General features: G+C 70.0%; 37 protein-coding genes. 28 read left to right on the top strand and 9 right to left on the bottom strand.

Annotated features, from left to right (window positions below):
* The first annotated feature begins 192 nt into the window (after window positions 1–192).
* Window positions 193–798, top strand: coding sequence for a hypothetical protein (locus E1218_RS13195; protein ID WP_132319777.1), 606 nt, complete (start codon window positions 193–195; stop codon window positions 796–798).
* Between the two features lie 125 nt (window positions 799–923).
* Here the strand turns inward: E1218_RS13195 and E1218_RS13200 are convergent, their stop codons facing one another.
* Complete coding sequence (locus E1218_RS13200) at window positions 924–4112, bottom strand: M36 family metallopeptidase (RefSeq protein ID WP_132319779.1); 3189 nt, start codon at window positions 4110–4112, stop codon at window positions 924–926.
* 328 nt (window positions 4113–4440) lie between these two features.
* Between E1218_RS13200 and E1218_RS13205 the strand changes: the two genes are divergently transcribed.
* The 4 genes from E1218_RS13205 (at window position 4441) to E1218_RS13220 (ending at window position 8116) form a co-directional block, all read left to right on the top strand.
* A complete protein-coding gene (locus tag E1218_RS13205) occupies window positions 4441–4839 on the top strand; it encodes a hypothetical protein (RefSeq protein WP_132319781.1) in 399 nt (132 codons plus the stop codon).
* 1 nt (window position 4840) lies between these two features.
* Entirely contained in the window at window positions 4841–6046 is a 1206-nt protein-coding gene (locus E1218_RS13210; protein ID WP_132319783.1) for a hypothetical protein, read from the top strand.
* 204 nt (window positions 6047–6250) lie between these two features.
* Window positions 6251–6709, top strand: a complete 459-nt coding sequence (locus E1218_RS13215; protein ID WP_132319785.1) for a MarR family winged helix-turn-helix transcriptional regulator — start codon at window positions 6251–6253, stop codon at window positions 6707–6709.
* A gap of 33 nt (window positions 6710–6742) precedes the next feature.
* Window positions 6743–8116, top strand: coding sequence for a Dyp-type peroxidase (locus tag E1218_RS13220; protein WP_132319787.1), 1374 nt, complete (start codon window positions 6743–6745; stop codon window positions 8114–8116).
* 27 nt (window positions 8117–8143) lie between these two features.
* Here the strand turns inward: E1218_RS13220 and E1218_RS36035 are convergent, their stop codons facing one another.
* Together E1218_RS36035 and E1218_RS13225 are read right to left on the bottom strand one after the other, a co-directional pair.
* Entirely contained in the window at window positions 8144–8317 is a 174-nt protein-coding gene (locus E1218_RS36035) for a hypothetical protein (RefSeq protein ID WP_165949252.1), read from the bottom strand.
* A 59-nt stretch (window positions 8318–8376) separates the two neighbouring features.
* Window positions 8377–9234, bottom strand: coding sequence for a phosphotransferase family protein (locus tag E1218_RS13225; RefSeq protein WP_202865977.1), 858 nt, complete (start codon window positions 9232–9234; stop codon window positions 8377–8379).
* Between the two features lie 216 nt (window positions 9235–9450).
* Between E1218_RS13225 and E1218_RS13230 the strand changes: the two genes are divergently transcribed.
* Window positions 9451–10506, top strand: coding sequence for a class I SAM-dependent methyltransferase (locus E1218_RS13230; protein WP_202865979.1), 1056 nt, complete (start codon window positions 9451–9453; stop codon window positions 10504–10506).
* Between the two features lie 34 nt (window positions 10507–10540).
* Here E1218_RS13230 and E1218_RS13235 read toward each other — a convergent pair whose 3' ends face one another.
* On the bottom strand, window positions 10541–11509 hold the full coding sequence (locus E1218_RS13235; RefSeq protein WP_132319789.1) for an NmrA/HSCARG family protein: 969 nt from the start codon (window positions 11507–11509) through the stop codon (window positions 10541–10543).
* 79 nt (window positions 11510–11588) lie between these two features.
* On the opposite strand from E1218_RS13235, the gene E1218_RS13240 reads away from it, so the two are divergent.
* From E1218_RS13240 to E1218_RS36040, 3 genes are all read left to right on the top strand, one after another.
* Window positions 11589–12089 carry a MarR family winged helix-turn-helix transcriptional regulator gene (locus E1218_RS13240; RefSeq protein WP_132319791.1) on the top strand — a complete coding sequence of 167 codons (501 nt, stop codon included), beginning with the start codon at window positions 11589–11591 and terminating at the stop codon, window positions 12087–12089.
* Window positions 12090–12358: 269 nt separating this feature from the next.
* Window positions 12359–17221, top strand: coding sequence for an NAD-glutamate dehydrogenase (locus tag E1218_RS13245; RefSeq protein ID WP_132319793.1), 4863 nt, complete (start codon window positions 12359–12361; stop codon window positions 17219–17221).
* A 152-nt stretch (window positions 17222–17373) separates the two neighbouring features.
* Window positions 17374–17520, top strand: coding sequence for a hypothetical protein (locus E1218_RS36040; protein WP_165949253.1), 147 nt, complete (start codon window positions 17374–17376; stop codon window positions 17518–17520).
* On the opposite strand, the gene E1218_RS13250 is transcribed toward E1218_RS36040, so the two are convergent.
* A complete protein-coding gene (locus E1218_RS13250; protein WP_132319795.1) occupies window positions 17521–18261 on the bottom strand; it encodes a GntR family transcriptional regulator in 741 nt (246 codons plus the stop codon).
* A 240-nt stretch (window positions 18262–18501) separates the two neighbouring features.
* Here E1218_RS13250 and E1218_RS13255 point away from each other — a divergent pair, with 240 nt between their 5' ends.
* The 12 genes from E1218_RS13255 to E1218_RS13310 all read left to right on the top strand — a co-directional run bounded on the left by E1218_RS13255 (window position 18502) and on the right by E1218_RS13310 (window position 31797).
* Window positions 18502–19488: a Gfo/Idh/MocA family protein gene (locus E1218_RS13255; protein WP_132319797.1), complete on the top strand. Its 987-nt coding sequence runs from the start codon at window positions 18502–18504 to the stop codon at window positions 19486–19488.
* Between the two features lie 29 nt (window positions 19489–19517).
* A complete protein-coding gene (locus E1218_RS13260) occupies window positions 19518–20402 on the top strand; it encodes a sugar phosphate isomerase/epimerase family protein (protein ID WP_132319799.1) in 885 nt (294 codons plus the stop codon).
* The gene (gene iolC, locus E1218_RS13265) at window positions 20399–21409 is read left to right on the top strand and encodes a 5-dehydro-2-deoxygluconokinase (RefSeq protein ID WP_132319801.1); all 1011 of its coding nucleotides are present in this window, start codon (window positions 20399–20401) and stop codon (window positions 21407–21409) included. Before E1218_RS13260 ends, iolC begins: the two co-directional genes overlap by 4 nt.
* Window positions 21406–22338 carry a Cgl0159 family (beta/alpha)8-fold protein gene (locus E1218_RS13270; protein ID WP_233712202.1) on the top strand — a complete coding sequence of 311 codons (933 nt, stop codon included), beginning with the start codon at window positions 21406–21408 and terminating at the stop codon, window positions 22336–22338. The genes iolC and E1218_RS13270 overlap by 4 nt, the downstream gene beginning before the upstream one ends.
* Window positions 22335–23228, top strand: a complete 894-nt coding sequence (gene iolB / locus E1218_RS13275; protein ID WP_132319803.1) for a 5-deoxy-glucuronate isomerase — start codon at window positions 22335–22337, stop codon at window positions 23226–23228. The genes E1218_RS13270 and iolB overlap by 4 nt, the downstream gene beginning before the upstream one ends.
* 132 nt (window positions 23229–23360) lie before the next feature.
* On the top strand, window positions 23361–25274 hold the full coding sequence (gene iolD, locus E1218_RS13280) for a 3D-(3,5/4)-trihydroxycyclohexane-1,2-dione acylhydrolase (decyclizing) (protein ID WP_132319805.1): 1914 nt from the start codon (window positions 23361–23363) through the stop codon (window positions 25272–25274).
* Between the two features lies 1 nt (window position 25275).
* The gene (locus E1218_RS13285) at window positions 25276–26172 is read left to right on the top strand and encodes a TIM barrel protein (RefSeq protein ID WP_132319807.1); all 897 of its coding nucleotides are present in this window, start codon (window positions 25276–25278) and stop codon (window positions 26170–26172) included.
* A gap of 83 nt (window positions 26173–26255) precedes the next feature.
* Window positions 26256–27251 (top strand): sugar ABC transporter substrate-binding protein, encoded by a 996-nt coding sequence (locus E1218_RS13290; protein ID WP_132319809.1) that lies wholly within the window; start codon window positions 26256–26258, stop codon window positions 27249–27251.
* A 9-nt stretch (window positions 27252–27260) separates the two neighbouring features.
* Window positions 27261–28304, top strand: coding sequence for an ABC transporter permease (locus E1218_RS13295; RefSeq protein ID WP_132319811.1), 1044 nt, complete (start codon window positions 27261–27263; stop codon window positions 28302–28304).
* Window positions 28301–29158, top strand: coding sequence for an ATP-binding cassette domain-containing protein (locus tag E1218_RS13300; protein WP_132319813.1), 858 nt, complete (start codon window positions 28301–28303; stop codon window positions 29156–29158). Before E1218_RS13295 ends, E1218_RS13300 begins: the two co-directional genes overlap by 4 nt.
* Window positions 29159–29242: 84 nt before the next feature.
* Window positions 29243–30253 (top strand): Gfo/Idh/MocA family protein, encoded by a 1011-nt coding sequence (locus E1218_RS13305; protein WP_132319815.1) that lies wholly within the window; start codon window positions 29243–29245, stop codon window positions 30251–30253.
* Between the two features lie 47 nt (window positions 30254–30300).
* Window positions 30301–31797: a CoA-acylating methylmalonate-semialdehyde dehydrogenase gene (locus E1218_RS13310; RefSeq protein ID WP_132319817.1), complete on the top strand. Its 1497-nt coding sequence runs from the start codon at window positions 30301–30303 to the stop codon at window positions 31795–31797.
* Window positions 31798–32058: 261 nt separating this feature from the next.
* Here E1218_RS13310 and E1218_RS13315 read toward each other — a convergent pair whose 3' ends face one another.
* Window positions 32059–32940 carry a LysR family transcriptional regulator gene (locus tag E1218_RS13315; protein WP_132319819.1) on the bottom strand — a complete coding sequence of 294 codons (882 nt, stop codon included), beginning with the start codon at window positions 32938–32940 and terminating at the stop codon, window positions 32059–32061.
* 75 nt (window positions 32941–33015) lie between these two features.
* Between E1218_RS13315 and E1218_RS13320 the strand changes: the two genes are divergently transcribed.
* Window positions 33016–33789: a CTP synthase C-terminal region-related (seleno)protein gene (locus E1218_RS13320; protein ID WP_132319821.1), complete on the top strand. Its 774-nt coding sequence runs from the start codon at window positions 33016–33018 to the stop codon at window positions 33787–33789.
* Here E1218_RS13320 and E1218_RS13325 read toward each other — a convergent pair.
* Window positions 33744–34745 (bottom strand): Gfo/Idh/MocA family protein, encoded by a 1002-nt coding sequence (locus tag E1218_RS13325; protein WP_132319823.1) that lies wholly within the window; start codon window positions 34743–34745, stop codon window positions 33744–33746. The genes E1218_RS13320 and E1218_RS13325 overlap by 46 nt on opposite strands.
* Window positions 34746–34919: 174 nt before the next feature.
* Window positions 34920–36053, bottom strand: coding sequence for a phytanoyl-CoA dioxygenase family protein (locus E1218_RS13330; RefSeq protein ID WP_132319825.1), 1134 nt, complete (start codon window positions 36051–36053; stop codon window positions 34920–34922).
* A gap of 104 nt (window positions 36054–36157) precedes the next feature.
* Between E1218_RS13330 and E1218_RS13335 the strand changes: the two genes are divergently transcribed.
* Window positions 36158–37171: a LacI family DNA-binding transcriptional regulator gene (locus E1218_RS13335; RefSeq protein ID WP_132319827.1), complete on the top strand. Its 1014-nt coding sequence runs from the start codon at window positions 36158–36160 to the stop codon at window positions 37169–37171.
* Here E1218_RS13335 and E1218_RS13340 read toward each other — a convergent pair.
* A complete protein-coding gene (locus E1218_RS13340; RefSeq protein WP_132319829.1) occupies window positions 37168–38124 on the bottom strand; it encodes a LacI family DNA-binding transcriptional regulator in 957 nt (318 codons plus the stop codon). The genes E1218_RS13335 and E1218_RS13340 overlap by 4 nt on opposite strands.
* 100 nt (window positions 38125–38224) lie before the next feature.
* Here E1218_RS13340 and E1218_RS13345 point away from each other — a divergent pair, with 100 nt between their 5' ends.
* The 5 genes from E1218_RS13345 (at window position 38225) to E1218_RS13365 (ending at window position 43147) form a co-directional block, all read left to right on the top strand.
* A complete protein-coding gene (locus tag E1218_RS13345) occupies window positions 38225–39253 on the top strand; it encodes a Gfo/Idh/MocA family oxidoreductase (protein WP_132319831.1) in 1029 nt (342 codons plus the stop codon).
* Window positions 39250–40023, top strand: coding sequence for a TIM barrel protein (locus E1218_RS13350; RefSeq protein WP_132319833.1), 774 nt, complete (start codon window positions 39250–39252; stop codon window positions 40021–40023). Before E1218_RS13345 ends, E1218_RS13350 begins: the two co-directional genes overlap by 4 nt.
* Before the next feature lie 53 nt (window positions 40024–40076).
* Window positions 40077–40820 (top strand): GntR family transcriptional regulator, encoded by a 744-nt coding sequence (locus E1218_RS13355; RefSeq protein WP_132319835.1) that lies wholly within the window; start codon window positions 40077–40079, stop codon window positions 40818–40820.
* A 186-nt stretch (window positions 40821–41006) separates the two neighbouring features.
* Complete coding sequence (locus E1218_RS13360; protein ID WP_132319837.1) at window positions 41007–42287, top strand: CpaF family protein; 1281 nt, start codon at window positions 41007–41009, stop codon at window positions 42285–42287.
* Window positions 42287–43147, top strand: coding sequence for a type II secretion system F family protein (locus E1218_RS13365; RefSeq protein ID WP_132319839.1), 861 nt, complete (start codon window positions 42287–42289; stop codon window positions 43145–43147). The genes E1218_RS13360 and E1218_RS13365 overlap by 1 nt, the downstream gene beginning before the upstream one ends.
* The last annotated feature ends 102 nt before the right edge of the window (window positions 43148–43249 follow it).

Genomic DNA, 43249 nt, shown 5'->3' on the forward strand with positions numbered 1-43249 from the left:
CTGGTGGTGGGTTGGTGAACGGCCGCCGCCACAGGCCAGCGTCCCGGTCTTACCAGAGGCCTCTCAGAACCCGAAACGTGTCAGGGATCCACTCCCCGCGCCAGCGACCGTTCGGATGTCATTAGGGAAACGTACCGATGGGAACTGGTCGAGAATCCCGTCATCAGCCGAGCCGCAGAGGAGATCTGTTTCGTGAAGCTCTATTCGGACGTGGGCGGCCAGCGGTTCGGGCAGTTGGTCGGCGATCTGATGCTGGCCGGCTGGATCTGGCTGTGCGTGGAGCTCGGGCGGTTGGTGTTCCGGATCACCAACGCGCTGGGTGCGCCGGGACGCAAGACGGCCGAGGCGGGCGACGGGCTGGCGAACGACCTGCGGAAGTTGTCCGAGCCGATCGGTAAGGTGCCCGCGCTCGGGGACGAGTTGCGGTCGCCGGTCGACGGCGCCGCGGCGGCGGCCGGACGGATGGCACAGGCCGGCCGGGACCAGGCGCACGCGGTCGAGCAGTTGGCGTACGTGCTGGCGGGGGTGACGATCGGGCTGCCGGTGTTGTTCGCGATGCTGATCTGGCTGCCGCGGCGGATCCGGTTCTCCCGGCGGGCGACGGCGGCGCAGAAGTTCATCGACAGCGCCGCGGATCTGGACCTGTTCGCGCTCCGGGCGATGGCGAGCCAGCCGATGCACCGGCTGGCGACGATCTCCGACGACCCGGTCGGCGCCTGGCGCGACGGCGACACCGAGGTCATCACCAGACTCGCGGACCTGGAGCTCCGCAGCACCGGCTTGCGTGCACCGTCGTGAGTACGCTCGTCGGGTGGCGCGGGTGCTGCTGGTCGAGGAGGACGCGCTCGGACGTCGCCGCCGGTTCGGACGAGCGATCCGGTCGGCGGCGCGGGTTGTTCGCCCGCGCCGCCGTCCGGTCCGACCTACTGGGTGTCGGTGATGGTCAGGGTTACTGGCAAGGCGGCGCCGAGGTACAGGTGGGTGACGACGTACTTGGCGTTGGAGGGTATGACACCGGTCTCGTCGGGCGCCGCGGTGGCGACCTGGCCGAGGAGCTGGCAGGACGAGCTGTAGAAGTAGACGTCCAGGTCCCAGGTGCCGATACCTGAGCCCTTGACCGAGATGGCATGGGCGCCGTCACCGGACTCGCCGGAGAGGGTGGTCACATGGCCGTCGACGTCCTGGCTGGCCGGCGGAGCCATGCAGGTATTGACGAACTCCGTTCCCGTCACGCCGGGATCGACGACGTTGGCGGGCTCGCCGGCCTTGATGGTGAAGGTCTCGGTGACCGGCGCGTCCGGCGGCGTGGGCGGCAGCGGCTCGACCTGCTTCACCGTGCCGGAGAAGACCTGCAGGTCACCGGTCTGGACGTTCGTCTTGGTGTCTCCCATCGCCTCGTCGGTCCAGAACCGCAGGTACGACGCGGTGACCGGCTTGGCGAGGGTGAACGTCTTGTAGTGCACGTCCGGCAGCACCGGCCGGGGAGCCTGGTACGAGAACGCGTTCTTGCCGAACGCCGGGACGGTCGTCCAGTTCACCCCGTCGTTGCTGGTCTGCAGCGTGAACGACTTGAGCGCCTCGAACCGGGACGACGTGTAGGCCGACACCTGTACGGCCGAGATCGCGGCCGGTTGGGCCAGCTTGACCACCGCGTTCCCGGTGCCGGCGGCGGCTGAGAAGGTCGTGCCCTCGGTGTCGTCGATCAGCGGCTTGGCGCCGTCCGGGTTCGTGGTGGAGACGATGCTCGCGCCGTTCGCCGCCGACGCGAGGTTCGGCGCCAGCACGAACTTCTTCGCCGTGGTCCCTCCCGCCTTCACCTGCAGGCCGGTGAAGGTCTGGGCTCCGAAGCCCGGCGCCTGGATCGTGACCGGATAGGTCCCCGCGACGGCAGGTACGGCGAACGCGCCGGCCGGTCCGGTCTTCGCCGCCGGGCTGACCTTCGCCTCGAACATGCCGAGGATGACCTTGGCACCGGCCACGGGCTTGCCTGTCGACGCGTTCAGCACGACACCGTTGAGGCTGCCGTTGAGTGCCGGGTTGCGGTGCTCGAAACCCGGCACCGGGTCGATGTCGTTCGCCCCGGTGGGGTCGTCGTCGGTCGTGTGGTTGCTCGCCGACGTACCCATCCCCCGCTGCGCGAAAGCGGTGTAGACGAGGTCGATCAGCTCACCGGCGTCCGGCCGCGAGTGGTATCTGTTGTCCAAGGCAACGATCATCGCGTCGCGGACGTCCAGCATCGACGGGTCGTTGGGGGACAGCGGCATCGCGTCGGTGACCGCGCGGGCGGCGATCTCCGAGCCGAGTGCCTGCCCGTACTTCGCCACCAGGGCCTTGCGCAGCTGCCACAGGGTCGCCGTCCAGATCTCCCCGTCGGCGTGCACCTCCGGTCCGGTCAGGTCGTACCCGATGTCGCCGAAAGTCGTCGGGTTCTGGTCGTACGGCCAGTTCCGGATCGCCCGGAACGTGTTGCCGGTCGCGTACGCGCCGAGCTCGGAAGTGGTCTGCAGGCCTTCACGGTGCAGGTAGTCCAGGCCGTACCAGTCACCCCAGCCTTCACCCATCGAGCCGGACTGGTGACCGCCGAGCGCGCCGTCCTCGGTGCCGACGTAGCGGTTCGACAGACCGTGGGAGTACTCGTGCTGGATGACGCCGGCGTCGAAGTCGCCGTCACGGCACTTGCCCTCGAACGCGTCGTTGATCGGTTCCCAGAGGAACATTCCGCTCCACGGTGCGATGCCGTCCGGCAGCGTAAGCATGTAGGCGTTGTCGCGCCCGGTGTACGTCGGGGCGCCGCCGGACACCGCGCCCGCCTGGGCCAGGCCCTGGATCGCGTCACCGCCCAGACCGCCCTTGCCGAAGTTGTCGATCTGGAAGTTCCCGGCCGACTCCGTGAATCCGAGGTCGTAGTACTCGTCGTGGATGCGGTTGTGGTGGTAGAAGAGGTTGGTCGCCGACGGATCGATGTCGTGGCTGTACGACGGGACGGCGCACTGCTGCTCGCCCCACTGGTCGGTGAACACGTAGTTGAACTTGCCCTGCGGATCGGCCGGGCGTGGACCGGGGTCGATCGGGCCGATGAAGTTCGACCAGTTCGCATGCGCGTTGGCGTTGTTGCCGAAGGTGGTGACGCCGGTTCCGGTCAGGCCGAGCGGGTCCACCCAGCCGTTCGGTGACTCCGGCGTCCGCCCGAACGACACTCGTTCCGGCGTACCACCGGCGGGCGCGCCCGGGTAGTTGCGGTAGACGGTTCCCTCGGGGTCGAGCGGCCCTTCGTGCTGGACGAGGCTGCGCCGGTACAGCACCTCGCCGGACCTGGCGTCCACGAGCACGTCGTACGCCTCGTCCTGAGCTTTGACGAAGAGCACCTGGTACGCCGCGCGGCCGCCTTCAGCGGTGCCGAAGGTGGTCTTTCGCAGGTACGAGTTCGCGGCGAAGGGGCCCCTGGCAACGACCTGGTAGCCGGCCTGGCTCGCACCGGTGAGGGACGGTTCGTACTTCACCTGCGGGGCCAGTGCGGCGGCCACCTTCGTCAGTGCGACCTGTGGGGAGAGGTCGAACGAGCCGACCAGGGCGTTGCTGCGGCTGGTGGAGCCGGTGTAGCTCAGCACCCGGCCGTCAGCCGCGACGAGAACGCCGACCGAACCACCGCGTGCGGCGGGGATACCGCCGAACGTCTGGGTCAGGTTGACCACCCTGGACCCGGTGCCGGGCAGCGAATGGTCGCGGCGGACGGCCATTGCGGCGATGTCGGCAGCGCTGAGGCCGAGCACCGCCCGGTTCTCGGTCAGCCAAGCCCTGGCGACGTCGACGGCCGAGCCGGGCCGTGGTCCGGACAGTGCCTCGCCGACATCCGGTCTGATGGTGCGGGGCGTGCCGTAGCGCGGATCCCAGGTGACGCGGGCGCCGGCACCGGCACCGGCAAGGATCGCCGCGACGGCGTCGACCTGGCTGGTGGTAGGACGGACCAGCGAGGCGACGCGGCTGTCGGCTACCACGCCGGCCGGGGACGGATCGACCAGCGCCTGTGCGCCGGTAGTTGCGCCGAAGGCGCCTATCAGGGCTGATCCCGCGGCCAGCAGTGCCAGGGATCTCACAACGAGCGGATTGCGCATGGCGGAACACCTCACAGTTCCTCGCTCCGCAGAGCGTGTTCGATTCGGGCGGTGAATCTGAGTGCTCAACGATTCACCAGGGTCGGGGTTACGCCGTTCTTTCGAGGGTCGTGGTCGGGAACCTTGGACGTGAATTCCCCTCATTTCCTGGGGTTCCGAGGCCCGCTGGGTCGCCGAGACAGCCGGGCCGGATGACCATCGGACGCAACGAGATCGCGCTCGCCCTTGCCGCGCCGTGACCCGGTCGGCCGGGTTCGGCGAGATACGCGTCACCGTCCATGGACGCGGCTCGTCCGCTGTGCGAATCTGCTCGAGGGAGGGGCGGCCAATGGACAACGAACTTCGGGTGCAGGTGCTGGTTCCCCGCGAAGCGGTCCAGGAGTTGCGGCAGGCCGGCGACGTGCAGGTGAGCGAGCCGACGGCGGTCCGGCCCGACCGGGCGCTGGCCGACGGCGGTTTCGTCGAGTTCGTCGTCATCGGGCTGGTCGGTCTGGCCGGTGCGGTGATCTCGCGGCTGGTCCGGTTGCACGAACGCAACACCGAGTCGGGCGTCATCCTGGATCTCGGGACGGATCCGCCGTCGATCAGCTACGTCGCGCGGGTTCCGCACGGCACGCTGATCGTGCGCGAGCCGAACCGGCCGGCGCAGGTCCACAGCCTGCAGGGCAAGGATCCGGTGGAGGTCCAGCAGTTGTTCGACGTGCTGGTGGCGGCTGCCGGCGGCTGACGTGAACAGCCGGTTCGACTTCCTCACCGGGATCGTGCACGTCGATGCCGACGCCCCGGCCGACTGGGTCGAGGAGCCGGTCCTGCCCGTCTGGGCCAGGCTGAACGACCCGGCCTGGGGCGACCGCCTGCCCCGGCTGCTGATTCACGAGACCGTGCACTTCTGGCAGTTGCTCGGCTCTGGTTACCTGACGCGGTTGGTGGCCGACGAATGGCAGCGGCTGCTCGCGCTCGAGGCCGACGGCACGCTGCTGGCCGAGTCCGCGCGGGTCGCCGCGCATCGCGATCCGACCGCCGTACCGTTCGCGGCCGACGAGCTCGTCGAAGCCTGGTGCCGCTACTGGGACGTCCACATCCGGGGGCCGTTGCGGGTGATGGCCGAGGAGCACCTCGAGCGTCCGGAAGGACCGACCAGGCCTGAGGCGTACTCCCACACCGACTACGACTTCGTGATGACGCATGGTCCGTTGGAGCAGTTGTACGCCCGGCCGTACCGCTGGCTGCTCGACCGGACCGGCGGCGATTCCTTGATCTGCAACGCGCTCTTCCCGTTCGTGGTCTTCACGGCGTTCGCCTCCGACGAGCCGGTGACGTTCGTCCGCGAGGCGATGGGCAGGCTGCTGACCGACGACGTGATCGCCTTCGTGCGGCGCGCCGCGGCGGAGCAGCGGTACCTGATCAACCAGGTCTGGCTCGCGATCGCCGAAACGGTGCTTCAACAGCACCTCGGACCGCTCCTGGTCGAGCTCAGCGGACCGTCGCTGATGGTCGGTTCCGAACTCGTCTGCGAGCCGCCGCTGTCCGTTCATCCGCTGCTCGGTCCCTACGCCGTCAAGGCCGCCAAGTCGAACTTCGGGCTGTGGGCGGCGTACTTCTACCCGGCCGGCGCCGGCGACAGCCCGGCGTACGCGTCGGAGCTGAGCCGGCTCGCCCGGGAAGGGCCGGTCATCGCCCAGCTCTGCATGCCCGGCCAGCCGTGGTACCGGCTGACGCTCGGCGCGCTCGTCCCGCCGCCGGTCATCCGGTTCCGCAACCTGACGTGGTCGGCGCCGGTCGAGCTGGAGGTCGGCATCCCGCACGGCTACCGCGCGAAGGACGGCGAAACCTTCGCCCCGGCGGTCGAGGCGCTCGAACGCCGCGCGCGGTACTTCCGCTACGCCCAGGAGGAGGTCGCCCTCGGCCTCCCCATCGGCACCTTCCCCCGCTGAGCTCAGCTCTCGCCGCGGCCGGACAAGATCTGCGGGAGGAACAGGACGACGTTCAGGACGTCGAGGAAGATCGACGCGGCCGGCAGCGGTGCCGAGTCCGTCGCCGGCCGATCCGGAGGTCTTCACATTTGTTGCCAATGGCAACTTCAAGGGATCGGCCGGTCGCTGGGCCGGGTCGCGGGCCGGGCGTGCGACGATGCGGTCATGGCTGATGTACCGGGGCGCCCGCAGCCGCCCGCGATGCTGGGGAACCTGACGTTCGTGCTGGCGATGGCGGGCGGTTCGGCGCGGGTGCGCGTCGAAGAGGTGCTGTCCGCGTTCGGGATCGGCCTGCGGGGACTCGGCATCCTGGCCCATCTCGCGGTCGAGCCCGACCTGTCGTACTCCGCGCTGGCCCGCCGGTCGAACGTCACCGTCCAGACCATGACGGCGTCGATCAAAGCACTGCAGACCAGCGGGTTCATCGCCCCCCGGGACCCCACTCGCGCCGGACGGGCGGCGCGATTGCTGCTGACCGAGTACGGGCGGCAGACCCTGGCCGCCGTCGACGAGGCGGTCGCCGCGATGTCCGACGACTGGCTTCCGCTCGACGCCGCCGAGCGGAAGATCCTGGCCGCGCTGCTCGCGAAGGTCGTGCGCGCGACCGTCGAGCGCAGTACCTGACCGTAACCTACAGGGACCCTGTAGGTTAGGTCCATGTCATCCGATCCGGACTTCTCCGCGCCTACCGTCCGTCCCTCCCGTCGCGCCGTTCTCACGCACGGCGCCGCTGCGGCCACCGCGGCGGCCGTCGGTGTCGCCGCGGGTACGCAGCTCGATTCCGCGGACGCCGCCCCGCCCAGCCCGGTGGTGCCGTTCTACGGCGAACACCAGGCAGGCATCGTCACCGAGCAGCAGTCGAACGTCGTCCTCGCGGCCTTCGACGTCACCGCCGGCAGGGCCGGTCTGCGTCGGCTGCTGGACGACTGGACAGCCCTCGGTGCCGCGTTGAGCGAGGGCCGGCCCGCTCCGGCGCGCAAGCAGCAACCCGCCGGACTGGCGGCCGACTCGGCGATCGCGTCCGGGCTCGATCCGGCCCGGTTCACGATGACCGTCGGGCTCGGGCCCGGGCTCTTCGACCGCCGGTTCGGCCTGGCCGCGCGGCGACCGGCGAAGCTCGACCCGTTGCCGTCGTTCCCGGGAGACGATGCGCTCGACGAGGTGCGCAGCGGCGGCGACCTGATTGTGCAGTTGTGCGCGGACGACCCGCAGGTGCTGAGTCACGCCTTCCTGCAGGTCCGCGCGACGGCTCCCGGCCTGGCACGTCTGCGCTGGTCGGACACGGGGTTCATCAGCCGGCCCTCGAACGGGCACGCGCCACGCAACCTGCTGGGCCAGCAGGACGGTACGGCGAATCCGGCGCCGGGCCCTGATCGTGATCGACTGGTGTGGGTCGACAAGTCCGCCGAACCGGCGTGGATGCACGGTGGGACCTACCTGGTGTTCCGGCGCATCAGATTGCGCCTGCCGGACTGGTCGCTGACCCCCGTGGCCAAGCAGGACCAGGCGATCGGGCGGCGGGTCGACGGGTCACCGCTCTCGGCGCCGGCCGGTGCGGACCCGTCCACGCCGCTCGACCTCGACGCGAAGGACGCCACGGGTGGCCCGGCCATCCCGGCCAGGGCGCACGTCCGGCAGATGCACCGCTTCGAGATGTACCGCCGCTCGTACAACTACGACCGCGGCTTCGATCCCCACGCGGCGCCGGGCCACGGCGCGGACGGGCACGCCTCGGCGGGACACGGGCACGGCCATGGTCATGGGCATGGTGATGGGCATGGTGATGGGCATGGTGATGGGCATCGTCATGGGCATGGTGATGGTGATGGTCATGTGGGACACGACTCGTACGACGCCGGCCTGTTGTTCCTGACGTACACCCAGGATCCGGCCCGCCAGTTCGTCCCGGCGCAGCATGTCCTCGCCACCGTCGACGACCTGAACCGCTTCCTCCAGACGACCGGCAGCGGCATCTTCGCCGTCCCGCCGGGTCTCCGCCCCGGCCGTTCGTTAGCGGCAGGGCTCGTATAGATGCTCTGGTGGGCGGCGTCTCGCCGTTCAGTGACGGGCGGTCCGGCCGCGAAGGAAATGGATGACAGCGGCGACCGGTCCGCACACCAGTCCGGTGCCCGCGCCGGTGAAGAGACTGCCGATGCTCATCGCGCCACGCAGGAAGGCCTCCTCGGCGCCCGCGGACAGCGTGCCCTGCAGATCGCCGAGACTTGGGGTCACGGTGGTGAAGACCCGGTTCCAGAACAGGTCGTGCCCGATCGCCAGGATGGCGCCGTCGCTCAGTTGGGGGTGAACAACCAGTCGACGGCGGCGAGCGACTTGTCGAGGTACGGCGTGCGGCCGGTCTCGAGGCCGAACCGGAGGTCTTCGAGCAGGGAGCAGCGGGCGTAGAACCACGCGCGCTCCCGGAGCTCGTCCCCGGCCGGGTACCGGTCGAGCGCCGCGTCGAAGGCGGCCGGTCCCAGGTCACGCAGGATCAGGCCGAAGTCGCGGGCCGGGTCGCAGCGGGCGGCGTCCGACCAGTCGATGACGCCGGTGATCTTCTCGGTGCCCGGGGCAACGAGGACGTGTTCGATGCCAAGGTCGTTGTGGGAGAAGACGAGCTCGGGCGCCGGGTCGGGGAGCGGCCGGAGCAGGAACTCTTCGACCGCGCGGTGGTTGGCCGGTGGCAACGCCTGCCCGACGTCCGCGTACTGCTCGGCCGCCTCGTCGCGCCAGTCGGCCAATGGTTCCTCGTCGCGGTCGACCAGGCCGGTCCATCGGCCAGGGTCCGACCTGTGCAGTACGGCGAGGAACGCACCCAGTTCGGCGCCGATCGTCACGGCGTGCGTCGTCCGGTCGGCGATCGGGATGTCGATCAGCGGCGTACCCGTGAGCTTCCGGTAGGCCAGGCAGTCGTGCTCGGCGAGCGCGAAAACCGGTGCCGGAACCGGCAACGGGCTGACCTCACCGACCCTGCCGAGCAGCGCCTCCTCCCGGCTGACCGAGCCCGGCTCGCGGGCGATCCGGACCACGAGTTCGTCGTTCACCGCGAACGCCACGTTGTCCAGCCCCGCGCCCAGCCGCACCACCCGCCGGACGTCGTACCCCGGCAACCCGATTCCCACCAGCCGTCGAACCTCCCCTTCGGTCACCACATCCGGGAGCCTAGTAGACGAGTCGTCGCCTGGACGGACGGCAGACCGTCCGATGGTCGCACCTCGGCATGGTCGGCTCACCACCCGTCACCGGGCGCTTGCCTGATCCTTACGGTGTTTCGGCCTCCCTTGACCGCGACTGGCGTCGCGACGGCAATGGAAGAACGCGGTCCGGCGCAGATTCGCTGGACGATCGACCAGGGGAGGACAGCAAGGATGGCTATCGACGAGGGAAAACTGAATGAACTGCTGGGACAGTTCGTGACCGACTTAGGTGGGGCATTCCACGCGGTCAGTGCGGTGATCGGAGACCGGCTCGGTCTCTACCGTGCGCTGCAGGCCACCATGCCCGCGACGCCTGCCGAGGTCGCGTCTGCCGCCGGGGCGGGGGAGCGCTATGTACGCGAGTGGTTGTCCGGGCAGGCGGCCGGAGGCTACGTCAGCTACGACCCGCGGGCCGATCGCTTCCATCTCACCGAGGAACAGGAGTTCGCGCTGGCGTGGCCGGACGGGATGCAGACCGCGGCCGCGTTCCACATCCCGGTAGCCGTGGCGAGGAACGTCGACGCGGTCACCGAGGCCATCCGCACCGGACGTGGGTTCGGCTGGCACGAGCACGACACCAGCCTGTACGAGGGCACCGAACGGTTCTTCCGCCCGGGCTACGTGGCCAACTTGTTGTCGTCGTGGATCCCGGCCCTGGACGGCGTCGAGGAGCGGCTCCGGGCCGGCGCCAAGGTCGCGGATGTCGGCTGCGGGCACGGGGCGTCGACCCTCCTGATCGCGGAGTCCTATCCAGAGTCCGACGTGATCGGGTTCGACTACCACGGGCCTTCGATCGAACAGGCGCGCAAGCGCGCCTCGGAGGCGGGCCTGGGAACGCGGGTGTCGTTCGAGGTTGCGAGTGCGGCCGGATTCCCGGGCACCGGCTACGACCTGGTCGCCATCTTCGACGCGCTGCACGACATGCCGGACCCGCTGGGTGCTGCGAAGCACATCCGCGCCGCGCTGAGGCCGGATGGGACCTTCCTGCTCGTGGAGCCGTTCGCGAACGACCGTCTGGAGGACAACCTGAATCCGGTCGGGCGGCTGTACTACGGCGCATCGACCACGGTGTGCGTAGCGCACTCGATGACCGCGGAGCCGCGTACGGCGCTCGGCGCACAGGCCGGCGAGGCCCGGCTGACCGAACTCCTGCGCGAAGCCGGCTTCACCCGCGTCCGTCGAGCCACCGAGACCCCGTTCAACATCATCCTCGAGGCCCGGCCGTGACGGGCGGATCGGTTGCGCCGATCCGCCCCACGACCTACGTCGTACGGATGGCGTCCTTGTGCGCGGCCAGCCAGTCTGCGAAGGACTGCAGTTCGGGGTTGAGGTCGCGGACGTTGTCGAGGTCGCGGTCGCCGGTGAAGACCTCGTGGTTCTCGGCGTAGTACTGGAACATGTTGCTGAACTCGACGGCGTACGGGAAGTCGAGAGCGCGGTACCGCTCCCACGGCAGTGGGCGGTAGGCGACCTTCTCGCCGAGGGCCTCGGTCAGGGCGGCCGCGTACTGGTCGCCGGTCAGGTGGTCGCCCGCGATGCTGATCGTCGCGCCGATCAGGCCGGGGCGCTTGAAGACCGCCCGGGCGGCCTTGCCGATGTCCTCGGAGGCGATGCCGGACAGCGGCTTGTCGGCCATCGGCATCGAGATGGTCAGCGTGCCGTCCTCGGCGCGGACCGGCTCCATCCCGCTGACGAACGCGTCGAAGTAGAACGTGGTCCGCAGGTTCGTCGTCGGTACGCCGTACTTCGTGAACAGCTCGTCCGCCTCGGCCTTGGCGTCGAAGTGCGGGACGGTGTAGCGGCCGTCGTCCAGTCGCGGAACGTCGTCGCGGCCGTCGAAGAACGGGCGGGTGTCGTCGAGCGTCGACCAGATCAGGTGCGCCACCCCGGCGTCGCGAGCGGCCCGGGCGGCGGTCTCGGCGTGGGCCAGTTCCATCTCGGCGGCGGTGCGCCCGGCCTCCTCCTCGGGGCTGCGCTGAGCCCAGTAGTTGGTCACCACGAACGCGCCGTACGCACCGTCGAAGGCAGACCGCACGCTCGGTTCGTCGTCGAGGTCGGCAGCGACCACCTCGGCGCCCGCGGCGGCGAGGGCCTTCGCCTTGGCGGACTCCGGGTCGCGGGTCAGCGCCCGGACGGCGAACTCGCCGGACGAGTCCGCGAGGATCGCGCGGACCAGGCCGCCGCCCTGGGCCCCGGTAGCGCCGACGACCGCGATCAGCTTCGTGCTCATATGGGTGGACTCCTTAGGTTGATGCGTCAACCAAGCCAGCATAGCGCGCTAGGTTGATGCGTCAACCCGGTCCGGTAGGATGGGGGACGTGGGCAAGGGACCGTGGCTCGACGACGACGAGCAGGCCGCGTGGCGCAGCTATCTGCTGATGAACAAGACGCTGGCGACACACCTGGAGCGACACCTCCAGCGGGAGTTCGGCATGTCCAACTCGGACTTCGAGATCCTGGTGAACCTGTCCGAGTCGGAGCACGGCCGGATGCGCGCCTTCGAGCTCGGCCGGGCGACGCAGTGGGAGAAGAGCCGGATGTCGCACCACCTGAGCCGGATGGAGAAGCGCGGCCTGATCCGCAAGGAGGCCTGCGAGTCCCGCTACCCCGAGATCGTCATCACCGAGAAGGGGCTGGCCGCGATCAGGGCCTGCGCGCCGGCGCACGCCGCCCGGGTCCGCGAGTTCTTCGTCGACGTCCTCGGCACCGACCGGATGATCGCCCTCGGCCAGGCGTCGGACGAGATCGTCGACACCATCGGCAAGCACTGCGAGAGCGACTGCCCGCCGGAGGTCAGCGGTCTGGGCTGAGCTGGGGACGCGGTCCCGGACAGCTCTCAGCAGAACTTCGCAGCCGTCAGATCACCGCCGGTGAGCTGGTGCATGCGCGCCGCGCAGTACTGGCCTGCCGGCTCCGGCACACCGTCTCGACCCGGTTGTGAAAGGTGATGAATCAGGCGTCGGACAGGCCCGTCCCGACAGCACACCAGTGACAAAGGTGGACTAGTCTCTGAGTGACGGCACAATGTCGTGCCGTCCGGTGCGGAGCGCGCCGGTGGCACGCGTGGAGACGGTGGGGAATGCAGAGCAAGCTGGACGTCCAGAAGGCGGATGTGCTCGCCAAGGCGGTGGCTGCGGGAACACAGGGGCACGACAAGTCGATCGATCCGGCCAAGCTGAAGACCTTCCTCGAGCGGTACTACCGCCACGTTGCCGCCGAGGACGTCGCCGAACGGGAGCCGACCGACTGCCTGGGCGCCGCGAAGCACCACTACAAGTCCGCGACGTCACGGCCGCAGGGGACCGCCAAGGTCCACGTGTTCACCCCGACCCCCGAGGACCACGGCTGGTCCGCGAACGGCCGGACCGTGGTGGAGATCGTCGTCGACGACATGCCGTTCCTGGTGGACAGCGCGTCGATGGTGATCAACGAGCACAACCTCGAGCTGCAACTGCTCGTGCACCCGCAGTTCGTCGTCCGGCGGGACATGGCCGGCACGCTGCAGGAGGTGCTGGACGACAACGTCACCTCGGACGAGCACGACCTCGTCCGGGAGAGCTGGATGCACCTGGAGATCGAGCGGATCCCCGACGTCGCCGAGCAGCGGGCGCTGGAGCAGACGCTGCAGCGGGTGCTCCAGGACGTCCGGGTGGCGGTCGAGGACTGGCCGAAGATGCACGAGAAGGCCGTCACCATCGCCGAGGGCCTGGACGCGTCCCGGCTGCCGGTCGGCGAGAACGAGGTGGAGGAGGCCCGGGAGCTGCTCGAGTGGCTCGCCGACGAACACTTCACCTTCCTCGGCTACCGCGAGTACGACTTCACCATGGAGGGCGAGCAGGGCATCCTGCGCGGCCGGCCGGGCTCCGGCCTGGGCATCCTCCGGGCCGACCCGAAGCCGAACTCGGGCAAGCTCCCGCCCGAGGTGAGCGCGAAGGCGCAGGAGCGCAAGCTGCTCATCCTGACCAAGGCGAACTCCCGGTCGACCGTGCACCGGTCGGCGTACCTGGACTACGTCGGGATCAAGCAGTTCGACGACAGCGGCGAGCCGGTCGCGGAGTGCCGGTTCATCGGTCTGCTGTCGTCGACGGCGTACACCGAGAGCGTCATGCAGGTGCCGGTGCTGCGGCGCAAGGCGCTGGAGCTGTTCCGGCTGACCGGATTCGACCCGAACAGCCACAGCGGCAAAGGTCTGCTCGACGTGCTGGAGACCTACCCGCGCGACGAGCTGCTGCAGGCGCCGGTGGAGGACCTGCTGCCGATCGTGCAGTCGGTGCTGCACATGCAGGAGCGCCGCGCCGTCAAGCTGTTCGTCCGGCGGGACGTCTACAACCGCTACCTCTCCTGCCTGGTCTACCTTCCGCGTGACCGCTACACCACCGCTGTCCGGCTGAAGATGCAGCAGATCCTCAAGGACGCGATCGGCGCCGAGACGGTCACGTACGCCGCCTACGTCACCGAGTCCGTGCTGGCCCGCGTGCACTTCGTCGTCCGGATGAAGCAGGGCGAGACGGTCGGCGAGTACGACGCCGAGTTGCTCGAGCAGAAGGTGATCGAGGCGACCCGCGCCTGGGTGGACGACTTCACCGCCGCGCTGCACGCCAAGGGCGGCGACGTCGCGGTCACCCAGCTGTCCCGCAAGTACGCCGACGCGTTCCCGGAGGCGTACAAGGAGGACTTCGACGCCCGGGTCGCGGTGAACGACGTCAACGTGCTCGAGGGCCTGCCGGCCGAGAACGGGCTGGCCATGTCGCTGTACACCCCGATCGACGAGGAGTGGGCGGGTGAGCGGCGGTTCAAGGTCTACCGGACCGGCTCGCCACTGTCGCTGTCCCAGGTGCTGCCGCACCTGACCCACATGGGCGTCGAGGTGATCGACGAGCGGCCCTACGAGATCCGGCCCGTCGGCACCACGGCGTACATCTACGACTTCGGGCTCAAGGTGCCGACCGACCTCGAGGAGCGGCCGGAGCTGCGCAAGCTGTTCTCCGACACCTTCCACGCCGTCTGGGAGGGCCGGGCCGAGTCCGACAAGCTGAACGCGCTGGTCCTCAGGGGCAACCTCACCTGGCGCCAGGTGTCCGTCCTGCGGGCCTACCAGAAGTACATCCGCCAGGGCGGTACGCCGTTCAGCCAGAACTACATCGAGAACACCTTCCTGAACCACGTGGACGTCGCGAGCCTGCTGGTGCAGCTGTTCGAGACCAGCTTCGACCCGGCCCGCGGTGCGGCCGACGACCCGGACCGGCGGTCGCTGGCCGGGCAGCTGGAGAAGGAGATCCTGGCCGCGCTGGACACGGTGAAGAGCCTGGACGAGGACCGGATCCTGCGGTCCTACCTGACCGTGATCAAAGCGACATTGCGGACGAACTACTACCAGCCGAACGTCGCCGACGGGTCGCCGCGGCCGTACATCTCGCTGAAGCTGGAGCCGAAGGCGATCCCCGAGCTCCCGCAGCCGCGGCCGGCGTACGAGATCTTCGTGTACTCGCCGCAGGTCGAGGGTGTGCACCTGCGCTTCGGCGCGGTCGCCCGCGGCGGTCTGCGCTGGTCGGACCGGCGCGAAGACTTCCGGACCGAGGTGCTCGGCCTGGTGAAGGCCCAGATGGTGAAGAACTCGGTGATCGTGCCGGTCGGCGCGAAGGGCGGGTTCTACGCCAAGCAGCTGCCGGACCCGGCGGCCGATCGCGACGCCTGGCTGGCCGAGGGGATCGCGTCGTACAAGACGTTCGTCTCCGGCCTGCTCGACATCACCGACAACATCGTCGCCGGCAGCATCGTCTCGCCGCGGGACGTGGTCCGGTACGACGGCGACGACGCGTACCTCGTGGTCGCCGCGGACAAGGGCACGGCGACGTTCTCCGACATCGCGAACGGGGTCGCCAAGGAGTACGGCTTCTGGCTGGGCGACGCGTTCGCCTCCGGTGGCTCGGTCGGGTACGACCACAAGGCGATGGGCATCACCGCGCGCGGTGCGTGGGAGTCGGTCAAGCGGCACTTCCGCGAGCTCGGCCACGACTGCCAGAGCCAGGACTTCACCGTCGTCGGGGTCGGCGACATGTCCGGAGACGTGTTCGGCAACGGCATGCTGCTGTCGGAGCACATCCGGCTGGTGGCCGCGTTCGACCACCGGCACATCTTCCTCGACCCGTCGCCGGACGCGGCCAAGAGCTTCGCGGAACGGCGCCGGCTGTTCGAGCTGCCGCGGTCGTCGTGGGCGGACTACGACGCCGCGCTGATCTCGGCCGGCGGCGGGGTGTTCCCGCGCACGGACAAGGCGATCCCGATCTCGGCCGAGGTGCGCGCGGTGCTCGGGATCGAGGGCGCCCCGGCGACGCTGACCCCGGCCGAGCTGATGAATGCGATCCTGAAGGCGCCGGTCGACCTGTTCTGGAACGGCGGGATCGGCACCTACGTGAAGTCGTCGGCCGAGACCCACGGGGACGTCGGCGACAAGGCGAACGACGCGATCCGGGTCAACGGCGCGGAGCTGCGCGCCCGCGCGGTCGGCGAGGGCGGCAACCTCGGCTTCACCCAGCTGGGCCGGATCGAGTACGCGATGCACGGCGGCCGGATCAACACCGACTTCATCGACAACGTGGCGGGCGTGGACACCTCCGACCACGAGGTGAACATCAAGATCCTGCTCGACAAGGTGGTCGCCGACGGGGATCTGACCGAGAAGCAGCGCAACGACATCATCGCGTCGATGACCGACGAGGTGGCCGGGCTGGTGCTGAAGAGCAACTACCGGCAGAACATCTCGCTGGCGAACGCGACCGCGCAGGCGCCCGCCCTGATGCACGTCCACCAGGACTGGGTCCGGCGGCTGGAGAAGCAGGGTCTGCTGGACCGGGAGCTGGAGTTCCTGCCGAGCGTGGCCGAGTTCAAGCGGCGCAAGGCGGAGGGCCGTGGGCTGTCGTCGCCCGAGCTGTCGGTGCTGATCGCCTACACGAAGATCGTGCTCGAGGCGGAGCTGCTGAAGACGTCGCTGCCGGACGACCCGTTCCTGGCGGCCAAGCTGCTCAGCTACTTCCCGAAGGCGATCCAGCAACGCTTCGCCGACCAGATCCAGAGTCACCAGCTGCGCCGCGAGATCATCACCACCCAGGTGGTGAACGAGTTCGTGAACACCTCCGGCATCACCGCCTACCACCGGCTCTCGCTGGAGACCGGCGGGACGGTGGAGGACGTCGTCCGGGCGAACCTGGCCGCCTCCCGGATCTTCGCCCAGCCCGAGCTGCTGGCCCGCAACGCCGAGCTGGACAACGTGGTCGACGCGGCGACCCAGACCCACATGCGGCTGGAGACCCGCACCCTGGTCGAGCGGGCGACGCGATGGCTGGTCAGCAACCGGCGCCCACCGGTCGACATCGAGGACCTGATCGACTTCTTCGTCCCGGGGATCTCGAAGCTCACCGCCGCGCTGCCCGACGTACTGCGTGGTCGCGAGCTGGCGCTGTTCGAGCAACGGCGGGAAGCCTTGGTGAGCACGGGGGTGCCGGCCGACTTCGCGACCAGGATCGCCGTCCTGCCACCGGCGTACGCGGGACTGGGCATCGTCGAGACCGCGTCCCTCGGCGACCTCGACATCATGGAGGTCGCCAAGGTGCACTTCGCCCTCGGAGAGCGGCTGCAGCTCGGCCGTTTCCTCGAACGGATCATCGGCCTGCCCCGGACCGACCGCTGGCAGACGATGGCCCGGGCGGCGCTGCGCGACGACCTGCACGCCGTTCACGCCCGGCTGACCGCCCAGGTCCTGGACACGACCGACGCCTCGCTCGAGCCCGAGCAGCGTGTCATCACCTGGCAGGACCAGAACGAGGCGGCCCTGTCCCGCGCGGCCATCATGCTCGAGGAGATCGTCGAAACCGAGGGCCCGGAGCTGGCTCACCTGTCGGTGGGCCTGCGGCTGGTCCGCACCCTGCTGGCCAACCAGGCGTGAGCCCCGCGATCACTCGAGGAGGCCGCCGGCTCGGCCGGGTGCCCGGGCCGCGGGCTGACGGCCGGGACGCCGCGGATCTTCGCGACGCGACGACCGCCAGGCCGACGTGATCATCAGCTCGGCGCGGGTGGCCCCGGGCTGCGGAGGCGCTGGTGCAGCATCCGTCGTCGTTCCTCGCGGAGTTGGCGCCGGCAACGGCTCTCACGGTGAGGACGTCCGCCGGGACGGCGGGGCTGCGGGTCGGGATGTTCGTCGTGCCGCTGGACGCGCCGAGCGCCGCCGGTGCGCTCGTGCGCTGATCAGCGCTCGGAGACGACGACGTCGACCGAGTACTGGTCGGCGCGGTAGCAGTGGTCGCCGAACTCGACCGGCGAGCCGTCGGCGGCGTACGCCGAGCGGGTCATGGTGACCAGCGGCTCGGCCTTCGACATGTGCAGGGTACGGCGTTCGTCCGCGGTCGCGTTGCGGGCGCCGATCCGTTGCCGGGCGACCGTCGGCCGGATCCCGCGGGCCCGCAGGACGGCGTACAGGCCGGTGCTGGTGAGCTCCTCCAGGCTGAGGTCGTCGAGGGTCGGCGGCAACCAGTTGCGCATGATCGCCAGCGGCATGTCGTCGGCGTAGCGGAGCCGGACGATCGACACCAGCGGGGTGCCGGCGGGCAGCTCGAGGACGGCGGCGGCGCGGTCGTCCTGGGCGTCGCAGTCGAGTGAGAGCACCTCGGTCCGCGGCGTCCGGCCCTCGCGTTCGAGGTCGTCGTACAGGCTGGTGAGCTCGGCCTTGCGGTGCACCATCTGGTTCGCGACCGTCGTGCCGATCCCGCGCCGGCGGACCAGCAGGCCCTGGTTGACCAGCTCCGAGATGGCCCGGCGGACGGTCGGCCGGGACAGATTGAGCCGGTCGGACATGCCGATCTCGTTCTCGAACGGGTCGCCGGGCCGCAGCCGGCCCTCGGTGATCGCAGCGGTCAGCTGCTCGGCGAGCTGGTGGTACAGCGGCACCGGGCTCGACCGATCGAGCTGAATCGGCAGGGCGCCGGTCATGGGGCCTCCCGGCCTGGACTGAGGAGCGGGGGGAGCCCGGTCATGGGGCCCCATGACCCGCCGCGCCGGAGTACGGTCATGAGCGGATGTTACAACAGCGACGTATGTATGTCTCTACGTGAAAATGTGTTAACAAACTATTGACACGTTCCCGGCGGCCCGGAAAGCTGGCGATCAACCAGCGCGCCGCCTCCGGGAATCGGCGCGCCCTGCCGGATGACATGGGAGAGGGCTGCGCGAATGCGGATCGGGTTGGTCGGGGTCGGGCGGATCGGGGCGTTCCACGCCGCGACCCTGAAGGGGTTGCCGGCGGTGGACCAGGTGGTGGTCGCGGACGCCGACGCGACCCGCGCCGAGCTGGTCGCCAAGGACCTCGGGCTGGAGTACGCGCCGGACGTGCCCGCGCTGCTGGCGAGCGGCCTGGACGGTTTCGTGATCGCCGCCGCGACGTCGGCGCACGCGGACCTGATCGCGGCCGGGGTCGCCGCCCGGGTCCCGACGTTCTGCGAGAAGCCGGTCGCGATCGACCTGGCCGGCACCTCGCGCGTGGTCGAGCTGGTCGAGGGTTCCGACGTACCGGTGCACATCGGTTTCCAGCGCCGGTTCGACGCCGGGTACCAGGCGGCCGCGGCCGCCGTCCGCTCCGGCGAGCTCGGCTTCGTCCACCACATCCGCGCGAACACGAACGACGCGTTCCCGCCGCCGCAGGAGTACATCCCGACCAGCGGCGGGTTCTTCCGCGACTGCACCGTGCACGACTTCGACATCATCCGGTACGTCACCGGCCGCGAGGTGGTCAGCGTGTTCGCCACCGGCGCGAACCGCGGTGAGGCCTTCTTCGGCGAGTACGGCGACGTCGACGCGGCCGCCGCGCTGCTCACGCTCGACGACAACACCTTCGTCTCGGTCAGCGGCACCCGGTACAACGCCGCCGGCCACGACGTCCGGATGGAGGTCCTCGGTAGCCTCGGATCGCTCGCGGTCGGCCTGGACGAACACACCGCCCTCCGCTCGGCCGAGGCCGGCGTCACGTTCCCCGGCGGACAGCCGCATGCGACCTTCATGGACCGCTTCCGGCCCGCGTACGTCGCCGAGCTGACCGCCTTCACCGAGGTCGCCGCCGGCGCCCGCGAGGTCCCGTGCACCGTCCGCGACGCCTACCAGGCCTTCCGGATCGCCGACGCGTGCGAACAGTCCCGCCGCGAGAACCGGCTCGTCCACCTGTGACCCCCACGACCGCAGAGGAGCTCAGCCCGATGACTGACCTTGCACTCCGGATCGCCGGCGCCCCGATCTCGTGGGGTGTCTGCGAGGTTCCCGGCTGGGGCTGGCAGAACGACCCGGAGACGGTGCTCGCCGAGATGCGCGACGTCGGCATCGCGGCGACCGAGTTCGGTCCGGACGGGTTCCTGCCCGAGGACCCGGCCGACAAGGCGAAGACGCTCGCCGACCTCGGCCTCCGCGCGGTCGGCGGCTTCGTCCCCGTCGTCCTGCACGATCCCGGACACGACCCGAGTGCCGAGGTGGCCGCGGCGCTCGAGGGCTTCGTCGCCGCCGGGGCGACCACCCTGGTGCTCGCCGCGGCGACCGGCCAGGACGGGTACGACGACCGGCCGGTGCTGGACGAGACCGGCTGGACCACGTTGCTCGCCAACCTGGACAAGTTGTCCGTACTCGCGGCCGATCGCGGGGTGCTGGCCACGATCCATCCGCACGTCGGCACGATGGTCGAGAACGCCGACGACGTCGACCGGGTACTGCGGGGGTCGTCGATCGGGCTCACCCTCGACACCGGCCACCTGCTGATCGGCGGAGTCGACCCGGTCGCGCTGACGATCGAGCACACCGCGCGGATCGAGCACACGCACCTGAAGGACGTGGACGCGGCGTGGGCCGCGAAGGTCCAGTCCGGTGAGGTGTCCTACACCGACGCCGTACGTGAGGGCATGTACCGCCCGCTGGGAGCCGGCGACATCGACCTCACCACGATCGTTCGCACGCTGGAGTCCTCCGGCTACCGCGGCTGGTACGTCCTCGAGCAGGACACCATCCTCCGGTCCCGTCCCGCCGGCGAAGGTCCGCTCACCGACGTCCGCGCGAGCATCGCGCACCTCCGGTCGATCGCGGAGACCCTCGGATGACTCCGGACGAGCTCACACCGTCGGCCGGTGGGAACGAGCGACCGGACGAGGTGCTCACCATCGGGCGGATCGGCGTCGATCTGTATCCGCTGCAGGTCGGCACGCACCTGGAGGACGTGGAGAGCTTCGGGAAGTTCCTGGGCGGGAGCGCCACGAACGTCGCGGTCGCGGCGGCCCGGCACGGGCGGCGGTCGGCGGTGATCAGCCGGACCGGGAACGATCCGTTCGGCACCTTCATCCACCGCACTTTGCGCGAGCTCGGCGTCGACGACCGGTACGTGCGCCCGGTCGACAGCCTGCCGACACCGATCACGTTCTGCGAAATCTTCCCACCGGACGACTTCCCGTTGTACTTCTACCGGTTCCCGAAGGCCCCGGATCTGGAGATCTACCCCTCCGAGCTCGACCTGACCGCGATCCGGGACGCGAGCATCTACTGGTCCACCGTCACCGGCCTGTCCGCCGAACCCAGCCGCTCGGCGCACTTCGTCGCCTGGGAGGCCCGCGAACGGCGCCCGTTCACCGTGCTCGACCTCGACTACCGGCCGATGTTCTGGGCCGACCCGAGTGAGGCGCACGAGCAGGTCAGCCGGGCGCTCGACCACTGCACGGTTGCCGTGGGCAACCGTGAGGAGTGTGAGGTGGCGGTCGGCGAGACCGATCCGGACAAGGCTGCGCAGGCCCTGCTGGACCGCGGTCTCGACTTGGCGATCGTCAAGCAGGGCCCGAAGGGCACGCTGGCCCGCACCCGCGACGAGCGGGTCGAGGTACCGCCGTTCCCGGTGGAGGTGGTGAACGGTCTCGGTGCCGGCGACGGTTTCGGCGGCGCGCTCTGCCACGGACTGCTCGCCGGCTGGCCGCTGGAGAAGGTGATCCGGTTCGCCAACACAGCCGGCGCGATCGTCGCCTCCCGCCTGGAGTGCTCGACCGCCATGCCCTCCGAAGCCGAGGTCCTGAACCTGCTGGCCGGCAGCAAGCCTGCGGAAGAGCCGGGTGAGCAAGCATGAGCGACACCGGGACGCGGCAGGCCGTCGAGGCGATCGAGCGCCGGGCACGGCAGCTGGACAGCCTGACCGACCTGCGGGTACGGCAGCCCGAACGGATCAGCGAGGCCTGGCAGCAGCGGCGCCGGCGCGAGCTCGTCGGCGCGGACGGCCGGCTGCTGATCGTCGCGGCCGACCACCCGGCGCGGGGTGCGCTCGGGGTCCGCGGTGACCGGATGGCGATGGCCAGCCGCCCGGCGCTGATCGACCGGCTGATCACCGCACTGGAACGCCCGGGTGTCGACGGTGTGCTCGCGACGCCCGACGTACTCGAGGATCTGCTGCTGCTCGGGGCGCTCGAGGGCAAGGTCGTCATCGGCTCGATGAACCGCGGCGGCCTGCAGGGCGCGGCCTTCGAGCTGGACGACCGCTTCACCGCGTACCGCTCGGCCGGCGAGATCGCCGCCCGCCGGCTCGACGGCGGCAAGATGCTGACCAGGATCGACCTGGGTGATCCGGGCACGGTGGCGACGCTGGAAAGCAGTGCCGCCGCGGTCACCGGCCTGGCCGAGCACAAGCTGATGGCGATGGTCGAGCCGTTCTGGTCGACGCGCAAGGACGGGCGGGTGACGAACCTGCTCGACCCGGACTCCGTGATCAAGTCGATCCACATCGCCTCCGGTCTCGGTGCGACCAGCGCGTACACCTGGCTCAAGCTCCCGGTCGTGGACGATCTCGAGCGAGTGATGGAGGCGACGACGCTGCCGACGCTGCTGCTCGGGGGCGACCCGACCGTCTCACCCGAGGAGACCTACGCCTCCTGGGGCAAGGCACTCAGCCTCCCGTCCGTTCGTGGTCTCGTCGTCGGCCGGGCCCTGCTGTTCCCACCCGACGGCAACGTGTCGGCCGCCGTCGACCGGGCCGCCGTCCTGGTTCACGGAGGTGTCGCGTGACCGAGTGGTTCCGCCCGGCCGGTACGACGGCCCGCGACGGATTCGAGCTGATGGTCCGGCCGGGGGAGCAGGACTGGCATCACACCGGCCTGGCGATCAGCACCCTGCAGCCGGGTCAGTCGGTCCAGCTCGACACCGGCGACTGCGAGTACCTCGTCCTTCCGCTGAGCGGCTCGGCCGAGGTGATCGTGGACGGCGAGACCGTCCCGCTCGGTGGCCGCGCAGACGTCTTCGCCGGCCCGACCGATCTCGCCTACGTTCCCCGCGGTACGGCGTTCGCGGTCCTCAGCGCCGGTGGTGCGCGGATCGCGTTCCCGCACGCCAAGGCGGCCGCCGACCACCCGTTCCGGCGGATCGGTGTCGAGCAGGTGGAGACCGAGCTCCGCGGTGCAGGTGTCGCGTCCCGCCAGGTCCGCAACTTCGGCACGCCGGCCGTCCTCGAGGCCGACTCGATCATCGCCTGCGAGGTGCTCACCCCGGCCGGCAACTGGTCGTCGTACCCGCCGCACAAGCACGACGAGCACCGGCCGGGCGAGGAGAGTGAGCTCGAGGAGATCTACTACTTCGAGCTGCAGCTCGCCGACGGCGCCCCGGAAGGTGTCAAGGGCAACGACCCGATCGGCTACCAGCGGGTGTACGGCACCGAGGACCGCCCGATCGACGTGCTCGCGGAGGTCCGCAGCGGTGACCTGGTGCTGGTCCCGCATGGTTGGCATGGTCCCGCGATGGCGCCTCCCGGCTATGACATGTACTACCTGAACGTGATGGCCGGCCCCGGCGCCGAACGCGAGTGGCTGATCACCGACGACCCCCAGCACGGGTGGGTCCGCGAACTCTGGCCGACCCAGCCGATGGACCCCCGCCTCCCCCTCGGAGCCGGCCATGACTGACTCGGCCGCCCCGAGGCGAACCATGATCAACCCGACCGCCCCGGGCCGAGCGACGCGTCGGTCGGCCGGCACGGGAGCCACGGGTCACCCCACCGATCCGCGCTGCGGCGCAGACTTCTCCGGAGGACAGCGATGACGGTCCGTCTCACGGTCGCCCAGGCGTTGGTGCGATTCCTGAGCGTCCAGTACTCGGAGCGCGACGGCGGACGGCAGCGCCTGTTCGCCGGCTGCCTGGGCATCTTCGGGCACGGCAACGTCGCCGGGGTCGGTCAGGCGTTGCTGCAGGCCGAGCTCGACGACCCGGACGCGCTGCCGTACATCCTGGCCCGCAACGAGCAGGCCATGGTGCACACCGCCTCCGCCTTCGCCCGCACCCGTGACCGGCTCCAGACCTACGCCTGCACGGCAAGCATCGGCCCGGGGTCGACCAACATGGTGACCGGCGCGGCCCTGGCGACGATCAACCGGCTGCCTGTTCTCCTCCTTCCGTCGGACGTGTTCGCGACCCGGGTGGCGACTCCCGTGCTGCAGGAGCTCGAGAGCTTCGGCGCCGGCGACGTCTCCGTGAACGACGCCTTCCGCCCGGTGTCGAAGTACTTCGACCGCATCTGGCGCCCCGAGCAGCTGCCGTCGGCCCTGCTCAACGCCATGCGCGTGCTGACAGATCCGGTCGAGACCGGCGCGGTCACCCTGGCCCTGCCGCAGGACGTCCAGGCCGAGGCCTACGACTGGCCCGGCGAGCTCTTCACGGAGCGCACCTGGGACGTCGCGAGGCCATTGCCGGAAGCATCAATTGTCGACAAGGCGGTAGATCTCCTACGGTCCGCGCAGCGGCCGCTGATCGTCGCGGGGGGCGGCGTGCACTACTCCGGCGCCGAGGACGCGCTCCGTGAGTTCGCCGAGGCGACCGGCGTCCCGGTGGCGGAATCCCAGGCGGGCAAGGGGTCCCTGCGCTACGACCACCCGCAGTCGGTCGGCGCGGTCGGCTCGACCGGGACCACGGCAGCCAACACCCTGGCCCGCGACGCCGACCTGGTGATCGGCATCGGCACCCGCTACAGCGACTTCACGACGGCCTCGCGGACCGCCTTCCAGAACCCGCACGTGCGGTTCGTGAACATCAACGTGGCGCGTTTCGACGGTGGCAAACATGCCGGCCTTCCTCTCGTCGCGGATGCCCGGGAAGCCCTTGTCTCGTTGCGATCCGCGGTCGGTGACTGGTCCGTGAGCGACCAGTACAGGTCGTTGACCGGCATGCTCGCAACCCAGTGGGACGGGATTGTGGACAACGCCTACAACCCGCCCGCCGAGGTGACCGCGAAACTCGCCGACGGCCTGCTGACACAGGGCGAGGTGCTCGGCGCCGTGAACGAATTGTCGGCGCCGTCCGATGTGGTGGTCTGCGCGGCCGGCTCGATGCCGGGCGACCTGCACAAGTTGTGGCGGACGCGCGACCCGAAGGGGTACCACGTCGAGTACGGCTACTCCTGCATGGGCTACGAGATCGCCGGCGGGATCGGCGTCCGCCTCGGGGCGCCCGACCGCGACGTCTTCGTCATGGTCGGCGACGGGTCGTACCTGATGATGTCGTCCGAGCTGGTCACCGCGGTCCAGGAGAACGTCAAGATCGTCGTCGTCCTGGTGCAGAACCACGGCTTCGCGTCGATCGGCGCGCTGTCGGAGTCGTTGGGTTCGCAGCGGTTCGGGACGGCGTACCGGCGGCGCGGCGGCGAGGGCCGGCTCGACGGCGACTACCTGCCGGTCGACCTGGCCGCGAACGTCCGCAGCCTCGGCGTCGACGTGATCGAGGTGCACGACCGCGCCGAGCTGGAGAAGGCGATCGGTACGGCGAAGGCCGCGACCGGACCGATCGCGATCCACGTGACCACGGATCCGTTGATCGGTGCGCCGGACAGCGAGTCATGGTGGGACGTCCCGGTCAGCGAGGTGTCGGCGCTCGACACGACCCGGGCCGCGTCGGCGTCGTACCAGGAGTCCAAGAAGGACCAGCGGCCATACCTGACGCCGACCGAGGGAGATCGCTGACATGGGCACGGTGAAGATCGGCAGCGCGCCGGACTCGTGGGGCGTGTGGTTCGCCGACGATCCGCAGCAGACGCCGTGGGAGAGGTTCCTCGACGAGGTCGCCGCGGCCGGGTACACCCGGATCGAGCTCGGGCCGTACGGCTACCTGCCGACCGACCCGTCCCGGCTGAAGGAGGAGCTGGACAAGCGCGGCCTGACCATGACGGCCGGGACGATCTTCGAGCACCTGCACCGGCCGGACTCCTGGGACTCGACCTGGAACGACGTCTCCAAGGCGGCCGAGCTGACCGCTGCGATGGGGGCGAAGCACCTCGTGGTGATCCCCTCGATGTGGCGGGACGGCGTCACCGGTGAGATCACCGAGCCGCGGCTCGACCGCGAGGGCCAGGCCCGGCACGGCCGGCAGGTCACCGAGCTCGGCCGCCGGATCGCCGAGGAGTTCGGGCTCAAGACGCAGTACCACCCGCATGCGGACGGCCACGTCGACACCCACGACACCGTCGAGACGTTCCTCGAGGACACCGACGGCGCCTACGTGAACCTGTGCCTCGACACCGGCCACATCAGCTACTGCGGCGGCGACAACCTGAAGCTGATCCAGGACCACCCGGACCGGATCGGCTACGTCCACCTCAAGCAGGTGGACCCCGAGATCCTGGCCGTGGTCGAGGCCGATGGTGTCGGCTTCGGCGAGGCGGTCAGGCGCGGCGTGATGTGCGAGCCGCCCACCGGAGTGCCCGAGTTCCCGCCACTGCTGGACGCGCTGGCCGGACTCGACGTGGACCTGTTCGCGATCGTCGAGCAGGACCTGTATCCCTGCCCGCCCGACGTCCCGCTGCCGATCGCGGAGCGGACGTTGACCTATCTGAGATCCCACGGGGGTGGCGTATCGATTTGACGGCCAGCAGAGTGTGCACTCTCTGGTCCCTCGCAACACCGCGGAGCAAATCCCGCGGATCGTCTGAAAGGCTGGTTGTAGTCATGGTTCGGTGGCAGAAGAAGGCAGCGGCCGTGGGGGCTGCGCTCGTGCTGGTCGCGGCGCTGGGCGCGTGCAGCTCGTCCGGCGGCAAGCAGGAGGAGCAGAACTCCGGCGGATCGGGCGGCAACGTGGCCGACACTCCGCGCATGAAGGTCGCGTTCATCACACACGCGGCGCCCGGTGACACCTTCTGGGACCTGGTCCGCAGAGGTGCCGAGGCCGCGGCGAAGAAGGACAACGTCGAGCTGCAGTACTCCGCCGCGCCGGAGGGGGCCGACCAGGCCAACCTGGTGCAGACCGCGATCGACTCCAAGGTCGACGGCATCGCGGTCACGCTGGCGAAGGCCGACGCGATGCAGGCCAACGTGAAGAAGGCGGCCGACGGCGGCATCCCGGTGGTGGCGCTGAACGGCGGCATCGAGGCCTGGAAGCAGACCGGCGCACTCGGCTACTTCGGCCAGGACGAGCGGATCGCGGGCCAGGCCGCCGGCGAGAAGCTGACCCAGCTCGGGGCGAAGAAGGCGGTCTGTGTCATCCAGGAGCAGGGCCACGTCGGCCTGGAGGCCCGGTGCCAGGGCGTGAAGGACAAGTTCCCGAACTCCGAGAAGATCTACATCACCGGCACCGACATGCCCGGCAGCACGACGACCATGACCTCGAAGCTGCAGCAGGACAAGAGCATCGACTACGTGGTCACCCTCGGCGCGCCGTTCGCGATGGCCGCGGTCCAGGCGGTGAAGGACGCCGGCTCGAGCGCGAAGATCGGCACCTTCGACACCAACAAGGACCTGGTCGGCGCGATCAAGGACGGCAAGGTGCAGTGGGCCGTCGACCAGCAGCCGTACCTGCAGGGCTACCTGGCGGTGGACAGCCTGTGGCTCTACAAGACGAACGGCAACACCATCGGCGGTGGCCAGGCCACGCTGACCGGTCCGGCGTTCATCGACAAGGACAACGTCGCGGCGGTCGAGAAGTTCGCTGCCGGCGGGACGCGCTGAGGACTCGCCATGGCATCCACACTGACGGCGCCGACCGAGGTCGACGACCGCGTCGCGCGCCGATCCCTGGGGGCCCGGCTGCTCAGCCGGCCCGAGGTCGGGTCGCTGGTCGGGGCCGGAGTCATCCTGGTGTTCTTCCTGGTCATGGCCGACCCGTTCCGGAGCGCGTCCAACATCGGCACGATCGTGTACCAGGCGGCGCTGATCGGTGTGATGGCGGTGCCGGTCGCGCTGCTGATGATCGGCGGTGAGTTCGACCTGTCCGCCGGCGTCGCGGTCACGACGGCCGGCCTGACCGGCGGGTTGTTCGCCTACCAGTTCAGCGTCAACGTCTGGGTGGGCGTCCTGGTCGCGCTGGTGGTCGCGCTGGCGGTCGGTGCGTTCAACGGCTGGCTGCTGATGCGGACCGGTCTGCCGAGCTTCCTGGTGACGCTGGGCACCTTCTTCATCCTGCAGGGCCTGAACCTGGCGATCACCCGGTTGCTGTCTGGTGCGGTCTCGTCGAACTCGATCCGTGACATGGACGGGTTCGAGCAGGCGAAGGCGGTGTTCGCGTCGGAGTTCAGGATCGGCTCGGTCAATCTCAAGATCCTGGTGCTGTGGTGGATCCTCTTCGTGGCCGTCGGCAGCTGGGTGCTGCTGAGGACGAAGGTCGGGAACTGGATCTTCGCCGTCGGCGGTGACGCGGCCGCCGCCCGGGCGGTCGGCGTCCCGGTCAAGCGGGTGAAGATCGGGCTGTTCATGGCCGTCGGCTTCTTCGCCTGGTTCTCCGGCATGCACCTGCTGTTCACGCAGAGCAGCGTGCAGTCGGGTGAAGGGGTCGGCAAGGAGTTCATCTACATCATCGCGGCCGTGGTCGGCGGCTGCCTGCTGACCGGCGGCTACGGCTCGGTGGTGGGCTCGGCGATCGGCGCCCTGATCTTCGGCATGACCCAGCTCGGCGTGGTGTACGCCGGCTGGAACGCCGACTGGTTCAAGGCGTTCCTCGGCGTGATGTTGCTGCTCGCGACGATCGTCAACCTGATCGTGAAGAAGAGGGCGGACCTGCGATGACGACGACCACGAAGTTCGCGGAAGAAGCCGGCACCAGCCCGAACACCCCGGTGGTGCACCTGGACGGGGTCGGCAAGAGCTACGGCAACGTGCACGCGTTGCGCGGAGTGTCACTGACCGTCCGGCAGGGTGAGATCACCTGTGTGCTGGGCGACAACGGCGCGGGCAAGTCGACGCTGATCAAGATCATCGCCGGCCTGCACGAGCACACCGACGGGACGTTGTCGGTGAACGGCGAGGAACGCCGGTTCAGCTCGCCGCGCGAGTCGCTGGACAGCGGGATCGCCACGGTCTACCAGGACCTGGCGCTGGCCCCGCTGATGTCGGTGTGGCGGAACTTCTTCCTCGGCAACGAGCTCACCAAGCGGCCGTTCGGCCGGCTCGACGACCGGCGGATGAAGCGTATCGCCGACGAGGAGCTGACCAAGATGGGGATCTCGATCCCCAACCTCGAACAGCCGGTCGGCATGTTGTCCGGCGGTCAGCGGCAGTGCATCGCGATCGCCCGGGCGATCTACTTCGGTGCCAAGGTGCTGATCCTGGACGAGCCGACCGCCGCGCTGGGCGTCAAGCAGTCCGGGGTGGTGCTGAAGTACATCGTGAAGGCACGGGACGCCGGGCTCGGCGTCGTGTTCATCACCCACAACCCGCACCACGCCTACCTGGTGGGCAACCACTTCGTCGTGCTCAAGCTGGGCCGGGTCGCGCTCGACACGCATCGCGCCGATCTCACGCTGTCCCAGCTCACGAACGAGATGGCCGGTGGTTCGGAGCTCGAGGCCCTGAGCCACGAGTTGCGCGGGGTCGACGCCGGGGTCGTCGCCGAGCCGCACGACCGGCCGGGTGGGATCTAGGGCTCGTCGGAGCGGTTCGTCGGGCGGAGTTCACCGGCGGAGTTCGCAGGCACAGTCGGTAGGTAGAGCAGAGAGAAGGTGGAGATGCGGGATCTGAGGATCGGGGTCGTCGGGGTCGGGATGATGGGGGCGGACCACGCCGAGCGGGTGGCCCGCCGGATCTCCGGGGCCCGGCTGGTCGCGGTGTCCGACCCGGACATGGACCGGGCCGGCGCCCTGGCGGCGACGTTCGGCGACGTCCGGGCGATCGACGACCCCCTCGCGCTGATCGGCGACGCCGATGTGGACGCGGTCGTCATCGCGTCACCGGGTTTCGCGCACGCCGAGCAGTTGACGGCCTGCCTGGAGCACGCCAAGCCGGTGCTGTGCGAGAAGCCGCTGACGATGGACGCGGAGTCCTCGCTGCGGGTGGTCGAGGCAGAGCACAAGCTCGGCAAGCAGCTGATCCAGGTCGGCTTCATGCGCCGGTTCGACCCGGAGTACGCCGCGCTGAAGGAGCTGCTCGACTCGGGCGAGCTCGGCCGGACCCTGCTGCTGCACAATGTGCACCGGAACAGGACGGTCCCGGCGACGTTCCGCAGCGAGATGATCGTCCGGGACTCGCTGGTGCACGAGGTCGACGTGGCGCGCTGGCTGTTCGGCGCGGAGATCACCCGGATCACCGTGCACGCCCCGAGACCGAGCGGTCTGGTCGGCGAGGGTGTGCAGGACCCGCAGCTCGCCGTGTTCGAGATGGCGAACGGCGCGATGGCCGACGTCGAGGTGTTCGTGAACTGCCAGGTCGGGTACGAGGTCCGCTGCGAGGCGGTCGGCGAGAAGGGCAACGCGACCATCGGCCTGGGGGTCGACGTGCTGACCAGGCGGGCCGGACACTGGGGTGGTGTGGTGCCGGACGACTTCCGGGTGCGGTTCGGGCTCGCGTACGACCTGGAGCTGCAGCGCTGGGTGGACGCGGTCGCGAAGGGCACCATCGACGGCCCGGCGGCCTGGGACGGGTACGCCGCCGCCGCGGTCTGCACGGCCGGCGTCCGGTCGCTGCAGGAGGGCCGCCCGGTGGAGGTGGAGATGGTGCCGAGGAGCGAGGTGCTCGGCTGAGGCCGGGCGGAGTCCAGCGGGAACGATCAACGAAAAGGGATGTAGCTGTGAGTACTGAGCGAATCACCCATCTGGTCGGCGGAGCGCCGTGGACAGGGGTCTCTGAACGCACCAGCAAGGTCTACAACCCGGCGACGGGCGAGGTCACCGGTGAGCTGGACCTGGCCTCGGCGGCGACGGTCGACGAGGCGGTCAAGGTCGCCCACGACGCGTCCAGGGCCTGGGGCCGGACGTCGCTGACCAAGCGGGCCCAGGTGCTGTTCGCGTTCCGCGAGCTGCTGAACGCGAACAAGGAGAAGATCGCGGCCCTGATCACCGCCGAGCACGGCAAGGTGCTGTCCGACGCGCTCGGTGAGGTGACCCGCGGCCAGGAGGTGGCCGAGTTCGCCTGCGGCATCCCGCACCTGCTCAAGGGCGGGTTCAGCGAGAACGTGTCGACCAACGTCGACGTGTACTCGATCCGCCAGCCGCTCGGCGCGGTCGCGGTGATCTCGCCGTTCAACTTCCCGGCCATGGTGCCGCTCTGGTTCGTTCCGATTGCCGTTGCCTGTGGCAACAGTGTGGTGATCAAGCCGTCCGAGAAGGACCCGTCCGCGGTGAACGCGGTCGCCGCGCTGTGGAAGGAGGCCGGTCTGCCCGACGGCGTGGTGAACGTCGTCCACGGTGACAAGGAGGCTGTCGACCGGCTGCTCGAGCACCCGGACATCAAGGCGGTCTCGTTCGTCGGCTCGACCCCGATCGCGAAGTACGTCTACGAGACCGGTACGAGGAACGGCAAGCGGGTGCAGGCGCTCGGCGGGGCGAAGAACCACATGGTCGTGCTGCCCGACGCCGACCTCGACCTGACCGCGGACGCCGCGGTGAACGCCGGCTTCGGGTCGGCCGGTGAGCGCTGCATGGCGATCTCGGCGCTGATCGCGGTCGAGCCGGTCGCCGACGACCTGATCGGCAAGATCAAGGAGCGGATGGCGCAGCTGCGCACCGGCGACGGCACCCGCGGCTGCGACATGGGCCCGCTGGTCACCGGCGAGCACCGGGACAAGGTCGTCGGGTACGTCGAGGCCGGCGTCGAAGCCGGTGCCGAGCTGGCCGTGGACGGCCGCGACGGTCCGTTCGACGGCGCCGACGACGGCTTCTGGCTCGGCCCGACGCTGTTCGACAAGGTGACCCCGGACATGTCGATCTACACCGACGAGATCTTCGGCCCGGTGTTGTCGGTCGTCCGCGTCCCGTCGTACGACGCCGCCCTCGACCTGGTGAACTCGAACCCGTACGGCAACGGGACCGCGATCTTCACCAACGACGGTGGCGCGGCCCGCCGGTACCAGACCGAGGTCGAGGTCGGGATGGTCGGTGTCAACGTGCCGATCCCGGTGCCGATGGCGTACTACTCGTTCGGCGGCTGGAAGAACTCGCTGTTCGGCGACACCCACGCCCACGGCGCCGAGGGCGTGCACTTCTTCACCCGCGGCAAGGTCGTCACCTCCCGCTGGCTGGACCCGTCGCACGGAGGCCTGAACCTGGGTTTCCCGACCCACGACTGACCCGGGCAATCGGAGCTGCTTGGGTGTAGCGTCGAAGGCAACCCCCGGGGCGCGAGGAGGACCGCGGCGAACGAAGGCCGTCGGCCTGTCCGCAGTCATCGAGCTGGTCGCCGGACCAGCCCTCGAGCCCTGGAGTACCTCATGGCCAAGAACAAGGGCGGACGCGAGGTCCGCAAGCCCAAGCAGCCCAAGAAACCGAAAACGGTCCCGGGCGACAGCGCCATCATCCCGCCCACCAAACAGGCGCGGAAGTAGCCGGGCTCAGCCCTCGTCGAGCAGCTCGGCGAGGGCTGAGGCGGCGGCCGAGTCGAGCTGCCCGTGCAGCAGTTCGACGCGGTGCACCAGCCGGGGTGAGCCGACCGGAACCTTCGCGACACCCGCCGGGACGCTGACCGACGCCGGCAGCACGGCCAGTCCGTGGCCGGCAGCAACCAGTTCGAGCAGGGTGCGGACGTCGGCGCCGGCGTACCCGAGGGCTGCCCGGAGGCTGTCGGTCTCGACGGCGGCCCGCAGGTCGTCGAGCGGAGCGCTGACCGCGGGCGCGTCGATCCAGCGGGCGTCGACCAGCGCGGCGAGGCCGAGCCGCTTGCGCCCCGCGATCGGGTGGTCCGCCGGTACGACGACCGCCAACCCCTCCTGCGCGACCGCGGAGGTTCGCAGCAGTCCGACGTCCGGAAGCCTCAGTGGATCGCTGGGTGCGGCGATTCCGTCGACCAGTCCGAGGTGATACGCACCGGACGCGACGCCCCGGGCGACCTCGTCCCGCCGGGCGACCTCGAACGTCACGGCCAGACCGGGGCGGGTCTGCCTGAGCTGAGTCAGTGCCCGGGCTACCCGGGTCGCCGCGGCCAGGGGAGTGGTGGCGAAGACGATCTCTCCGGGTGGTTCACCGACCACGCGTCGTACGTCGGCCCTCGCCGCCTCGATCCGGAGGAGAATCGCGCCGGCGTGCTCGAGCAGGCGCTCACCGGCCGGGGTCGGCGCGACCGGCCGTCGGGTCAGCAGTGCGGTGCCGAGAGAGCTCTCGAGCGCGGCGATGTGCTGCGAGACGGCCGACTGGGTGTAGTCGAGGTCGGCCGCGGCCGCCGAGAAGGAGCCGCTCGACGCCACCGCGACGAAGGTGCGGAGCAGATGCGTTTCCACGCCGATCAGTATTGCTTATCAAGTATTCAGACATCATCGTTGGCGCTGATCTGGCTCAGCGCGCAGGATGAGGACATGAGCACTCACGCGTACTCCGCCCGGATCGCCCTAGTGGGCGATCGGTCTCCGCATGTCCGCTCGCACCAGCGCGTGCCGCAGGTACTCGACCGGATGCGTGAGCGCGAGCGCCTCGACCTGGACGTGTACTGGGTCTCCACCGACGAGGTCGGCGCGATGGACGCCTTCGACGGGATCTGGGTGCTGCCGGGGAGCCCGTACCGGAGCGAGGCCGGCGCGGTCACCGCGATCCGGACCGCACGCGAGCAGGGCATCCCGTTCCTCGGCACGTGCGGCGGGTTCCAGCACGCGATGCTCGAGTACGCACGCAACGTCTGCGGTGCGACCGGCGTACACCACGCCGAGAATACTCCCGACGCGGACGACCTGCTGATCGTCCCGCTGGCGTGCTCACTCGACGGTCACGAGGCGGCGGTCGAGGTGCGGCCGGGGACGCTGGCGGGCCGCCTGCTCGGTGCCGAGCGAACCACGGAGCGCTACCACTGCTCGTACGGACTCGCGCCCGGCCGCCAGAGCATGCTCGAGGACCACGGCCTGGTCTTCAGCGCGTACGACGACGACGGCGCGCCGCGGGTCGCCGAGCTACCCGGGCACGCGTTCTTCCTGGTCACGCTGTTCCAGCCGGAGCTGTCCGGTGACGGCACCCGCCCGCACCCGTTCATCCAGGCCTTCGCGCACGCGGCCGCCGGACACGCCGGCTCGTCCGCGTCCGGCGTACCGGGTGGTCAGATCGTCGAGACCGGGCGCGGGGCCATCCCGGCGTCGCGGTAGCAGGCGTCGATCAGCTCCATCGTCGCCAGCGCGTCGTCGGCGTCCGTGAGCACCGGGGCACCGTTGCGAATCGCCGACGCGAACGCTTCCAGCTGATAGGTGTACGACGACCGCGTGCCGAGGTGCTCGACCCAGGTGTCCTCCTTGGTCGTCACGATCACCCGGTCGTCGTTGTGCGGCAGCACGAAGAACGGCGCGAACGCCTCGCCGCGCGTGCCGACGACCTTCAGGCTGAAGTCGACGCTCTCGGCCGCCATGCTGGTCCGGACCGCGCCGGTCGCACGGCTCGGGAACTCCAGGTCCGCGTTCAGCCACTCGTCCACGCCCGGCAACCGCTTGCGCTCACCGGCCCGGGCGCTCACCAGCTTCGGCGCGCCCCCGGCGTACGGCGCGAGCATCCGCTGCGCGTGGATCGCGTAGCAGCCGACGTCCATCACCGCGCCACCGGCCAGCGGCAGCGACCAACGCGGGTCGTCGTCGGCCGGCGGGGGCATCACCATGGTCGCCTCGACGTGCTGCAGATCGCCGAGCTCACCCTTGGCGAGCAGCTCCTGCAGCCGGCGCATCACCGGGTGGTACGCGTAGTGGAAGGCCTCCATGAAGACGACTCCGCGCTCCAGCGTGGCGGCCCGGACCTGGAGCGCCTCCTCGGCGTTGCTGGCCGAGGGCTTCTCGGTCAGCACGTGCTTGCCCGCGGCAAGTGCCCGGAGGTTCCACGGCCCGTGCAGGCCGTTGGCCAGCGGGTTGTAGACCGCCTCGACCTCGGGGTCGTCGAGCACGTCCTGGTACGACGCGTGCACCCGTTCGACCTGGTGCTCCGCCGCGAACGCCTCGGCCCGTCCGGTGTCCCGGGCGGCGACCGCGACCAGCCGGGCCCCGGTCAGCCGGGCCGGCTCGACGATCGCCCGGCCGGCGATCCGGGCAGCCCCGAGAATCCCGATGCGCAGCGGTTCCATGCCTTCTCCTTCGATGGGCGGCCGTACAGCAGGTCGTCTGAGTGGCGCGTTCCGCCGGTAAGGGTAACCGGCCGGTCCGGCGGCGAACGCGCCATCCTGCCTGACGATCCCCTGCCGGCGACACCACCTGCCCGTGATCCGGACTTGGTTCACCGAAGGTTCACGGATTTGCTATCAGTGCGTCTGCCGGCGGCCGGTGTGCTCGGCGAGGGCCCGGTCGAGCCGGTCCGCGGTCCACGTCTCCGCGACCGCCCGGCGCAGTACGTCGGCCTGGGACTGCGGTGCGAGCCCGCCGATGGGCTGGTCACGGTCGAGGTTGGTCGGGAACGCGTAGCCCTCGGCGGTGGCGGCGATGACGTTGCCGACGGCCACCGGGTCGTTCTGAGCGAGGTCCAGCAGGACCGGGTAGAGGGCCGAGGCCATCCGGGTCCGGTCGATGCTCTCCATCGCGCGGCCGAAGGCGGACGAGACCTGGAGCAGGTTCGCCATCCGCTTGATGTCCGTGGAGTGGTTGCCGCCGGCCGCGTGGAAGAGCGCGGGATTGAAGAAGACCGCGTCGCCCTTCTCCAGTGGCAGTTGCACATGGTGCTCGACGAAGTACTCGCAGAACTCGGGCCGCCGATAGGCCAGGTAGCCCAGCTCGTACTTCTGCGAGTGCGGCAGATACAGCGTCGGACCCGACTCGACCGGCATGTCGCAATGCGCCACCGCACCCTGCAGGGTCAGCACGGGCGACAACCGATGCACATGCGCCGGGTACTGCGCCGCGACCTCGTCGGACTGGAATCCGAGGTGGTAGTCCCGGTGGACCGTCTGCCCCTCGCCGCCCGGGTTCACCACGTTCACCTGCGAGGTCACCTGGTACGCCGGCCCGAGCCACGCCGTCGCGGCCAGCGCCAGCAGGTCGTTGGCGTAGTACGCGGCGAACACTTCGGGGGCGGCGACGGCCAGCTTCTCCAGCGCGTTCCAGACCCGGTCGTTCGCACCGGGTTTGGCGAAGTGGTCGCCGGCCGCGGTCCCGGACCGGTGCTGCTCCGCGATCAGCCGGTCGAACTCGACGCTCGCCGCGTCGACCACCTCGTTGCCAAAGGCACCCTTCAGGACGACGATGCCGGGACCCGGGCCGAACGCGGTGGCGAACTCGGACTGCACGGCCCGCGGGTCCGCGGTCCGGATCCGGGTGGCGTCGTACACCGGGACCTGCTGCTCGATCCGCTCGGCGTGCGGGTAGTCGGCGGCGTCGGTCTGCTCCTTGAGCAGGGTCAGCAGGTCGTCCAGCCGGACGTCGTCGGGGTTCAGCCAGTTCATCGGGTGGCTCCTCTCTCCTGGTTGTTCTAGCGTGGTGGCTTCCTGACGGGTTCGGAATCCCCTGAATCCGTCAAAAACCCGTCATTCCAGCCGGGAGGACCGCGATGGGCCGACAGCACCGGGTTCGCGACATCGCGGTCCAGGCCGGGCTGAGCGAGACGACCGTCGACCGGGTGCTGAACGGCCGGGCCGGGGTGAGCGCCCGCGCCCGGCGGCAGGTCGAGCAGGCCGTGCACGACCTGGATCGGCAGGCGACCCAGATCCGTCTCGGCGGCCGCACGCTGGTCGTCGACCTGGTCATGCAGGCGCCGAGCCGGTTCTCCGGCGCGGTCCGCGCGGCGCTCGAGGCCGCCCTTCCCGGTCTGCGTCCGGCGGTACTGCGGGCGCGGTTCGACCTGAGTGAGACCGCCTCCGCCGCGGAGATCGTCGCGACCCTGGACAAGGTGCGCACGCGGGGTTCACAGGGGCTGATCCTGAAGGCGCCGGACGAGCCCGAGGTGGTCGAGGCCGTCGACCGGTTGGTTGCCGCCGGCATCCCCGTCGTCACCCTGGCCACCGATCTGCCCGGCAGCCGGCGGAGTGCGTACGTCGGCATCGACAACCGGGCCGCGGGTGCGACCGCGGCGTACTTCCTCACGCAGTGGCTCGGTGACGATCCGGGCGGTGTGCTGGTCACGTTGAGCCGTGGATCGTTCCGCGGCGAGGAGGAGCGGGAGATGGGGTTCCGCTCGACCCTCCGCCGGCTGTCGCCGGGCCGCGCGGTCGTCGAACTGGCCGAGACCGACGGCCTGGACACCACGATCCACGGCCAGGCCCTGGCCGCGTTGACGGCCGACCCGGCCATCAACGCGGTCTACTCGATCGGCGGCGGCAATCGCGCGATCGTCCAGGCCTTCGCCGGCCTGGACCGGCCGTACCGCTGCTTCGTCGCTCACGACCTCGACGCCGACAACCTGGCTCTGCTGCGTACGGGCGCTCTGTCGGTCGTGCTGCATCACGACCTGCCCGCTGACCTTCACCGCGCGTGCCAGCACCTCCTGCACGCACACAAGTTGCTGCCCCACGTCCCGAGTCGGCCGAGCACCTTGCAGCCGATCACGCCGTACAACGTGCCTTAGGTCTTCCGGCGCACCAGGTCCGGACTGATGACGACCTCCTGCGGACTGCGGTCCACGCAGGTGGCGAGGTCGAGTGCGGCGGCCGCCAGCCCGTGGGCGTTCTGCGCGATCGTCGACAGCTGGATGTGGTCCAGGCGGGACGGCGTGGAGTCGTCGTACCCGATGATCGAGACCTCCTCGGGGACCCGGCGGCCGCTCGCCCGGAGGGTGTGCAGGAGGCCGATCGCGCAGGCGTCGTTGAACGCGGCAACGGCTGTGATGTTCCTGGGCAGCCGGCGTGCGGCCTCGGTGCCGGCCGACTCGGTCGGCCCACCGGGGATGATGACAGGGGCTCGTCCTGCCCGCCGCATGGTCTGCACATAGGCAGTACGGCGCTCTGCCGCGCCCGGCGCACGTACGCCGTCCACATGGGCGATCTGAGTGTGGCCGAGAGACAGCAGGTGTTCCACAGCCAGGCGCGACCCGGCAGCGTCGTCAGTGCGGACCACGTGCACACCGGACGCCCGTAGCTTGCGGGCGATGACGACCGTCGGTTGAGAGTCGGCGAGTGCGGTCAGAGCCGCTGGTGGCGAAGTAGGCCCGAGCAGGATGAGTGACTCGCACCGATAGTCGAGGAGGGACTGGGCAGCGGCCGACTCGCGACGGCTGCCGGTGACCGCGCTGAGGGTCAGGTTGTAGCCGAGCGCTTCGGCCGCCGGGTAGAGCGCCTCGACCAGGTCACCATGGAACGGGTACCGCACGTCGAAGGCCACGCCGATCAGCCGGGTGCGCTGTCTGCTGCCGAGCAGGCGGGCCCGGTGGTCGGGCCGGTAGCCGAGTGCGTCGCCGGCCGCCAGGACTCGAGCCCTTGTCTCGTCGCTCGCACCCGGCGCGTTCCGGTAGACGATCGAGACCAGGGCGCGGGACACACGGGCGCGGGCGGCGACGTCCTCCATCGTCGGTCTGGGGTTCATCTCACCAGCTCTCGTGGGTCTTGACCGAGACCATCAAAGCAGTGTTCGCTAGCTCGTGACTAGAGCGCTCTAGTCGAGTCGGCGGCCGGAGGGGTGGACAATGCGCAACGACCACGGACTGCGGGTGGTGCGGCTCGGGCTGATCGGAGCCGGCCGGATCGGCACGATGCACGCCCGGAACGTCGCCCGCCACGTCCCGGCCGCCGAACTGGCCGCGGTCGCCGACGCCAGACCCGAAGCCGCGCAGAGACTCGCGGAGCGGTACGACGCCGACGCGCGCGACGTCGACGGCCTGGTCAAGGACCCCGAGATCGACGCCGTGCTGATCACGTCGATCCCCGCCGTGCACGAGGAACTGATCGTGCGGGCGGCCGAAGCCGGCAAGCCGGTCTGGTGCGAGAAGCCGGCGTCGCTGACGCTGGCGGAGATGGACCGGGCGATCGCCGCGACCGACCGGGCGGGGGTGCCGTTGCAGGTCGGCTTCAATCGCAGGTTCGCCCGCGACTTCGCGGCTGCCCGCCGGACGATCGACGACGGCGGCATCGGTACGCCGCAACTGATGCGCTCGATCACCCGCGACCCGGGCAGGCCGGAGGGCCTGGGGACGTCGGCCGCCGGGATCCGGCCGTGGACGATCTTCCTCGAGACGCTCATCCACGACTTCGACACGCTGCTCTGGCTCAACCCGGAGGCCCGGCCGGTCGAGGTCTACACGAAGGCGGACGCGCTGGTCGCGCCGGAGTACAAGGAGAACGGGCTGCTGGACACCGCGGTCGTGATGATCACGTTCGACAACGGTGCGATCGCGACCGCCGAGGCGAACTTCTCCGCGCTGTACGGGTACGACGTCCGCGGTGAGGTCTTCGGCAGCAAGGGCATGGTGGTCGCCGGCCGGTTGGAGAGCAGTCCGATGGTCCACTACGGTGTCGGCGGATCGCACCAGCACACTGTGCGCAGTGACGAGGAACTGTTCCGCGACGCGTACATCCAGGAGTTGGCCGACTTCACCGAGGTCGTCCGCGGGAACGCCGTACCTGCGGTGACCGGCGCGGATGCGCGCAACGCGTTGCAGGTCGCGCTCGCGGCGATGACGTCGTACCAGGAGAACCGGCCGGTGACGATCGGATGAGGCTCGCCGTCTGTGCCGAGATGGTCTTCACCGAACTGCCGTTCGTGGAGCGGGTGGAACGCATTCATGCCGCCGGTTTCGACGTCGAGCTGTGGGACTGGACAACCAAGGACATTGCCGGACTGAAGCGGACCGGTGCCAATTTCTCGTCCATGACCGGCTATGTCGGCGGGTCGCTCACCCATGACCAGGACCGGCTGCTGGACACCGCGGAACAATCCGTTCACACCGCGCTCGAGCTCGGGATTCCGCGGCTCAATCTGCACGGCACCGAGCTCGACGACCGCGGGCTGCCGGTGATTCCGCGGTACGACGTGACCGGCGCGGACTGGCTGACCGCCGCCCGCACGCTGGAACGGCTGGCCGAGCTCGCGGACCGGTACGACGTGATGTTCGTGCTGGAGAACCTGAACGCCGAGGTCGACCATCCCGGCGTACCGTTCGGCAAAGCGGCGGACACGCTCGCGCTGGTGCGGGCCGTCGACCATCCGCGGCTGCGGTTGATGCTCGACCTGTACCACGCGCAGATCGGCGAGGGGAATCTGATCGAGCTGATCGGGAAGGCGTTCCCGTATCTCGGTGAGATCCAGGTGGCCGACGTCCCCGGCCGCTGCGAACCCGGGACCGGCGAGATCAACTACCCGGCGATCGCGGCCGCACTGCGAATGCACGATTACCACGGCACGGTCGGCCTCGAGGCGTTCGCCGCGGGCGACAGTGATCTCGCGCTCAAGCGTTTCCGGGACGCCTTCACAAAGGAAGAGATCTGATCAAATCACGGTGGTGGGTCGACGGATCAGGGTGAAGGCTTCAAGATGTGCCCATGAGCACCGTGCAGGTCCGGGTCGATCGGAGCAGTCGTACGCCGTTGCACGTGCAGTTGGCGCAGCAACTCGAGGCGGCGATCCAGGGTGGGGAGCTGCCGGTCGGGTCGCGGCTGAGCAACGAGGTCGACCTGGCCGAGACGTACGGGCTGAGCCGGCCGACGGTGCGGCAGGCGATCGCCCGGCTGGTCGACCAGGGGCTGCTCGTCCGCAAGCGCGGCGTCGGCACCCAGGTGGTCGGCAACTCGGGTCAGGTACGGCGCTCCCTCGAGCTCACCAGCCTGTACGACGATCTCGCTGCCGCGCACCGCAAGCCGGAGACCGACGTACTGCGGTTCGGAATCGCCCCGGCGACCGCGGAGGTCGCCACTGCGCTGCAGATCGAGCAGGGCGACCGGGTGCTCAGGCTGGAGCGGTTGCGCCGGGCGGACGGTGAGCCGCTCGCCTTGATGCGCAACTGGCTGCCACCGGAACTGCTGGAGACTGATCCGGCCACGCTGGCCGAGCGCGGGCTGTACGCGTTGCTGCGGGCCGAGGGGGTGCGGCTGAAGGTCGCGCACCAGACCATCTCCGCCCTTCCGGCGACCGCCGAGCAGGCCCGGCTGCTGTCGGAGGAGCCGGGTGTTCCGCTGCTGGCGACCACCCGGATCACGTACGACGACCACGGTCAGCCGGTCGAGTACGGCTCGCACCTGTTCCGGGCGAGCCGGTACGCGTTCGAGCACACGCTCGTCCATCGCTGACCGATTGCAACAAGCTGCAATCCGGTAGATCTGGCTGTGAGCTCGCCGATACCCTCGGTGAGCCTTTCGCGGGTCATGGTTGTCCACAGATGGCCGGGACCGGGTGGCGCGGCCGCCTTCGTGATTGAAAGGATGGTCGCGCATGGTGACCGAACGGTCGCCGGACGGACACACACGGGGAGACGGATGACAGCCGACAGACTCGCCGCGCGCCGGTCGGGCTGGGACGGTGCCGTCGACATCATCGACGCCCAGGTGCGCGACGTCGTCCGCCGGGAGGGCATCGATCCGCTCCGTGACCCCGGCTCGGTCAGCGCGATCGTCGCCACCGTCGTCCGGGAGTACGACGAGCGCAGTCTCACCGGCGTGGTCCCGCCGATCGGTGACGTCGAGGCGGTCAGCCGGGAGGTGCACGACCGGGTGGCCGGCTTCGGCCCCCTGCAGCGGTACCTGGACGACCCGGCGATCGAGGAGATCTGGATCAACGAGCCGTCGCGGGTGTTCATCGCCCGCGACGGCAGGCACGAGCTGACCACCACCGTGCTGACCGACGAAGAGGTCGGCGACCTGGTCGAGCGGATGCTGAAGACGACCGGCCGGCGGATCGACGTCTCCCAGCCGTTCACGGACGCCCGGCTGCCGGACGGCAGCCGGGTGCACATCGTGCTCGGCGGCATCACGCAGAAGCATGCCGCGATCAACATCCGGAAGTTCACCGTGCGGGCGACCCGGCTGAGTGACCTGGTCGCGCTCGGCTCGCTCACCCCGCACGCGGCTGCGGTGCTGGACGCGGCCGTCGCCTGCGGGCTGAACATCCTGGTCTCCGGCGGGACGCAGGCCGGCAAGACGACCATGCTGAACGCGCTCGCCGGGTCGATCCCGGGCAGCGAGCGGGTGATCAGCTGCGAGGAGGTCTTCGAGATCAAGCTGCCGATCCCCGACTGGGTGTCGATGCAGACCCGGCAGGCCGGTCTCGAAGGCACCGGCGAGGTGCGGTTGCGCGACCTGGTCAAGGAGTCGCTGCGGATGCGGCCGTCCCGCGTGATCGTCGGCGAGGTCCGGGGCGAGGAGTGCCTGGATCTCCTGCTGGCGCTGAACAGCGGGCTCCCCGGCATGTGCACGATCCACGCGAACTCGGCCCGCGAGGCGCTGACCAAGATGTGCACGCTGCCGCTGCTCGCCGGGGAGAACATCGGCTCCCGCTTCGTGCTGCCGACGGTCGCCGGGTGCGTGGACCTCGTCGTCCACCTGGGGATCGGCGCCGACGGGCAGCGGCGGGTGCGGGAGATCGTGGCGGTCAGCGGGCGGATCGAGGAGCAGGCGATCGAGACCGAGACCTTGTTCGGCACGTACGACGGGCACCTGCGCCGGGCCGAGGGGCACCTGCCGCATCCGGAGCGCTTCCAGCAGGCCGGGTACTCCGTGACCGGCCTGCTGACCGAGCTGCCGCGAGGGGTGGTGGGCTGATGGGGCTGCTGCTGGGACTGTTCTTCGGGATCGGCCTGCTGCTGATCATCTGGACGTTCGTGGCGCCGGCCGAAAACGGGCCGGCGGGCGACGGGCGGCTGGTCGCGCGCAGCCGCGAGCTGCTCGCGAGCGCGGGTGTCGAGGGCGTGACGCCGGGCGCGTTCGTCGGGGCGTGCGTGATCACCGCCATCGTCGGGTTCGTGGTGATGTTCGTGGTGTCCGGTGCGTGGCCGATCGGTGGGGTGTTCGGGCTGATGGCGGGCGGGTTGCCGGTCGCCTTGCTGCGGAGCCGGGCGCGGAAGCGGCTCGCGGAGTTCCGGGAGCTGTGGCCGGACGTGGTGGACAACATCGCATCCGCGGTCCGGGCGGGGCTGTCGTTGTCGGAGGCCCTCGCCCAGGTGGGCGAGCGCGGTCCGCTGCCGTTGCGGGACCCGTTCCGCCGGTTCGGTGCGGACTACGCGTCGACCGGGCGGTTCGCCGATTCGCTCGACCGGTTGAAGGCGCGGCTCGCGGATCCCGTCGGCGACCGGGTGGTGGAGGCGTTGCGGATCGCCCGTGAGGTCGGCGGTGGTGATCTCGGCCGGTTGCTGCGCTCGTTGTCGACCTTCCTCCGCGACGACGCACGGACGAGGTCCGAGCTCGAGTCCCGCCAGTCCTGGTCCGTCAACGGCGCCCGCGTCGCCGTCGCCGCGCCGTGGCTGGTCCTCGCGCTGCTCTCCTTCCAGGGCGACGTCATCCAGCGCTACAACTCCCCGATGGGTGCGCTGATCATCGCCATCGGTGCGGTCGTCTGCCTGATCGCGTACCGGGTCATGCTCCGCATCGGCCGGCTCCCCGAGCCCGAGCGGGTGCTCCGATGACCCCCGAGAAGCACGCGTCCTGCCGGGGCCGGCCGGCCGGCCGGCGCGTTGAACGGTGGCGGCCGGCATGAGTCCGATGGTGCTGGGGGCACTGCTGGGCGG

Origin of the sequence: Kribbella turkmenica, assembly GCF_004348725.1 — a bacterium.
GTDB lineage: Bacteria > Actinomycetota > Actinomycetes > Propionibacteriales > Kribbellaceae > Kribbella > Kribbella turkmenica.

What these genes read in the sequence shown, in the direction of transcription:
- E1218_RS13200 (WP_132319779.1), bottom strand. Translation starts at nt 4,112, where the DNA reads ATGCGCAATCCGCTCGTTGTGAGATCCCTGGCACTGCTGGCCGCGGGA.
- E1218_RS13205 (WP_132319781.1), top strand. Translation starts at nt 4,441, where the DNA reads ATGGACAACGAACTTCGGGTGCAGGTGCTGGTTCCCCGCGAAGCGGTC.
- E1218_RS13215 (WP_132319785.1), top strand. Translation starts at nt 6,251, where the DNA reads ATGGCTGATGTACCGGGGCGCCCGCAGCCGCCCGCGATGCTGGGGAAC.
- E1218_RS13220 (WP_132319787.1), top strand. Translation starts at nt 6,743, where the DNA reads ATGTCATCCGATCCGGACTTCTCCGCGCCTACCGTCCGTCCCTCCCGT.
- E1218_RS13230 (WP_202865979.1), top strand. Translation starts at nt 9,451, where the DNA reads ATGGCTATCGACGAGGGAAAACTGAATGAACTGCTGGGACAGTTCGTG.
- E1218_RS13235 (WP_132319789.1), bottom strand. Translation starts at nt 11,509, where the DNA reads ATGAGCACGAAGCTGATCGCGGTCGTCGGCGCTACCGGGGCCCAGGGC.
- E1218_RS13240 (WP_132319791.1), top strand. Translation starts at nt 11,589, where the DNA reads ATGGGGGACGTGGGCAAGGGACCGTGGCTCGACGACGACGAGCAGGCC.
- E1218_RS13245 (WP_132319793.1), top strand. Translation starts at nt 12,359, where the DNA reads ATGCAGAGCAAGCTGGACGTCCAGAAGGCGGATGTGCTCGCCAAGGCG.
- E1218_RS13250 (WP_132319795.1), bottom strand. Translation starts at nt 18,261, where the DNA reads ATGACCGGCGCCCTGCCGATTCAGCTCGATCGGTCGAGCCCGGTGCCG.
- E1218_RS13255 (WP_132319797.1), top strand. Translation starts at nt 18,502, where the DNA reads ATGCGGATCGGGTTGGTCGGGGTCGGGCGGATCGGGGCGTTCCACGCC.
- E1218_RS13260 (WP_132319799.1), top strand. Translation starts at nt 19,518, where the DNA reads ATGACTGACCTTGCACTCCGGATCGCCGGCGCCCCGATCTCGTGGGGT.
- iolC (WP_132319801.1), top strand. Translation starts at nt 20,399, where the DNA reads ATGACTCCGGACGAGCTCACACCGTCGGCCGGTGGGAACGAGCGACCG.
- E1218_RS13270 (WP_233712202.1), top strand. Translation starts at nt 21,406, where the DNA reads ATGAGCGACACCGGGACGCGGCAGGCCGTCGAGGCGATCGAGCGCCGG.
- iolD (WP_132319805.1), top strand. Translation starts at nt 23,361, where the DNA reads ATGACGGTCCGTCTCACGGTCGCCCAGGCGTTGGTGCGATTCCTGAGC.
- E1218_RS13285 (WP_132319807.1), top strand. Translation starts at nt 25,276, where the DNA reads ATGGGCACGGTGAAGATCGGCAGCGCGCCGGACTCGTGGGGCGTGTGG.
- E1218_RS13290 (WP_132319809.1), top strand. Translation starts at nt 26,256, where the DNA reads ATGGTTCGGTGGCAGAAGAAGGCAGCGGCCGTGGGGGCTGCGCTCGTG.
- E1218_RS13295 (WP_132319811.1), top strand. Translation starts at nt 27,261, where the DNA reads ATGGCATCCACACTGACGGCGCCGACCGAGGTCGACGACCGCGTCGCG.
- E1218_RS13300 (WP_132319813.1), top strand. Translation starts at nt 28,301, where the DNA reads ATGACGACGACCACGAAGTTCGCGGAAGAAGCCGGCACCAGCCCGAAC.
- E1218_RS13305 (WP_132319815.1), top strand. Translation starts at nt 29,243, where the DNA reads ATGCGGGATCTGAGGATCGGGGTCGTCGGGGTCGGGATGATGGGGGCG.
- E1218_RS13320 (WP_132319821.1), top strand. Translation starts at nt 33,016, where the DNA reads ATGAGCACTCACGCGTACTCCGCCCGGATCGCCCTAGTGGGCGATCGG.
- E1218_RS13325 (WP_132319823.1), bottom strand. Translation starts at nt 34,745, where the DNA reads ATGGAACCGCTGCGCATCGGGATTCTCGGGGCTGCCCGGATCGCCGGC.
- E1218_RS13330 (WP_132319825.1), bottom strand. Translation starts at nt 36,053, where the DNA reads ATGAACTGGCTGAACCCCGACGACGTCCGGCTGGACGACCTGCTGACC.
- E1218_RS13335 (WP_132319827.1), top strand. Translation starts at nt 36,158, where the DNA reads ATGGGCCGACAGCACCGGGTTCGCGACATCGCGGTCCAGGCCGGGCTG.
- E1218_RS13340 (WP_132319829.1), bottom strand. Translation starts at nt 38,124, where the DNA reads ATGAACCCCAGACCGACGATGGAGGACGTCGCCGCCCGCGCCCGTGTG.
- E1218_RS13345 (WP_132319831.1), top strand. Translation starts at nt 38,225, where the DNA reads ATGCGCAACGACCACGGACTGCGGGTGGTGCGGCTCGGGCTGATCGGA.
- E1218_RS13350 (WP_132319833.1), top strand. Translation starts at nt 39,250, where the DNA reads ATGAGGCTCGCCGTCTGTGCCGAGATGGTCTTCACCGAACTGCCGTTC.
- E1218_RS13355 (WP_132319835.1), top strand. Translation starts at nt 40,077, where the DNA reads ATGAGCACCGTGCAGGTCCGGGTCGATCGGAGCAGTCGTACGCCGTTG.
- E1218_RS13360 (WP_132319837.1), top strand. Translation starts at nt 41,007, where the DNA reads ATGACAGCCGACAGACTCGCCGCGCGCCGGTCGGGCTGGGACGGTGCC.
- E1218_RS13365 (WP_132319839.1), top strand. Translation starts at nt 42,287, where the DNA reads ATGGGGCTGCTGCTGGGACTGTTCTTCGGGATCGGCCTGCTGCTGATC.